Annotated in this window: 52 protein-coding genes; 28 read left to right on the top strand and 24 right to left on the bottom strand. The window is 64.9% G+C overall.

Annotated elements, in window-relative coordinates; genetic code table 11:
• Positions 1-189: 189 nt before the first annotated feature.
• Positions 190-2,130: an ATP-binding protein gene (locus V9F06_12840; protein ID MEI2618493.1), complete on the bottom strand. Its 1,941-nt coding sequence runs from the start codon at positions 2,128-2,130 to the stop codon at positions 190-192.
• The gene (locus tag V9F06_12845; GenBank protein ID MEI2618494.1) at positions 2,130-2,831 is read right to left on the bottom strand and encodes a response regulator transcription factor; all 702 of its coding nucleotides are present in this window, start codon (positions 2,829-2,831) and stop codon (positions 2,130-2,132) included. The genes V9F06_12840 and V9F06_12845 overlap by 1 nt, the downstream gene beginning before the upstream one ends.
• Before the next feature lie 258 nt (positions 2,832-3,089).
• Here V9F06_12845 and V9F06_12850 point away from each other — a divergent pair, with 258 nt between their 5' ends.
• Both V9F06_12850 and V9F06_12855 read left to right on the top strand, forming a co-directional pair.
• On the top strand, positions 3,090-4,022 hold the full coding sequence (locus tag V9F06_12850) for a universal stress protein (GenBank protein MEI2618495.1): 933 nt from the start codon (positions 3,090-3,092) through the stop codon (positions 4,020-4,022).
• Between the two features lie 84 nt (positions 4,023-4,106).
• Entirely contained in the window at positions 4,107-5,417 is a 1,311-nt protein-coding gene (locus V9F06_12855) for an acetyl-CoA hydrolase/transferase C-terminal domain-containing protein (GenBank protein MEI2618496.1), read from the top strand.
• A gap of 54 nt (positions 5,418-5,471) precedes the next feature.
• Here the strand turns inward: V9F06_12855 and V9F06_12860 are convergent, their stop codons facing one another.
• The 4 genes from V9F06_12860 to V9F06_12875 form a co-directional block, all read right to left on the bottom strand.
• Complete coding sequence (locus V9F06_12860) at positions 5,472-6,389, bottom strand: acetamidase/formamidase family protein (GenBank protein ID MEI2618497.1); 918 nt, start codon at positions 6,387-6,389, stop codon at positions 5,472-5,474.
• An 86-nt stretch (positions 6,390-6,475) separates the two neighbouring features.
• Entirely contained in the window at positions 6,476-7,099 is a 624-nt protein-coding gene (locus V9F06_12865) for a response regulator transcription factor (GenBank protein MEI2618498.1), read from the bottom strand.
• A gap of 2 nt (positions 7,100-7,101) precedes the next feature.
• The gene (locus V9F06_12870; protein MEI2618499.1) at positions 7,102-7,965 is read right to left on the bottom strand and encodes a S1C family serine protease; all 864 of its coding nucleotides are present in this window, start codon (positions 7,963-7,965) and stop codon (positions 7,102-7,104) included.
• 192 nt (positions 7,966-8,157) lie between these two features.
• A complete protein-coding gene (locus V9F06_12875) occupies positions 8,158-8,739 on the bottom strand; it encodes a DNA-3-methyladenine glycosylase I (protein MEI2618500.1) in 582 nt (193 codons plus the stop codon).
• A 130-nt stretch (positions 8,740-8,869) separates the two neighbouring features.
• Here V9F06_12875 and V9F06_12880 point away from each other — a divergent pair, with 130 nt between their 5' ends.
• Positions 8,870-9,835 carry a Rieske 2Fe-2S domain-containing protein gene (locus V9F06_12880; GenBank protein MEI2618501.1) on the top strand — a complete coding sequence of 322 codons (966 nt, stop codon included), beginning with the start codon at positions 8,870-8,872 and terminating at the stop codon, positions 9,833-9,835.
• Here V9F06_12880 and V9F06_12885 read toward each other — a convergent pair.
• Positions 9,832-11,055: a lamin tail domain-containing protein gene (locus V9F06_12885; protein MEI2618502.1), complete on the bottom strand. Its 1,224-nt coding sequence runs from the start codon at positions 11,053-11,055 to the stop codon at positions 9,832-9,834. The two genes, V9F06_12880 and V9F06_12885, sit on opposite strands and share 4 nt — an antisense overlap.
• 139 nt (positions 11,056-11,194) lie before the next feature.
• Here V9F06_12885 and V9F06_12890 point away from each other — a divergent pair, with 139 nt between their 5' ends.
• Complete coding sequence (locus tag V9F06_12890; GenBank protein ID MEI2618503.1) at positions 11,195-12,541, top strand: MFS transporter; 1,347 nt, start codon at positions 11,195-11,197, stop codon at positions 12,539-12,541.
• A gap of 4 nt (positions 12,542-12,545) precedes the next feature.
• Here the strand turns inward: V9F06_12890 and V9F06_12895 are convergent, their stop codons facing one another.
• Positions 12,546-13,649 (bottom strand): Zn-dependent alcohol dehydrogenase, encoded by a 1,104-nt coding sequence (locus V9F06_12895; GenBank protein MEI2618504.1) that lies wholly within the window; start codon positions 13,647-13,649, stop codon positions 12,546-12,548.
• A gap of 88 nt (positions 13,650-13,737) precedes the next feature.
• On the bottom strand, positions 13,738-14,136 hold the full coding sequence (locus V9F06_12900; protein MEI2618505.1) for a DUF6220 domain-containing protein: 399 nt from the start codon (positions 14,134-14,136) through the stop codon (positions 13,738-13,740).
• A gap of 133 nt (positions 14,137-14,269) precedes the next feature.
• Here V9F06_12900 and V9F06_12905 point away from each other — a divergent pair, with 133 nt between their 5' ends.
• The 6 genes from V9F06_12905 to V9F06_12930 all read left to right on the top strand — a co-directional run bounded on the left by V9F06_12905 (position 14,270) and on the right by V9F06_12930 (position 20,193).
• A complete protein-coding gene (locus tag V9F06_12905; GenBank protein MEI2618506.1) occupies positions 14,270-14,920 on the top strand; it encodes an SIMPL domain-containing protein in 651 nt (216 codons plus the stop codon).
• Positions 14,917-15,474: an alpha-amylase family glycosyl hydrolase gene (locus V9F06_12910; protein ID MEI2618507.1), complete on the top strand. Its 558-nt coding sequence runs from the start codon at positions 14,917-14,919 to the stop codon at positions 15,472-15,474. The genes V9F06_12905 and V9F06_12910 overlap by 4 nt, the downstream gene beginning before the upstream one ends.
• On the top strand, positions 15,471-16,583 hold the full coding sequence (locus tag V9F06_12915) for an alpha-amylase family glycosyl hydrolase (protein ID MEI2618508.1): 1,113 nt from the start codon (positions 15,471-15,473) through the stop codon (positions 16,581-16,583). Before V9F06_12910 ends, V9F06_12915 begins: the two co-directional genes overlap by 4 nt.
• Positions 16,584-16,883: 300 nt before the next feature.
• Positions 16,884-18,113 carry an MFS transporter gene (locus V9F06_12920; GenBank protein MEI2618509.1) on the top strand — a complete coding sequence of 410 codons (1,230 nt, stop codon included), beginning with the start codon at positions 16,884-16,886 and terminating at the stop codon, positions 18,111-18,113.
• A gap of 59 nt (positions 18,114-18,172) precedes the next feature.
• The gene (ada, locus tag V9F06_12925) at positions 18,173-19,261 is read left to right on the top strand and encodes a bifunctional DNA-binding transcriptional regulator/O6-methylguanine-DNA methyltransferase Ada (protein MEI2618510.1); all 1,089 of its coding nucleotides are present in this window, start codon (positions 18,173-18,175) and stop codon (positions 19,259-19,261) included.
• Positions 19,261-20,193 carry a DNA-3-methyladenine glycosylase gene (locus tag V9F06_12930; protein MEI2618511.1) on the top strand — a complete coding sequence of 311 codons (933 nt, stop codon included), beginning with the start codon at positions 19,261-19,263 and terminating at the stop codon, positions 20,191-20,193. Before ada ends, V9F06_12930 begins: the two co-directional genes overlap by 1 nt.
• 14 nt (positions 20,194-20,207) lie before the next feature.
• Here V9F06_12930 and V9F06_12935 read toward each other — a convergent pair whose 3' ends face one another.
• The 3 genes from V9F06_12935 to V9F06_12945 all read right to left on the bottom strand — a co-directional run bounded on the left by V9F06_12935 (position 20,208) and on the right by V9F06_12945 (position 24,578).
• Positions 20,208-21,497, bottom strand: coding sequence for a C40 family peptidase (locus V9F06_12935; GenBank protein ID MEI2618512.1), 1,290 nt, complete (start codon positions 21,495-21,497; stop codon positions 20,208-20,210).
• A 567-nt stretch (positions 21,498-22,064) separates the two neighbouring features.
• A complete protein-coding gene (locus V9F06_12940) occupies positions 22,065-23,951 on the bottom strand; it encodes a hypothetical protein (GenBank protein MEI2618513.1) in 1,887 nt (628 codons plus the stop codon).
• Positions 23,952-24,071: 120 nt separating this feature from the next.
• A complete protein-coding gene (locus tag V9F06_12945) occupies positions 24,072-24,578 on the bottom strand; it encodes a hypothetical protein (GenBank protein ID MEI2618514.1) in 507 nt (168 codons plus the stop codon).
• Between the two features lie 154 nt (positions 24,579-24,732).
• Here V9F06_12945 and V9F06_12950 point away from each other — a divergent pair, with 154 nt between their 5' ends.
• Positions 24,733-27,231 carry an ATP-binding protein gene (locus V9F06_12950; protein MEI2618515.1) on the top strand — a complete coding sequence of 833 codons (2,499 nt, stop codon included), beginning with the start codon at positions 24,733-24,735 and terminating at the stop codon, positions 27,229-27,231.
• A gap of 1,068 nt (positions 27,232-28,299) precedes the next feature.
• On the top strand, positions 28,300-28,533 hold the full coding sequence (locus V9F06_12955; GenBank protein MEI2618516.1) for a YozE family protein: 234 nt from the start codon (positions 28,300-28,302) through the stop codon (positions 28,531-28,533).
• Between the two features lie 10 nt (positions 28,534-28,543).
• Here V9F06_12955 and V9F06_12960 read toward each other — a convergent pair whose 3' ends face one another.
• The gene (locus V9F06_12960; GenBank protein MEI2618517.1) at positions 28,544-29,524 is read right to left on the bottom strand and encodes an amidohydrolase family protein; all 981 of its coding nucleotides are present in this window, start codon (positions 29,522-29,524) and stop codon (positions 28,544-28,546) included.
• 301 nt (positions 29,525-29,825) lie between these two features.
• Here V9F06_12960 and V9F06_12965 point away from each other — a divergent pair, with 301 nt between their 5' ends.
• From V9F06_12965 to V9F06_12995, 7 genes are read left to right on the top strand one after another with little or no spacing between them, the layout of a single operon-like run.
• A complete protein-coding gene (locus tag V9F06_12965; protein MEI2618518.1) occupies positions 29,826-30,611 on the top strand; it encodes an enoyl-CoA hydratase in 786 nt (261 codons plus the stop codon).
• Positions 30,612-30,616: 5 nt separating this feature from the next.
• Entirely contained in the window at positions 30,617-32,770 is a 2,154-nt protein-coding gene (locus V9F06_12970) for an acetate--CoA ligase family protein (protein MEI2618519.1), read from the top strand.
• A 52-nt stretch (positions 32,771-32,822) separates the two neighbouring features.
• A complete protein-coding gene (locus V9F06_12975) occupies positions 32,823-34,016 on the top strand; it encodes an ABC transporter substrate-binding protein (GenBank protein MEI2618520.1) in 1,194 nt (397 codons plus the stop codon).
• A 47-nt stretch (positions 34,017-34,063) separates the two neighbouring features.
• Positions 34,064-34,963: an ABC transporter permease gene (locus tag V9F06_12980; protein ID MEI2618521.1), complete on the top strand. Its 900-nt coding sequence runs from the start codon at positions 34,064-34,066 to the stop codon at positions 34,961-34,963.
• Between the two features lie 13 nt (positions 34,964-34,976).
• Positions 34,977-35,834, top strand: coding sequence for an ABC transporter permease (locus V9F06_12985; GenBank protein MEI2618522.1), 858 nt, complete (start codon positions 34,977-34,979; stop codon positions 35,832-35,834).
• A 30-nt stretch (positions 35,835-35,864) separates the two neighbouring features.
• The gene (locus tag V9F06_12990) at positions 35,865-36,317 is read left to right on the top strand and encodes an ABC transporter ATP-binding protein (GenBank protein ID MEI2618523.1); all 453 of its coding nucleotides are present in this window, start codon (positions 35,865-35,867) and stop codon (positions 36,315-36,317) included.
• Complete coding sequence (locus tag V9F06_12995; protein ID MEI2618524.1) at positions 36,289-36,942, top strand: ABC transporter ATP-binding protein; 654 nt, start codon at positions 36,289-36,291, stop codon at positions 36,940-36,942. The genes V9F06_12990 and V9F06_12995 overlap by 29 nt, the downstream gene beginning before the upstream one ends.
• A 142-nt stretch (positions 36,943-37,084) precedes the next feature.
• Here the strand turns inward: V9F06_12995 and V9F06_13000 are convergent, their stop codons facing one another.
• Both V9F06_13000 and V9F06_13005 read right to left on the bottom strand, forming a co-directional pair.
• Positions 37,085-37,357, bottom strand: a complete 273-nt coding sequence (locus V9F06_13000) for a Txe/YoeB family addiction module toxin (GenBank protein ID MEI2618525.1) — start codon at positions 37,355-37,357, stop codon at positions 37,085-37,087.
• Entirely contained in the window at positions 37,354-37,647 is a 294-nt protein-coding gene (locus V9F06_13005; protein MEI2618526.1) for a type II toxin-antitoxin system Phd/YefM family antitoxin, read from the bottom strand. Before V9F06_13005 ends, V9F06_13000 begins: the two co-directional genes overlap by 4 nt.
• A 138-nt stretch (positions 37,648-37,785) precedes the next feature.
• Between V9F06_13005 and V9F06_13010 the strand changes: the two genes are divergently transcribed.
• Positions 37,786-38,376: a dihydrofolate reductase family protein gene (locus V9F06_13010; protein ID MEI2618527.1), complete on the top strand. Its 591-nt coding sequence runs from the start codon at positions 37,786-37,788 to the stop codon at positions 38,374-38,376.
• Positions 38,377-38,436: 60 nt separating this feature from the next.
• Here V9F06_13010 and V9F06_13015 read toward each other — a convergent pair whose 3' ends face one another.
• The 7 genes from V9F06_13015 to V9F06_13045 all read right to left on the bottom strand — a co-directional run bounded on the left by V9F06_13015 (position 38,437) and on the right by V9F06_13045 (position 46,970).
• Positions 38,437-39,594: an aminotransferase class I/II-fold pyridoxal phosphate-dependent enzyme gene (locus V9F06_13015; GenBank protein ID MEI2618528.1), complete on the bottom strand. Its 1,158-nt coding sequence runs from the start codon at positions 39,592-39,594 to the stop codon at positions 38,437-38,439.
• A 242-nt stretch (positions 39,595-39,836) separates the two neighbouring features.
• Complete coding sequence (locus V9F06_13020) at positions 39,837-42,794, bottom strand: molybdopterin-dependent oxidoreductase (GenBank protein ID MEI2618529.1); 2,958 nt, start codon at positions 42,792-42,794, stop codon at positions 39,837-39,839.
• Positions 42,772-43,173 (bottom strand): DUF559 domain-containing protein, encoded by a 402-nt coding sequence (locus V9F06_13025; protein MEI2618530.1) that lies wholly within the window; start codon positions 43,171-43,173, stop codon positions 42,772-42,774. The genes V9F06_13020 and V9F06_13025 overlap by 23 nt, the downstream gene beginning before the upstream one ends.
• 87 nt (positions 43,174-43,260) lie before the next feature.
• The gene (locus tag V9F06_13030) at positions 43,261-44,796 is read right to left on the bottom strand and encodes a 4Fe-4S dicluster domain-containing protein (GenBank protein ID MEI2618531.1); all 1,536 of its coding nucleotides are present in this window, start codon (positions 44,794-44,796) and stop codon (positions 43,261-43,263) included.
• 138 nt (positions 44,797-44,934) lie between these two features.
• Positions 44,935-45,219, bottom strand: coding sequence for a metal-sensitive transcriptional regulator (locus V9F06_13035; GenBank protein MEI2618532.1), 285 nt, complete (start codon positions 45,217-45,219; stop codon positions 44,935-44,937).
• A 70-nt stretch (positions 45,220-45,289) separates the two neighbouring features.
• On the bottom strand, positions 45,290-46,051 hold the full coding sequence (locus V9F06_13040; protein MEI2618533.1) for a ubiquinone/menaquinone biosynthesis methyltransferase: 762 nt from the start codon (positions 46,049-46,051) through the stop codon (positions 45,290-45,292).
• Positions 46,052-46,076: 25 nt separating this feature from the next.
• A complete protein-coding gene (locus tag V9F06_13045) occupies positions 46,077-46,970 on the bottom strand; it encodes a 1,4-dihydroxy-2-naphthoate polyprenyltransferase (GenBank protein MEI2618534.1) in 894 nt (297 codons plus the stop codon).
• Between the two features lie 102 nt (positions 46,971-47,072).
• On the opposite strand from V9F06_13045, the gene V9F06_13050 reads away from it, so the two are divergent.
• The 4 genes from V9F06_13050 (at position 47,073) to V9F06_13065 (ending at position 51,376) form a co-directional block, all read left to right on the top strand.
• Positions 47,073-47,774: a class I SAM-dependent methyltransferase gene (locus V9F06_13050; GenBank protein MEI2618535.1), complete on the top strand. Its 702-nt coding sequence runs from the start codon at positions 47,073-47,075 to the stop codon at positions 47,772-47,774.
• Positions 47,775-48,007: 233 nt separating this feature from the next.
• On the top strand, positions 48,008-48,646 hold the full coding sequence (locus V9F06_13055; protein ID MEI2618536.1) for a hypothetical protein: 639 nt from the start codon (positions 48,008-48,010) through the stop codon (positions 48,644-48,646).
• A 386-nt stretch (positions 48,647-49,032) separates the two neighbouring features.
• Positions 49,033-49,470 carry an OsmC family peroxiredoxin gene (locus V9F06_13060; GenBank protein ID MEI2618537.1) on the top strand — a complete coding sequence of 146 codons (438 nt, stop codon included), beginning with the start codon at positions 49,033-49,035 and terminating at the stop codon, positions 49,468-49,470.
• Positions 49,471-49,630: 160 nt separating this feature from the next.
• Positions 49,631-51,376 carry a M14 family metallopeptidase gene (locus V9F06_13065; GenBank protein ID MEI2618538.1) on the top strand — a complete coding sequence of 582 codons (1,746 nt, stop codon included), beginning with the start codon at positions 49,631-49,633 and terminating at the stop codon, positions 51,374-51,376.
• A gap of 84 nt (positions 51,377-51,460) precedes the next feature.
• Here V9F06_13065 and V9F06_13070 read toward each other — a convergent pair whose 3' ends face one another.
• Positions 51,461-52,387 (bottom strand): LLM class flavin-dependent oxidoreductase, encoded by a 927-nt coding sequence (locus V9F06_13070; protein ID MEI2618539.1) that lies wholly within the window; start codon positions 52,385-52,387, stop codon positions 51,461-51,463.
• Between the two features lie 666 nt (positions 52,388-53,053).
• Positions 53,054-53,566, bottom strand: a complete 513-nt coding sequence (locus V9F06_13075; protein ID MEI2618540.1) for a DinB family protein — start codon at positions 53,564-53,566, stop codon at positions 53,054-53,056.
• A 129-nt stretch (positions 53,567-53,695) separates the two neighbouring features.
• Between V9F06_13075 and V9F06_13080 the strand changes: the two genes are divergently transcribed.
• The 4 genes from V9F06_13080 (at position 53,696) to V9F06_13095 (ending at position 57,596) form a co-directional block, all read left to right on the top strand.
• The gene (locus tag V9F06_13080) at positions 53,696-54,754 is read left to right on the top strand and encodes an ATP-binding protein (GenBank protein MEI2618541.1); all 1,059 of its coding nucleotides are present in this window, start codon (positions 53,696-53,698) and stop codon (positions 54,752-54,754) included.
• Positions 54,747-55,478 (top strand): response regulator transcription factor, encoded by a 732-nt coding sequence (locus tag V9F06_13085; protein MEI2618542.1) that lies wholly within the window; start codon positions 54,747-54,749, stop codon positions 55,476-55,478. Before V9F06_13080 ends, V9F06_13085 begins: the two co-directional genes overlap by 8 nt.
• 275 nt (positions 55,479-55,753) lie before the next feature.
• Positions 55,754-57,058 carry a Glu/Leu/Phe/Val dehydrogenase gene (locus V9F06_13090; protein MEI2618543.1) on the top strand — a complete coding sequence of 435 codons (1,305 nt, stop codon included), beginning with the start codon at positions 55,754-55,756 and terminating at the stop codon, positions 57,056-57,058.
• 4 nt (positions 57,059-57,062) lie between these two features.
• Positions 57,063-57,596: a hypothetical protein gene (locus tag V9F06_13095; protein ID MEI2618544.1), complete on the top strand. Its 534-nt coding sequence runs from the start codon at positions 57,063-57,065 to the stop codon at positions 57,594-57,596.
• Positions 57,597-57,671 lie beyond the last annotated feature (75 nt).

Here is a 57,671-nt window from a genome sequence, read left to right on the forward strand (position 1 = left end):
TTTCACCTGAGAAAGGCATAACATCCTGGGCGCCAGCGTGTCATTTGCGTAACAGGATGGCCAGGCTCCGGCCTGTGGCAATCGACGCGAAGCATCGCATCCGCTCGCGCCAGCGACGTTGCCACGATCTCCCGCGCGACCCGGAGGCGGACCCGGTGTGTTGCGAGCTGCGGCGCCAGCCGGGATGGTTCAGTCTGGCTCGTCGCCGGTGAGCGCGGGGATGATGAACACAACGCGAAGCCCGCCGTCCTCGGGGCGTTCGATCCAGATCCGCCCTCCGTGGGCCTCGACAACGACCCGGGCGAGATAGAGGCCCAGGCCCATTCCCGGCGCGTTCGATCGCCGAGCGCTTGCGGCGCGATGAAATCGCTCGAAGACGAGGGGCAGATCGTCCTCGTCGATTCCGGGGCCGTAGTCGCGCACAGCGAACTCGACCCATTCGCCGCGCGCCCGCGCCAGAACCTCGATCGGCAGGCCGGCCGGAGTGTATTTCACCGCGTTGTGGATCAGGTTGCGCAGCACCTGGTCGATCCAGTCGGGATCGGCGTCGAGCATCAGGCCCGGCTCGCTCGATGTAGAGAATGCGCGATCTTCGGCAAGCTGCCGCTCCGCGTCGACCGAATGCTGAATCAGCGAGCGGACGAGTGTCGGCTCGGTTTCGAGGGGGTGCCGGCCGGCACGGATATTCGAAAGCTGAACCATGTTCTCGATCAGGCTCGCCAGCCGGCGACTCTCCGAGGCGATGTCGCTGAGGAAGGCGTGCCGGCTCTCCGCGTCGAGCGCGCTCCAATCGCGCAGCAGCATCGTCGCGCCGCCCTGGATCGTCGTCAACGGCGTGCGGAGCTCGTGGGAAACCAGCGAAAGGAAGTCATCCTTGAGCTGTTCGGCGTCCTTGATCTGGCTGATGTCCTGGAACACGACGACGGCGCCGCTCACCATTCCGGTCGAATCCCGCAGCGGAGTGCTGTTAACCAGGATCGTGATCTCGTCACCGTTCGGGCGCAGCAACCGGAGCTCATGGCGCGCAACGGTTTCTCCATCGAGGAGTGAACGAACCATCGGGATGCCGTAGCGCTCGACGGGCGTGCCATCGGCGTCGAACCGCGGGTTACGCGAGAGAAACTCGTCCACCGAAATCGGCGTCGTGATCGCCCACCCCAACAGCTCGGATGCCTGGGAGTTAGCCATCGTCACCTCCTCCTCCGGCCCTGGCTCGAGGAGGAGAATCGCCTCCGGCAACTGGTCGATGATCGTGCGCAATCGTTCCTGCTGAAGCTCGATCGCCGAATACAGCCGCGCGTTCTCGATCGCGACGGCGGCGTGACGCGCGAGCAGCTCGACGAGGCGGGCATCCTCGTCGGTAAACTCGCCGCCAAAGCGCTTCTCGGTCAGATACAGATTTCCAAGCACGTGGCCGCGGGCAACAATTGGCACTCCCAGAAAGCTGCGCATCGGCGGATGATTCGGGGGAAATCCGACCGACGCCGGGTGCGTGGACAGATCGACCAGTCGAATCGTGCGCGGTTCGGCAAGGAGCAACCCGAGGATACCGCGCCCTCGCGGCGGATGCCCGATTCGGCCCTCCTCGGCCTCGGTCATGCCCGATGTCAAGAACGACGTCAGCTCGCCGTCGGGGCCGGGGATGCCGAGCGCCGCGTAGCGCGCGCCGGCCAGCTCGGCTGCCAGATCCACGATCCGTCGGAGGACGGTGTTGAGCTCTAGCTCGCTGGTGACGGCCAGGACCGAACGACTGACGACCTCGAGCTGCGACGCGAGATTCAGGCGGCTACGCTCATTCTCGATCGCCTGGCGAAATCCGACCGAGGCTGCGTGGAGCGCCGCGATCGCGCGCCCCTCAGCATCCGAATCCAGCGTCGCGACGTCAGACTGATTGTCGATCGGCCGGCGGTATGGGCCAAGGACGACCACCGAATCGCGACTCGCGTCGTACCGGGTGGCCAGATAGCGATGATAGTTGATCTGCGTCTCGACGGTGCCAAGGCCGTGTTGCACGGTGGCTGCCATTATCTCGCGTCGGACAGCAGCCGGGGCGCTGGCAAGCAACGACACCGGCACGCCAATCGCCCTGGAGAGCGCCTCGGTGACCGGCTTGATGACACTGAGGGGCATTAGCCCTCCTCGCCCGGTGGCTCCATCCGGTAGCCGACCCCGGGAAAGGTGCGGATCAGCGGGTTTTCGTTGTCCTGGTCATCCAGCTTCTTGCGGATACGGCTCACCCATGTGCGCAGATAGTAGGTCTCGTCGCGGAACTCCGGCCCCCAGATGCGCGAAAGAAGCTCGCTGTGGAGCATCACCCGGCCGGCGTTGGAGGCGAGCTGATAGAGCACCTCCCACTCGGTCCGGCTCAGCTGGATCTCTGCGCCGTTCACGATCACATTGCGATTGACCAGGTCGATCGTGACGCGGGGATACTCCAGGATCTGGCTGGCCGGGGTTGCGCCGCCGGCCGAGCGGCGGAGGATCGCCGCGATCCGGGCCGAGAGCTCGTCGGGATCGAACGGCTTCGTGACATAATCATCGGCGCCCTGATCCAGGCCGCGGATCTTGTCGGCCCCGCTCGCCCGCGCTGTCAGCAGGATGATCGGCACGTTGGATACCTGGCGGATGCGCTTCATGGCCTCCAGCCCGTCCACCACCGGCATCATAATATCGAGCACGACGAGATCCGGCCGCTCGCGTTCGGCAGACTGGACTGCTTCCTCGCCGTTCGTCGCCGTGACGACGGCATAGCCGTCGGTCTGCAACTTCGCCCGCACCAGTCGCAGGATCGGCGCATCGTCATCAGCAACAAGGATCATATGCTTGCGCACGCAGCCACTCTCACTCTCACCCGCGTTGCCGCAAATCACGGTGCAATTCTAGTCTATTGCACGAGCGCAGGAGAGAACCCTCGTGCCGCAACGGAAAGCGCCGAGCTTCGAAACGTACACGAAACTGTAACGACCCCCGTTCGACAGATCACACAGCCGAAACATCTGCTCGCTTAGGCTTTATCTGATGCGTGACATTTCGACCTGTCAGGGTCGGGCAGATATATGCGCCGTGAAGACGAATGGAGAGATAGAGACGTGAAGACGGTGATCGTGCCGCTGGACGGGTCGGAGCTATCGCAACATGCGGTGAGCCTGGCAACCACACTCGCGCGTGCCCGTCGGGGCTCTATCACCCTCGTGCACGTCGTCGATGAGCCAGCGTTCAGTGATCTTCCGCCGGCCATGACCGTTGAGGATCGCGCGAACGCAGAACAGTACCTCGCCTTCGTCGCCGCTTCGATCGGGGAGGGCGTGAAGGTGGAAACTCGCATCCTGACGGGCAATCCGACCGAGGAGCTTCTCCGCTTCGCCGACCGCACACCCGAAGCGATGATTGCGATGTCGTCGCATGGGCGCGGCGGCTTCGGGCGGGTCATGTTCGGCAGCGTCGCCGACAAGGTGATCCGCGGTTCGAAGGTGCCCGTTGCCCTGGTGCGAGATGAACACTCCGTGCGAAACGAGAACCTGAGGACGATTCTCGTGCCACTCGACGGCTCGCCGCTCTCGGAAACCGCGCTGCCCTACGCCACGGAGCTGGCCGCTGGCACTGGCGCGACGCTGGCGCTCGTCCGGGTCATCGACCCATTCTGGCAGGCCGCCTTTGTCGCCGAAGTCCCCGAGTCGGTCTATCTTTCCCAGCAGCAGATCGAGGAGCTGGAGGAGCAGTCCCGCGCCGAGGCACGCGCCGCCCTCGACGCAATGGCGACGCAGCTCCGCTCCGACGGGCTGAGGGTTGTCTGGGAGGTTCGCTCCGGACGCCCGGCAGACGAGATCGCGCGGGTTGCCGAGACGACCGACGCAGACCTGATCCTCATCTCCACCCACGGCCGCGGAGGCTTTCGCCGCTGGGCCTTCGGCAGCGTCACCAACGAGCTGCTCCATCGTGGCACAACTCCGATCCTGGCGATCCCGCCCGGCGCACACGCCCGCGAGATCACCGAGCCAGCTCGATCGGCCATCGCAAGCTGAATGATCTGTCCGGGCGAGGCGGGCACGGGTTGGTGAGCCATCAACCCGCGACTGCCCCTGCCGGCACAACGGAATGAGCGAGGAATGAACACCAGATCCAATGGCTGGTCGAGGCGATATGACCAGAAGCTTCGCTCGGCGGGAGGCGCTGTTGCGCTTGTGAAGAGCGGCCAGCGGGTTTTCGTCCAGGGTTCCTGCGCGACCCCGCACGCTCTGCTTACGGCGCTGGCCGGCCGGGCTGGCGAGCTACACGATGTCCGATTGGTTCACCTGCACACGGAAGGCCCATCGCCGTTCCTTCAGGCCGAGGCGCAAGCAAGCTTCCGGCACGAGGCGCTGTTCGTCGGCTCGAACGTCCGCGAGGCAGTCAATGCCGGGCAGGCCGACTATATCCCGATCTTTCTCTCGGAGGTGCCGTTGCTATTCAGCTCGGGCCACCTGCCGATCGACGTCGCGCTGATCCACGTTTCACCGCCTGATAGCCACGGGTTCTGCTCGCTCGGGGTCTCGGTCGATGTCACAATGGCGGCGTTGCGCTGTGCGCGAACGGTGCTCGCCCAGGTCAACACATCGATGCCACGCACCCACGGCGCAGGCTTCATCCACGTCGATGACATCGACGCGATTGTCGAGATCGCCACCCCGCTGCCGATCGTCGAGCTGGCGATGCCGAGCGAGGCAGAGACGCAGATCGGCAAGCATGTCGCCGGGCTGATCGATGACGGCGCAACACTTCAGCTGGGGATCGGCAGCATCCCGAACGCGGTCCTCGCCCAGCTCGGCGGGCATCGCGACCTCGGCCTGCACACCGAGATGTTCTCCGACGGCGTCATTGATCTCGTCGAGCGAGGGGTTATTACCGGCGATCGCAACCCTCTCCACCCTGGCAAGCTGGTGACCTCGTTTCTGATGGGCACTCAGCGGCTCTACGACTTCGTCCACGATAACCCGCAAATTGTGATGCGGCCGGCTGACTACACGAATGACACGTCAGTGATTCGACGCAACTACAAGATGGTCGCGATCAATTCGGCGATCGAAATCGATCTGACCGGACAGGTTTGCGCGGCATCGATCGGAGACCGTGTCTACAGCGGCTTCGGTGGGCAGACCGACTTCATCCGGGGCGCTGCGCTGGCCGAGGGTGGCAAAGCGATCATCGCGCTGCCGGCCACTGCCATGGGCGGCACATCGTCGCGAATCGTCCCCCGGCTCCGTGATGGCGCAATGGTGACACTGACCCAGGCGCACGTTCACTACGTCGTGACCGAGTACGGCGTCGCCTACCTCTACGGCAAGAACCTGCGCGAGCGAGCCGAGGCGCTGATCAGCATCGCGCACCCCGATTTCCGTAATGACCTCCGCGCGTTCGCCCGCGAGAGGAATCGGGGGTGACGGACTGCTCACCCCATCACCCCCGGGCCTGACCCTGAATGCCTGGCTGTCGGACTATCGCGCCGGCAGCCAGCGCTTATTGAGCTTTGCGACGACGGTGTACGCGGGGTCGAAGACATTGGCGATGTCGTACTCGATGGTCTGGCCGAGCAGGGTCGACGCGGAGCGGGTGTCGAGGCCATAGTCAGCGGCCAGCCAACGCACAAGCTCGGTCGTCGCAGCCTGCAGCGCCTCGTCGAGTGGGCGGGCATTGCCGATGGCCATGATGTAGTCGTCGTCGATCGTTCGGGGCCAGACAATGTTGCTGTGCTTGATGATCGAGACAGTGAACCGGACATCCATCGAGATCTCGACGCCGGTGCCGGCGATCTCACCATCACCCTGGACAGCATGCCCGTCGCCGATATGGAAGAGCGCGCCCGGGACAGCAACCGGGAAGATGACAGTGACACCCGGGCGATGCCCGCGATAGTCCATGTTGCCGCCGTGCTGCGCCGAAGTCGCGGTCCCGATAGCCTGCCCGCCGGCCGGCGCGACGCCGAAGCAACCGATCATCGGCTCGAGTGGCAGCGCGAGCCGACCCAGCGTCGCCTCCAACTCGGGGTCGGTCAGCGTCACGACGCCGGCCGCAACATCGACGTCCCAGTCAATCGTCCGTGGCTCGGGCAGTGTGCGGACGAACTCGGGGTCGAGGATGCGCTCGGCAATGAGCGACGAGCTCCATCCGCGCCGTCGGTTCGGCACGATCGAATCCAGCCGCACAGCCAGTGCATCCCCCGGCTCCGCCCCTTCGACATAGAAGGGACCACTCTGCGGGTTGCTGCCGCGATGAATGCGGTTGTCGGACGAGTCATGGCCCCCGGCGTCGATCGTTGTCGTCTCGACGCTGTCCCCATCTCCAATCCGCAGCGCAGGCTCATGGCTGCCAATCGTCGAGAAATAGTGATCCGGCGCAAAGCGATGCACAGTCATCGTTGGTCCCTCCCTCAATCCGTGCCTATCCGTTGCCGGCAGGATACGGGATTGCGGGCCGTGTCTCACCCCCCGGCTGTCGTTTGTTACAACACCAGCAGGCCGCGTCGAGCCGCGATAGCAACCGCTTCGGTGCGGCTGGCCGCGTCGAGCTTATCCAGGATGGCGGCGACGTGGAACTTGACGGTGTGCTCGCTGATCCCGAGCTCGACCGCGATCGTCTTGTTCGGCAGCCCGAGCGCGACCAGCGCGAGCACTTGCTGCTCTCGGTCGGTGAGGGTTTCATCCAGATCGAGCGGGGCAGGCGCCGTAACCGCCATCGGCGCGACAGCCGGATCGAGGACGACCAGTCCGCGCAGCGTCGCGAGGACGGCGGCCGCGAGCTCGTCTGGCCCGGCATCACGCGAGAGAATCGCCAGCCCACGGCCTGCCAGCTGCGCCATCCGCCTCCCGGTCGTGACGTCATCGACCAGCAGCACGAGCGCCGCCTCGGGGTGGCTGGCAGCCAGGCGGGAGGGGTATTCGGTGTCATCCGAATCCACGTCGATCACCAGCAGGTCGGGGGCTTCGAATGGCTCGAGGTCGCTGCCAATCAGATAGGCAACGACCTCGACTGTGTCGAGCGGGGCCAGCATCGCGCGCAGCCCGGCTCGCACCGACGGATAGGCCGATGCGATCGCGACACGGGCTGGCTGGCCGCCGCTCGACACGGCTACAGCTCGCCGATAGTGACGTCGAGGCTCCGGGCCACTCCGCCACGCAGGATGCGGATGCTGGTCGTCTTTCCGACAAGGTCTGGCGATAGCGCGTCGCGCAGATCGTCGGTATCGCGGATGATGTCATCGCCGATGCCGACGACGATGTCGCCGACCATCAGCCCACCGACTGCAGCCGGGCTCTCCGGCTCGACGCCGACAACAAGCAGACCCGTCTGCTGGCCGGCCTCGGCGTCAGGCAGCGGAACAGGCTGGCTGGTCATCCCGAAATAGGCTCGTCGCCGCCGTCCGTGCGCGAGCAGCTCAGCGACGATCGGCTCGATCTCGGCGACCGGCAGCGCCAGCACACCTCCCCGGTCCGTCGTGCTCATCCCGATCAGCTCGCCGGACGCCGAGATCAACGGCCCGCCAGAGAAGCCGGGATAAAGCGTGAGGTCCGGGCGAATTACGGGTCGCCTGTCTCCGCGGCGTCGTCGCCCCCAGAGCGCGCCCGTGGCCGAGATGATGCCCAGCGCTGCGCTCAGGTATCCGCCCGGTCGGCCGATTGCCAGACAAAGATCGCCAACACGCGGATTCGGTGCGCGTAAGGCGGACGCGGGCAGATCCCCCGCCCGCAACACAGCCAGATCGTTGGCAGGATCGCGGCCGGCCAGCGTCGCCGCAACCCGCTTCCCGTCGGGCAGGATGACGACGATATCCTCATCGCGCTCGACGACGTGGTCGGCGGTGATGACGACCCCAGTACTCCAGACGATCCCGGTGGCGCCATAACGCCGCCGGGCATCGACGCCGACGGTCCACGCGCCAGCCGCTTCGACGGCATCAGCGTAGCCGATATTGCGTGCTTCATTCGCGGTCATATCTCGTGCCCCTCTTCAGGTGAGCGAACGTGCCAATACATCCGATTGTGCCGGTTGCCGGCGTCGGAGGCATCAGCCGGTCCGGTAGTGGCGACCTGCCCGATTGAGCAGGGTGACGACTCGCCAACAAACGAGCAATATCGGAAAACAAGGCGAACGTGCCCCCCGCGCGGCCGTTCGTAACCCCGGCTGTCACCCCCGCGGAACGAACTTGAAGCAGCCGCGAACATGGTCGTCGATGACTCCGATACTCTGCAGATAGGCGTAGATCGTGGTCGAGCCGACGAAGGCGAAGCCGCGCTTCTTGAGGTCGCGAGCGACGGTATCGGACAACGGGGTCGTCGCCGGGAGCGTCTCAGGCGTGTAGCCCTCCGGATGGCGAACTGGCTCGCCATCGACCCAGTCCCAGAGATAACGGTCGAACGAACCGAGCTCCTCCTGGACGGCAAGGAATGCCCGGGCATTGCGCGGCGCAGCCTCGATCTTCAGGCGATTGCGGATGATCCCCGAGTCGGCCATGAGTCGGGTGATATCGGACTCGCCGTAGCGGGCGATCTGCTCCGGGTCGAACCCCTCGAACGCGCGCCGGAACCCCTCGCGCTTGCGCAGGATCGTGATCCACGACAAGCCGGCCTGAAACCCCTCCAACACGAGCATTTCGTAGAGCTTCTGGTCGTCGTGGCAGGGCACGCCCCACTCCTCATCGTGGTAGAGGATGTAGAGCGGGTCGCTCCCGGGCCAGGCGCAGCGCTGGCGCGCATCGACGGTCTCCATTTCATCCACCCCTTCGTCAGCCAGAGGACGCACCGCACCGCGCAAGTATGCCGCGTCGATCGGCACGGTTCTTGATATGAGGGATCTTGCTCGGGTGTGAAATCCGATCGGCGCAATCGAGGAGGCGGGAATGAGCAAGCAGGCGAAGACTCTCAGCGGGTTTCTTGAAGGCGAGCAATTCGCATGGCTGGAGACGGTCGCGAATCCCCTCCAGGATTCGGTAACACGCGTATTCAATACCAGCGACGGGGCCAGGCAGGTGAAGAGCCTGCTCAACGGCACACAGGCCCGACATCGTATTCATCCGATGCTCGTGGCCGCGCCGCTCGGCGCCTGGATAATGGCTGCGGCCTTCGACGCGCTGGAGGTCTTCGGCAGGAGTCACACGCCGCACTTCCGGACTGCGGCAGACACGGCGATCGGCGTCGGAATCGTCTCCTCGAGCGCGGCCGTGCTGACCGGGCTAGCTGACTTCGCCGACCTCTGGGGCCATCCTCGCAGGGTCACCGTGGCGCACGCGCTCTCGAACACGACCGCGCTTGCCTGCTACAGCGCATCGCTCGCGCTGCGTCTGGCCGGCCAACGCAGCGCAGGCAGGATGTTCGCTGGCGCCGGCTTCGGCGCATTGGCGCTCGGCGGCGCGCTCGGCGGGGACCTGGTCTACAACCTCGGCACAAATGTCCGCGTCGCGCTCTACCCGAAGCCCCAGATCGAGGAACGCGACGTGCTGGCGTCGGATGAGATCGCCGAGGGAGAGCGGGTCGTCGTCGAGGACGGCTGGTCGCCAGTGATGCTCTACCGCACCGCCGGCCAGGTCTACGCCGTCGAGGACTGGTGTCCACACGCGGGCGGGCCGCTCTCGGAGGGTCCGATTCACGACTGTATCGTCACCTGTCCGTGGCATGGCTCGCGATTCGATGTCCGCAATGGCGCGCCGCTGACCGGTCCGGCCTCCAGTCCACTCCGCACCTTCGATGTCCGCGAGGATGGCGGGCGCATCCTGATCTCGCCGAACTACGAAGGGCGTGACTGGCCGGATCCGCCGAAGGATCCACGCACCGCGCCGGAGCACATCGCGGCCAGCGAGGACGACTAGTAGAAGTACCCCGACACTGTCTTGCCGGTTGGGTCGATCAGGTAGCCGGAGTCGCCGCCGTTGTTCCAGACTGCGCCGGTGCGGCCCCAGTAGATATCAGTCGGAGTGTTCAGCCCCTTGGCGACGTGCAGGCGTAACGACGCGCCGGGCAGCAGGAAGACGCCATCGGGAAATGTGAACGTCGTGCCGGATTCATCCTTGACCTGCCATCCCTTGAGATGAATGGTCACGTCATCATGATTGCGGATGAGGGCGTACTCGTACTTCGCGCCCTCTTCCCAGCTCGGATCTGCCAGGATGTAATCAATCCGCAGGTCTCCAGTCGTGATGTTCGCTAGCGTAAGCGTCTCGCCGGCCTGGCCATAGCGCCATGTGTAGTAATGCAGCCCGATGTTGCCGGCCTCGACCTGCCACTCTGGAGAGTTGGCCGGTGTATAGGTGAGGCAGCGACGCTCGAAACATTGCACCAGCACGTCGGACGCGGTCCCGCCAACGCGGACGTTGGCCCAGTAGGCGTCGGTGATCGGGTAGCCGGTGGCATAGAAGGGGTTCTCGAACAGCGGCTCGGTTGCGTAGATTCCCCCCTTGTAGACAGTGCCCTGGCTCTGCATGAACGCCCAGAACGGGCTGGCGACCCAGTGTCCGGTAAGGGAAACCCACTCCGCGTCGGTCGCGCCCCACTGCGCCAGCCACGGGTTCGTATCGACGTTGCCGTCGCGCGCGAGCGTCGCGACGATTGGCGCGCCCTGGACGGAGCGGCTGGCGTCACGCACAGTGGCGAAGGTCGCGTATGTCGGGCCGGCCGGGTCATCGGCGTCGCCGGCCACGTTGACGACGGCCGGCTCACGCGCCAGCCATGCGCTGTCGCCGACCGCCATCCGCCCGCTGATCAACTCACTCGCCAGCAAGCCGTTGGTGACATACCAGGGGGATGAACGATCGCCGTCGCGGTTGTTGATCTCCATCCGCGACTTGTCGAAGTACTGGACGATCCGCGTGCCGCCGGGGGAATTCACATAGGGTTCACTCAGCAGTCCGGTTGTCGCTGCCGGCCCCCACATCCAGGTGCGCTGTGTCTGTTGCGCCACGATCGGCATATCTGTCCGCGCCCACGTGCGTTCGAAGGCAGTGTGCTCGGTCGGCGCTGCCGAGGCGGCCGGCGCAAGCGCCAGCCCGATGGTCGCGACCAGTAGACAGGCGATGGCGCGTCGTAACGACATCTCCCCCGGCTCCCTTCGTTGCGTTCGTGGCGGGGATCGTCGCAGGGCGTGGTCGAGTCGTCAATCGGGTGGCCGGAACGGACGTAGTCAAGGCAACAAATTGCCCGACCGGCGCGAGAGACGTATTCGCGATAGCCGAATGCGCGTATCATTGCGCATCTACCCCGGCGTTGGCGGGGGATGCGAGCAGACAGCTTACCCCGGCAGCGAGGTTGACGTGCAGCAAGTCCACCGATTTTCGGATCTTTCCGCGCCGGCAGCTCGGCGCGGATTCGTGCTCCTGGGCCTGATGACGCTCTTCTTCGGCCTGTCAATGGCCATCCAGGAGAATATCGTCACCAACTACTTCGACGAGGTCCTTGGCTTGCAGGGACCGCAGTTCGGCTACATCACCGCGATCCGCGAGGTGCCGGGCTTTCTGCTGATCTTCGTGGCCGCGATCTTCTACCGGATGTCGATCCCGCGGCTGACATCGATGATGCTGGTCGTGCTGGCCGTCGGCTACTTTCTGTTTGGTCTGTCCAACTCGTTCTGGACGGTCGCGCCGTGGGTCATTCTGTCGTCGATGGGCTACCACACGGTGCTCCAGACGCAGTACGCGCTGGGGATGAGCCTGACCAACGAACGTCGCAGCGGCAGCATCCTCGGCAAGATGGGCGCGATCAACAGCGCCGGCGCGCTGATCGCGATGGTGCTGGTCTTCATCGTCTTCTACTTCGACCTGCTGTCATTCCGGCCGATGTTCATTATCGCCGGCGGTTTCGCGCTCCTCGCCGCCGTCGCGATCTACAACTTCCCTCACCTGCACGACGGCGAGGAACGCGCGTTTATCGGGAAGCGCGATCCGATCGTCTTTCGCAAGCCATACAAGTTCTATTACTATCTCAGCATCCTCGACGGCGCTCGCCAGCAGATCTTCTTCTCGTTCGGCCTCTGGGTGCTGGTCCACGCTCACGGCCTCGGTGTTCCCGAAATCTCGGCGCTGCTGATCGTCGTTCGCACTGGGGCGATGTTTGCCAGTCCCTGGATCGGCCGGACGATCGACTTCTACGGCGAGAAGCGGATGCTGTCGGCAGTCAATATCGCCTACGTGCTGGCGCTCGGCGGGTACGCGGTAACGAACAATATCTATATCGCCTGCCTGTCATACGTCGCGTACTCGTTCATCACGCCGCTATCGTCGATCGGCGCAGCCACGTACCTGCGCAAGATCGCGGTGACAAACGAGATCGCGCCATCGCTGGCGATGGGGGTCACCTTCCAGCATATGGCGGCGATCATCGTGCCGATCTCAGCGGGCTTCATCCTGAACTTCGTTGGCTATCAGATCCCGTTCCTGATCGCCTCCGGCTTCGCGATCTTCACCTTCTTCATGACCCTGCGACTCGACCCGGCCAATCAGAAATCGCCGGCCCGGATCGCCGAAGACCAGCAGCGCGCGTTGGAGGAGGCGCAGGCCGACGCGGCGCTGAGTCGGGCACACTAGCCCGTCAGTCGAAGATAATCAGGCCACGGCCGGGTTCGCCACGATCGAGCGCGGCGTAGGCCTCGTTGATCTGCTCCAGTGGATAGCGACGCGTCACCAGCCCTTCGAGATCGATCTTGCCGGCCTTGGCCAGCGTCAGCAGGCGCGGCATGTCGATCGAGACGCGCGCTGATCCATAGTAGCTGCCCTTGAGCGTCTTCTCCGTCCCGGCCAGCATGCGAGCGTCGATCGCCGCCGTCACGCCATCCGGCGCCATGCCGGCGATCACGGCCGTGCCGCCAGGTCGCAGGCAATCGAACGCCGTGGTGACGGTCGCGCCGGTTCCGAGCGCCTCGAAAGCATAGTCGACTCCGCCGCCGGTCATCTCGCGAATACGCTGGACAGGGTCGGCCTCGCTGGCATCGACGTCATCGGTCGCGCCGAAGCGGCGCGCCATCTCCAGCTTCGGCTCGCTGATATCAACCGCAATGATCTGCGAGGCATTCGCCAGACGCGCGCCCTGGATGATGTTGAGGCCGACGCCGCCACAGCCAATGACGGCGACGGTGCTGCCGGGCTCGACGCCGGCCGTGTTGATCACCGCGCCGATGCCGGTCGTCACCGAACAGCCAACCAGCGCGGCCATCTCCATCGACACGTCGGCGGGGATCGGCACAGCGCCGCTCTCGTGGACGACGGTATATTCCGCCATCGACGCTGTGCGGGCGAAGTGGTAGATGGGTTGGCCGTCCTTGCTGAGGCGCGTGCCACCACCTGGCAGGACGCCGAGCGGGTACTTCCGGGTCGTCTCGCACAGGTGCGGCTTGCCAGAGACACAATAGCGGCAGACGCCGCAGTTTGGCGAAAAGTTCAGGATGACCCGGTCACCCGGCTTCACCCGCGTCACGCCTGGGCCGACTGCTTCGACGACGCCGGCCGCCTCGTGGCCGAGAACCATCGGCAGCGGCATCCGCCACTCGCCGTTGATCGCGTGCAGGTCGCTCCGACAGACGCCGCCCGCGGCGATCTTCACCATCACCTCGCCGGCCTGGGGGTCGTCGAGCTGAACCTCCTCGACGCGAATCGGCTGATTCGGCTCGTAGAGCACGCCGGCCCTGATCGTCCGCATCGGACTCTCCCTTCCTCCGGGCCTGCGCGATATCGCAGGCCACACGGGCGGCATCGACATCTCAATGCCGCCCATGATAGCGGAAGCGTCAGACGGTGGCGCGGCTGAAGGCAAGCGATTGCGTGCGCTGCGCCAGCGTGATGGCCAGCCAGAACATGATCAGCGCATTGACCGCATGAAGCGCAGCCATCGCGCCGATACTGGACAGTGCAAACGGATACTGCATGCCGTAGAGCATGAACTCGGCGAACGCCAGCCCGACGATCAGCCAGGGCAATCGGCCAACGACGGCGAACGCGACCATCAGCACGGTGAAGCCGCCGACCATCTGTCCGAACTGGACATGATCTGGCCAGCGCGTTGCGTCGTTGAAGACGCTGAGGCCGGCCAGGAAGACCTGGATAATGACGCCAACTGCGTACAGCCAGGCGCTAACAACGAAACCTATCCGTGACCAACGGGAGATCGGGTGCGCTGGGGAGATCACTCTGCGATTATCCTTTCTCCAGACTGTGCGGGTGGGGAGCACTGCCCGCGAACATCGGTCAGAACAGTACCGCGATTTGATGACGACCCGATGACGGACGAGCGCCACCGGGCGACGATAGGAATGGGTCAACATGTCAGCAACAGTGACGGTCCGTGGGACCGCAGTAATCAACGCTCAGCCCGATGAGGTGGAGCTCGATCTCTCGGTCTCCTACCTCGATCGCACCGCCGAGGCAGCGCTGGCGGAAGTGATTAAGCGTAGCGCGACGCTCGAAGAAATCCTCAGCGAGTTGAGCATCGACCGCGCGTGCTGGACGACGACCGGCGCCACCGTTCAAGAAGAGACCGAGTGGAACAGCAAGGAAAGCAAGCACATCCATCGTGGCTATCGCGCAACGAACTGCGTCCATTTGCTCCTCACCGACCCCGAACCGCTGGGCAAGCTGATCAGCGCAGCAGTGGCGCGGAGCATGGCAGCGATCGAAGGGCCTACCTGGAGCGTAGCGCTGGACAACCCGGCCCGCCTCGACGCTTGCCGTGCTGCGGCGGAAAATGCGGCGGCACGAGCCGAGGCCTACGTCACCGCGCTCGGCGCGCGACTTGGCGCGATCATCAGCATCTCCGAGCCAGGCACGACGATCGAGCCAATCCGTCGTGATGTCGTCGCCAGCCCGCCGATGACAATGGCCCGCATGGCGCCCGATATGGAGCTGGGCATCAACGCGGGGGAGATGGAAGTGCGCGCGACAGTGCAGGTCACCTACGCCATCGAGCAGGGATGATCGAGCGAGAGGACAGGGACAGGCCGTTGGAACCCAGCGAGCGTCTCTGGTGGCAGGCCGGGGTCATCTACCAGGTCTATCCGCGCAGCTTTCAGGACACTGATGGCGATGGGGTCGGCGACCTTCGCGGGGTGATCGAGCGGCTCAATTACCTGAGCGACACGCTCGGCATCGACGCGATCTGGCTCTCACCGTTCTTCCCATCGCCGATGCGTGACTTCGGCTATGACATCGCCGACTACACCGACGTCGACCCGCTCTTCGGCGATCTGGCCACGTTCGACGAGCTGGTGGCCGAGGCGCATGCCCGCAACATGAGGATCATCATCGACTATGTTCCGAACCACTGTTCCGACCAGCACCCGTGGTTCGTCGAGGCGCGCTCGTCACGCGAGAGTGCGAAGCGCGACTGGTTCATCTGGGCCGACCCGAAGCCGGACGGATCGCCGCCAAACAACTGGATCGGCCCGTTCGGCGGCTCGACCTGGGAGCTGGGACAACGCCGACCGGCCAGTACTACCTACATGTCTTCCTGCCCGAGCAGCCGGATCTGAACTGGCGCAACCCGGATCTCCGCGCGGAGATGCTCGACGTACTGCGATTCTGGCTCGCGCGCGGCGTCGATGGGGTGCGGATCGACGCCCTCCATAATGTGATGAAGGATCCCCACCTGCGCGACAACCCGGAGAATCACGCCGGCCACCTGGAAACCCACCGCACGCACGGCCTCGAGTTCGACCGTCAGCAACATCTGCATGAGTTCGACCATGACGACAACCACGAGGTCGCCCGCGCGATGCGGGCAGTGCTGGACGAGTTCGAAGCGGAACGCCCGCGCGTCGCGATCGGCGAGCTGCATATTTTCGACCTCGATCGCTGGGCGCGCTATTACGGCGAGGGACTGGACGAGCTACATCTGCCGTTCAACTTCGGCCTGCTGAACACGCCCAGGGAGGCGGGTCGTGTCCGCGCGCTGGTCGACGCCATCGAGGCAGCGGTCCCACCTGGCGGCTGGCCGAACTATGTCCTCGGCAACCACGACGAGCCACGCATCGCGACCCGCGTCGGCGTGGATGAAGCGCGCGTCGGGATGATGCTCCTGTTGACACTGCGCGGCACGCCGACGCTGTACTACGGTGACGAGCTGGGGGTGCGCGACGCCACGGTGTCGATCGAGCAGATGCGGGATCCGTGGGGCATCCGGATGGGCGAGGCGCAGTTCAGCCGAGACCCTGCACGCGCGTCGATGCCCTGGGACGATAGCCCCAACGGTGGCTTCTGCCCGGCCGGCGTTGAGCCGTGGTTGCCGCTCGCGCCCGATCTGGCGACGACGAATGTCGTGGCCCAGGCCGCCGACCCACACTCGATGCTCAATCTCACTCGCGCGCTGCTGCGGCTGCGCCGCGCCAGTCCGGCATTGTCGGTTGGCGACTATCGGGCGCTGGACGCGGTCCCGCCGGATGTGTTCGGTTTTTTGCGCGAGGCGGGCGAAGATCGCTATCTGGTGCTGCTGAGCTTCGCGAGACGCACAGTGACGATCGAGCTCCCTGAGGCCGGCCAGGCGGCGATCGCCGTCTCGACGGCGCTGGACCGCGAGGGGCCGGCCGACCTGGCGAACCTGACGCTGCGTGGCAACGAAGGGCTCGTCCTGCAACTGGCCTAGTCGCGCCGCGACAGTTGGCGTTACGCTCCGACCGGCGCGCCCCACCAGACACGGGCTATCGCGGATCTCCGCTCGCGTCCGTCGTGGGATACTCGTCGCAGAACGTATTCGGCGGATGAGCCAGAGCTTGCATCGCTGCGATCTTTCGCCGCCGACGCATCGTCATTCGTTCGTCATCTTCCACATGCATAATAGGTCGGTTTGCCGCGAATTTCGAGCGGGAATGAGCGGCCGTTCACATCAGTCAATGAGCATCATGCAGCGCATCGTTCGACCGAAGGAAGACATCCCGTGCCACGAATGCCCATGCCCGCGATGATGCGCGACCCCGCGTTGCGCATGATCCTCATCCTCGCCGCATTATCTGGGGGAGCGTTCGGGCTGACGATCCCGTTTCTGACGCTCGTCGCCCGCGAGCGCGGCGTCTCGCTTGGCGCGATCGGGGTCATGGCCTCCAGCTATCTCATCGCCCAGACTGTCTTGCAACTACCGTTTGGCTCGCTGTCGGACCGGATCGGGCGGACCACGCCGATCGCGGCCGGCTTCGCCGTCGAAGCAGTTGCCTCGCTGGGGTTCGTCTTCGCCAATTCGGCCACGACGTTCATCGCGCTACGCGTCCTGCAGGGGGTGAGCCTGGCGTTGATCATGCCGGCGCTGCGGGCGCTGGTCGCGGATGTGACGCCGGTCAACCGGCGAGGGCAGGCATATGCGTGGCTCTTCGCCAGCTTCAGCGGCGGGATGTTACTCGGGCCACCGCTCGGCGGGTTTCTCGCCGCTCCGCTTGGTCGCAGCCCGCTCTTCATCGTCGCTGCTGTGATCAACCTGGCGGTGGCCATTATCGCGCTCGGCTGGCTGCGGGGAATCGGCCGGCAACCGGGCCAGCATGATTCGGGCGTACGGGTGCCAACATCCGCGATCTTCACCAGCGCGCTGATCGGCGCGTTCATCATGGGCTTCGGCGCGCGCATTCTCGAGGGGATGTTCGCGGGCGTGTGGTCGATCTACCTGGACGATATCGGCGCGAGCGATGTTCAGATTGGCCTCTCGTTCGCGACCTGGTCGATCGCGTTCATGCTCTTCACCCCGATCGGCGGGCGACTTGCCGACCGTGGATTCCGGTGGCGGAAGCTCCTGATTGGCAACCTTGTTATGGCTGCGCTCATCATCAGCTACGGAGTGATCCAGGTAGTGCCGGTGATTCTGGCCATCGGGCTGATCGAGGGCGCCGTCGCAACGGTCACGGTGCCAGCACTGGATGCCTACCTCGCCTCAGTCGCCGACCCGCGCATCCAGGGAAGGATTCAGGGCACCTACGCAACGATCGGCACGGCCGGCGCTGCCGTCAGCGCCTTCCTCGGCACCGTCCTCTACAAGCACTCGCAACTGCTGCCCTTCCTCGTCGCCGGAGGTATACTTGCCATAATCACTCTCTCGGGGATCGGACTGGTGCGCAACGCTGAGATTCAGATGGCTGCCGCGCCGTTAGTTATCGAGCCCATGGCCACGACACTACCCGACCCGGCACTCTGACCGCAACGTTCGGATAGCGGTGCATGTTCGGCGCGCCTACGATACGATCGGAGGTGATGATGAACACGACACGACCGATAGTCAAACCGATCGCGACCGACGATGAAGCTCGCTGGCAGGCGCTGGTGGATCAGAACCCACTGTTCGACGGCACATTCGTCGTCGCAGTGAAGACGACTCACATCTACTGCCGGCCGATCTGCCCGGCCCGCCGGCCATACCGGCAGAACGTCACGTTCTACGACACGCCAGACGACGCCGAGGCGGCCGGGTTTCGCGCCTGCCTGCGGTGCCACCCCCGCGATGAGCGGCCGCCGGCCGCGGCGATGGTCGAGCGCGCCTGCGCCTACCTGACCGCGAATCTCGATCGCACGGTGACGCTGGCCGAGTTGGGCAAGGCGGTCGGGCTCAGCCCGTACTATCTCCAACGCACGTTCACCGGCATCACCGGAGTCTCGCCACGCGCCTGGGCGGACGCCCGCCGGCTGGAGACCCTGAAGACCCAGCTCCGTGGGGGCGACGACGTGACAACGGCGCTGTATGACGCGGGGTATGGATCGAGCAGCCGGCTGTACGAGCGCGCGCCTGGACAGCTGGGGATGACACCCGGCACGTACCGACGCGGCGGGCAGGGGATGCGAATCGGCTGGAGCATCCGCAACTGCGCGCTCGGCCGGATTCTTGTCGCGGCGACCGAACGCGGCGTCTCGGCAATCTACATCGGCGACGATGACGGAACGCTGGAGGATGCGCTGCGCCACGAATATCCGGCCGCCGAGATCGAGCGCGACGACGACCGGATCGGCGGGTGGATGGATCGAGTGCTGGATCACGTCGCTGGCAAACGCGAGTCGCTCGATCTGCCGCTTGATGTCGTCGGCACAGCCTTCCAGCGCCGCGTCTGGGAAGCGCTGAGAACCATCCCGCTCGGCAGCACGCGCTCCTACGCCGAGGTAGCGAACAGCATTGGCGAGCCGCGCGCTGTCCGGGCCGTCGCCCAGGCCTGCGCGAAGAACCCGACCGCGATAACCGTCCCCTGCCACAGAGTCGTCCGCAGCGACGGCAGCCTCTCCGGCTATCGCTGGGGCGTCGAGCGCAAGCAGGCGCTGCTCGACCGCGAGCGTGACCTGGCGTCGGTCGAAGATTGATGGCGAGCGACGGAGACGAACAGACAGACCGACTCGAGCGGGAGATCCTGCCTGCCGGCGCGCTCGATTTCCCGCTCGCGCTCGCCTATGTCCACGGCTGGACCGCCTCGACGCAGGAGCGCGTCGACCTTGAGACGGCAACCTGGCGACGGGCGCTGACGCTCGATGGGCGCGATGTGCTTGTGACGCTCAGTCCCGGCCCGACGCCAGACACACTGGCGCTCGAAGTGGCCGGGGAGGGCGCCTGTACCCAGACACTCGACGCTGCCGAGCGGGTCGTCCGGCGCGTCTTCGCGCTCGACGCCGACCCGGCGCCGTTCGAGGCGCTGGCAGCGGGAGACGACATCCTCACGCCACTCGTCGCGCCGTACCCTGGCATGCGGCCAGTCGTCATTCCGGATCTGTATGAGACGCTCATCTGGGCGATCCTCGGCCAGCAGATCAATGTCGGCTTCGCCCGCCGATTGAAGGAACGGCTGGTCGAGACGGCCGGCCACTCGATCGAGATCGACGGCGCGAGCTATCCGTTGCTGCCGCGCCCCGAGGAAGTCGCCGAGATCGATCCAGCCGCGTTGCTGGCGCTCCAGTTCAGCCGCCAGAAGGCCGCCTATGTTATCGGCGTCTCTCAGGAGATCGCCGCCGGGAGGCTGGATCTCAACGCGCTGGCCAGCCTGCCCGACGATGAGGCCATCGCCGAGCTGATCCGCCTGCGCGGCGTTGGCCGCTGGACGGCGGAGTATCTGCTGATGCGCGGTCTCGGCCGGACGGATGTCATTCCGGCCGGCGATGTCAGCCTGCAGCTTCTCATCGGCACCGCTGCCCTCGGCCGCCGCGCCAACGAAGCCGAGCTGCGTGAGATCGCCGACCGCTGGCGCCCCTGGCGTGCCTGGGCAACGTTCTTCGTCTGGATGAGCCGGCAGTTCGGAGGGTAGGAGCGAGACGCTACCTATCCTCCGATCCTCCGGGCGGTGACATAATGGCCCGACCAGTAGTCGTCGTTCAGGTTGTCCAGCCCAACGCCGCCCGACGAGCCGCCCGCGCTGATGAACTGGCCGTCGCCGACATAGATACCGACATGCGACAAGCCCACCCGGGAGGTGTCTTCAAAAAACACCAGGTCGCCCGGACGAAGGCTGGCGACGTCGATTGCGACGCCCTGACGGATCTGCTGATCGATCGCGCGTGGGAAATCGCTGCCCAGCACACGGTTGACGACGAAGTAGGTGAAGCCCGAGGCGTCGAAGCCGGAGGATGTCGTTCCGGCCGGGAGGTACGGCACACCAACGTATGCCATCGCGCCCGCGACGATCGCGTCACCGACGCCCGACCCGCTATCCCCGCCAGCTGCGGCTCTTACCAGAATCGGGCCGGCCACTGGCACGGCAGCGAGGTAGCCGCCATGCACCCAGCCGTTCACGCCGGCAGCCGTCACTCGATACCAGGCCGCGCCATTCGCAGCGGATATCGGCCCATCGGCGATCGTGACGATGGTGTCCTCGGGCAACCGGTCGACGGCTGCGCTCTCGACTCCTGCGCCGTCGCGGACATTGACCCCCTCGCCGCCAGTGCCGCTCACTCGCACCGGCTGGCCAACCCCGAACCCGGCAGGTCGCGGCTGGGCGGGGCCGGACACGGGCGCGGCGCCGGTTGCAGCGAGGTAGGCAGCCACACTGTAGCCCTCGACGCCATCGACGCTGACTTTCCACCACTCCATGCCGCTGTCGTCCAGCAAGCCGACCTTCAGGACCTCAGCGGCGGTCCCGTCCGACATCGAGACGAGTATGTCCGCCTCGACCCATGGATTTTCGCGAAGGTTGAGACCCTGTCCGTCGGTCGCGACAACGACTGCCTGCTGCCCAGCAGCGCTTGCGCTGCCCGGCGGAGGGGCCGGCGGCGGCGCGTTTCCACGTAGCGCGAGGTAGCGTTCGGCGCTGTAGCCGACGACGCCATCGACACGGATACTCCACCACTCCGCGCCGCTATCATCGAGCAGAGCCGTCGCCAGGACATCGACATCGGCGCCCTCGGGAATGGCAAGCAGGACATCTGCGTCGATCCATGGACGGTCCCGGAGGTTGAGACCATGGCCATCGGTATTGACAACGCGGGCAGTCCCGACGATCGGGTCGTCCTGCGCGAGCGCAGGGATCCAGAGCGCCGAGACGGCCAATGCCAACACAGCAACGGCAACGATGACGGCGCGCGGGCCACGTGGGCGAATCGTGTGTCTCGACACTGCTGACTGCTCCTTCGTCGTGCATCGAGCGCCACGGGCGAGGATTCGCCCAAACGCCACGATCGCGGCCGTGCCACGGCGCGCCGAACAGTGTACGTACACATCGTACCTACATATTGACTGATTGGCAACCCCTGTCCAGCGTGATACGACTGGCGTATTCCGTGGGCTGTCAACGTCGGATTGTCTGATCGACAGCCATCATTTTGTCATGTCATCTTTCGCTGCTGCACAACAGCCGACTTCAGTGAATGTGTCAGGCCGGCAGCTTCCTATTTCTCTGTCATCCTGAACGGAGTGAAGGATCCGGTTCCCTGCGTTCGGTCGCAGCTGACGGGGAGGAACGGATTCTTCGCTGCGGCTCAGAATGACAGGAGGCCGGGAACCGTCCAGAGTGACAGGATCACTGCGGTCGACTACTCAAGATGACAGAGGAAGGGGCGAGCTGCCGCGCCAGACTGATCGACACTTTGGCGTTGACGACCCATTCAGCGAGGCATCTGGATACAAACGAAACCCCCGCATCCCTGGCTGGGATACGGGGGTTTCGCGCGGCCGAGCTGCGGATTACTGGATCGCATCTCCCGGAGCGTAGGCGTTCACGACGACGTTGAGCGCTGAGAATGCGCCGTTCGTGCCGTTGGAGTACTTGCCCTGGCTGCCGTCGAGCATGATCACGGAACGCTCGCCGGCGACACTGGCGCGATTGCGCTCGATGACGATCGACGTCATCTCGCTGATGCCGTAGACCATCGTCCGCGGCGAGTACTTCGCCAGGCTATACAGCCGGCCCCAGTGCTGGTCGAGCGTGTTGCGGCCCTGGAAGGAGCCTTCGACGATGCCAAGACCCCGAGCGACGGTGATGTTGCCCGTCTGGAACGCGTCGATCGCGATGTCCTGGATATCGTCATCCTCGTCATCGAACACGCTGCGGTTCGTCACGTAGAAGGTTCCCATCGCCGGTGTCATCGCCCGATCGGTCACGACGACTGGGACACTTGCAATCGCCCGGTTCACCATCCCGGAGAACCGACGGTCTGCGATCGCGGTCGCCATCGTCGCCTGATCTTCGCCGACCAGAACCACGGCGGCGGTGCGGTCAAAGCCCATTGAGTTCAGGAATCGGGCGCTGCTCGCATCGTAGACGAACACCTGAAACATCTGCCACGACAGGCCAGCGCCGCGCAGGCCGGCGACGTACTCCCTTGCCAGCGCCTGCCCCGAGGCAGTCGACGAGCCGACGGCCACGACGACAACCCGCGCCTGGCGCGTCGCCTGCACACGATTGACGACGTCCTGCACTGCCGGACCATTCCAGTCCACCGACAGATCGCCGCCGAGGATCAGCGAGCCACGCGGTCGTGTGCGAGTCAGTTGCGGCGACATCAGCGCGCCCGGGTTGATCGTAAGCACCCCGCTCGCGTTCGAGATCGTTCGTGTCGCCATGTCGTAGGAGAGCGACGGATCGGGGGCCATAATGTGGGTAACGATCCGGCGGGCCGACAGCGTCTCGTTCGGTCCGCGCCAGTCGAATGTCGCGTTGAGCACCTCGCCGTCGATAATCGCGGCCGACGAATCGCCGAAGACATCGTGGACCGTCGTGTCGTTCGTGATCTGCGCGCCGGTGGCATAGTCGACAGCGACGCCGACCTTGCTCGCGCCGTTGTACTGCACGTCGGACAGGCCAACGACGTTCAGCAGGCGGCCGAAGCGCCCGCGCTGGTAGAAGTGCTGATCCGTGATCGCGCGTTGCGAGGCGAAGCTGAGGCCGCGGGTGAAGTCGTCCGACCCGGTCTGGTCGTTTGCCCACCAGACAATAACCTTGTCCTTCTCGAGCGCGTTCTCGGGATAGCCCGGATCGGTGTAGCCGTTGATCATGTTGATGGACTGGACCGCCGCGCCGGCGCTGGTGCCGCCGAAGACGACGCCGCTGGCGTAGGCGTTGGCCATCGCAGTCTCGACCGCGCTATTGGCGATGACCTCCATGGCGATGCCCTGGTCGCCGCCGAGCGTGTAGACGCCATCGGTCGACGCGGCGTTCAGCAGCCCGACTGCTGTTGCACCCTCAGACCCTTCGGTCTGCGAGCGCATGAACAGGTACAGCAGCGTCGCCGTGCAGGTCTTGCCCATGCTTGCAACGGCCGTATTGCACGCATCCTTGATCTGCGTCGTGCGATTTAGCGCTGCCGTGATGTTTTCAGCGAGCTCATCCGGATCGTTGCCATACGCCGATGGCCCGACGAGGATATCGACGACACCGTCGGTCGCATGTTGCGCAGCGATCAGCGCAAACCCCTTGAGCGATGTGGATGTATAGCCGCCGCCGATCGGCACGAGCGTCGTCGGTGAAGTTGCCGCGACGCCGGCCACCCCGACAAGTGACGATAGCAGCATCGCGACCAGCGTAACGACGAGGATCAGTCGATGCCGAAAATGTCTGCGTGGATAATCCACGAGCTTCCCCCTTCAGATGCACTTCGCGCGCCCCCCAGCGAACGCACGTTTTCCTTGTGAATCCGGGGAGGATACCCGGTCGCGGCGACGGGCGCAACAATTGGAGCGTGGATGCGGCGATCAACGTAAGAAATCGAGCCCGTACTTCGTCGTCAGGCAATCGACGACGCCGCTGGCAACACGAGAGACGATAGCGTCCTTCCGGGCGCTGTCGCCGCTGGCGAGGTCAATCAGATCGCTGTTACTGAGCGTCTTGCTGACATCGAGCACGCACTGGCTGGCGTCGTCGATGATCGGGTCGAGCAGGGCGACGAGCGGATCCGGTATCTGTGTCGCCAGGCACGTGCGCATCACGTCTCCGGTAAACGTCGTGTCGTCCTGTGACAGGCTGATCAGCAATTCTGGCGTCAGGTTGCGCTCCAGGCAGCCACGAATCGAGTCGCCGTCCTGAACGGCAACCGTCGGAGGGGCGAACGTCGGGGTTACCGTCGGAATCGGAGTCGGGGTGGGGCTCGGAGTCGCGGTCGGAATTGGCGTCGGAGTCGGCGCACTCAGCGACGCGCAGGCTGTCAGCAGCAGCGCAATGCCGGACAGCAGGCCGAATGTGACGACAAGGATATGCCTCATGATCTCCTCATTGCTCCCCTCGCTGGCCAGCGGGCATGTCGCCACTCATATCGATCATGACTTATGTGTCAATCGTGCTACATCCGGCCCGACCGGGTGAAACCCGTCGTATGCTGTGGAGGGCGAACAGCGCCTTTGAGCGGAGGGTAGTCACATGACGATCGAGATCCATCAGCCAGTCGCGGAGTTGACGCCGGATGCGTTGCGGCGACGACTCGACCCGGCAACGCTACCATTCGAGACAACTGCCGAAGTCGCCCCCGGCCGGGGAACGATCGGCCAGCCACGCGCGATAGACGCCATCGGTTTCGGGCTGGAGGTCCGATCCTATGGCTACAACACGTTCGTCGCCGGCCAGCCCGGCTCCGGCCGCGAGACCAGCATCATCGACCTTGTCGATGAGTTCGCCCCGCGCCAGCCGACGCCGAATGACTGGGTCTATGTCCACAACTTCGACGACGCCGACCAGCCCAACTCGATTCAGCTCCCGGTTGGACGCGGCGCGGCGCTGGCTGCCGACATGTTCCAGTTTGTGAGCGACGCTCAACGGGAGATTCCACGCGCCTTTGACAGCGACGATTACGCGCGCCGCCAGCGCGAGGTGCTGACTGAAATCGGGGGGCGCCGCGACAAGCTCTTCGAGGAATTGCAGCAGTTCGCCGTCGCCAACAGCTTCACGATCCAGATGACGCAGACGGGCATCGCGACGATCCCGACAATCAACAACCAGCCAATCCCGAACGAGGCCTACGGTCTGCTGCCGGAGACACAGCGGCAGGAGATCGAAAAGCACGGAAAGCTGGTTCAGGAACGACTCGGGGCGACGATGCGCCAGGCGCGACAGCTGGAGCGTGAGGCGGCGGAGCGGATCGTGGCCCTGGATCGGGATGTGACGCTATTCGCCATCGGGCCGCTGCTCCACGAGCTGCGCGAGCGCTACGACGGTGTCGATGAAGTCCGCCACTACATCGACGCAGTGCAGGAGGACGTGCTTGCGAACTACGGCGAGTTCCGGGTTCCAGATACGATGGCCACACCGGACCCGGCGCAGGCTGCAGCATTGCAGATGCAGGCCGGCCGGCGCGCCGAGTACCTGGCTCGCTATCAGGTCAACGTCCTGATCGACAACTCGGGGACACATGGGGCGCCAGTGATCAGCGAGCGCAACCCGACCTACTACAACCTGATCGGTCGGATGGACTACCGCTCGATGTTCGGCACGATGATCACCGACTTCCGCGAGATCAAGCCCGGCGCGCTCCACCGCGCCAATGGCGGGCTACTGGTCCTCCACGCCACGGACATCCTGCGCCAGCCGTTCGCGTGGGAGGCGCTCAAGCGGGCGCTGCTCTGCCGGGAGATCCGGATTGAGCATATGGGGGAACAGCTCAGCATGGTGCCGGTCGCGACGCTGCGGCCCGAGCCGATCCCGCTCGATATCAAGGTAATCCTGATTGGCTCGTCGATGCTCTACCAGGCGTTGTACGCAGCCGATGAGGACTTTGCTGAGCTCTTCAAGGTGAAGGCCGATTTCGCGCCGGATATGACCTGGAACGACGAAAATGTCGGTCACTACGTCGCGTTCATCAGCCGTCATATCCGCGACAACGACCTGCGCCATCTCGACCGCGTCGCAGTCGCGCGGATCATCGAGCACGGCGCGCGGTTACGCGAAGATCGGCGCAAGCTGTCCGCGCGAATGCTGGAAATCGCCAACGTCCTCACCGAGGCAAGCTACTGGGCCGGCAAGGCCGGCCGCGAGATCGTCTCCGCCGAGGACGTGAATCACGCAATCGACATGAAGGTCTACCGCTCCAATCTGATTGAGGAACGCGTTCACGAGATGCTGACCGACGGCACGATCGACGTCGAGACCACGGGCAAGCGCGTCGGCCAGATCAACGGCATCGCCGTGCTGAGCCTCGGCGACTATGCCTTCGGGCAGCCATCGCGCATCAGTGCCCGGGTCGCCCTCGGCAGCGGCGAGGTTGAGAGCGTCGAGCGCGAGATCAAGCTCTCCGGCCCGGTCCATGCCAAGGGATTCCTGATCCTGACCGGCTACCTGCACGGGCAATATGGGCAAGAGGCCCCGCTCGCAATCCGATCGACGATCACTTTCGAGCAGTCCTATGACGAGGTCGAGGGGGACTCCGCGTCGTCGGTCGAGCTCTACGCGCTGCTCTCGGCCATCGGCGATATCCCGCTCCGCCAGTCGATCGCCGTGACCGGCTCGGTGGACCAGTATGGCAAGGTCCAGGCGGTCGGCGGCGTCACCGACAAGATCGAAGGATTCTTCAAGGTCTGCCGGTCGCTCGGTCTCACTGGCGAACAGGGTGTGATGATTCCGGCGACGAACGTACCCAGCCTGATGCTATCCGACGAGGTGGTCACGGCAGTCGAAGCCGGCCAGTTCCACATCTGGTCTGCCCGCACGATCGATGAGGGGATCGAGATGCTGACTGGCATCCCGGCCGGCAAGCGCGATGACAACGGAGAATACCCGCCCGAGAGCGTCCACGGTAGGGTGGTGGCCCGCCTGCGGCATTACGCGGCGCAGGCGCACGCCTTCGCCGCTACCAGGACCGCGGCGCTCGCGACGTCAGACGATGGGGCGCAGCCAGTTGCCGCCCAGGGTTCGCCGTCGGCATCCTGAGTGCAGCGACGAGCATGAAGCGTCCGGTCGACAGCCACCTGTGCCTCTGTCATGTAGCGCCCGGAGCGAAACATCCGTCCTCCCTGCTTTCTGGCTTTCAGACAGGGAAACGGGTTCTTCGCTCCGTTCAGTGGGTCGTCGACGTCGAAGTGGCACACATGTTGGCGTGGCAGCCACCCCCGCGGCCTGTCATTCTGAGCGCGCACGCGAAGAATCTCTCCTGCGTTGGACTGTCACATACCTGGAGGAGATCTTTCGGTTGCGACCTCAAGATGACAGATGGAGGGGCAGGCTGCCGATCGGACAGTCTGACGTTGACAGCCCATTCAGTACAGTGACTAGCATGATGTGTCAGGTTGGCAGCCTCCCCGCACCTTGTCATCCTGAGGCCGCAGCCGAAGGATCTCTCCTGCGTCTGAATGCATCCAGCCAGGGGAGATGCTTCGCTGAGGCTCAGCATGACAAACGGCCGGGGTGGCTGTCGCACCACAGTACAGGACACATCACGCTGGTCGGAGCATTCAGTACAGCGACTACCATGAAGTGTCCGGTCGACAGCCACCTGTGCCTCTGTCATGTTGAGCGGAGCGAAACATCCGTCCTCCCCGTTTCTGGGTTTCCATGCGGGAAAACGGATCCTTCACTCCGTTCAGGATGACAGAGGGAAGGGGGCTTGCCGTACCCAACGACATGACAGATCACGCTGGTCGCTGTATTCAGTACAGTGACTAGCATGATGTGTCAGGTTGGCAGCCTCCCCGCACCTTGTCATCCTGAGGCCGCAGCCGAAGGATCTCTCCTGCGTCTGAATGCATCCAGCATGAGGAGATGCTTCGCTGAGGCTCAGCATGACAAACGGCCGGGGTGGCTGTCGCACCACAGTACAGGACACATCACGCTAGTCGGAGCATTCAGGATGACAGAAGGGCGGGGTGGCTGCCGGAGCCACCCATTGGTGGTACCAGCACACGCAGGTGGATTCCCAAATTCCCAATCCTATGGGGATCAGGAATTTAGGAATTGGGACGAGACACGGGAGCCAGCGCGAGTATCCCGGGAGGATAGAGGATGTCGGACGACCACTCGTTCCTGATCTGGCTGGCGCTCCAGGCGCAGCGCGATGACGCAGTCGGCGATTGCGCGCGCGACATGGTTGATGATCCCGACTGGCCGCCGACGGCGACGACGTATGCGACGGCGCGCGTCTACCTCGAGTCCCTCCAGGCCAGCCATCTGGCGATCGAGGCGCTCCGCGACGCGTGGGGCGAGTGGCAGCAGCGCCAACGCCAGGGCCGCGACTGACTCGGTCTGGCTACGTCGTCAGCCCGAAAAGCTCCGCCGCAGCGCCACCGAGAACGCTATCGTGATGCTGGAGATCGATCGCGGCTTCGACGGCAGCGATACTGCCGGCCAGGTCGCCGACGACGTGCGGGTAGTCGGACCCGAAGAGTAGCCGATCCGCTCCAACGACGCTGGCCGCAAGCTCGATCGCGGCGCTGGAGGCATTGGTCGTGTCGAGGTAGAGCCGCTTCATCACCTCGCTTGGCGGGCTCGCGATGGCCTGGCAATCCCGATAGCTCCGGTAGCCGCTGTCCAGACGAGCGGCAAGAAATGGGATCGCGCCGCCGAGGTGGGAGCCGATGACGTTGATCCGTGGGTATCGATCGAAGAATCCGGAGAAGATCAGCCGGGCGATCGCCTGCGTCGTATCGAACGGATAGCCAACGAGCACCACGAGCGCATACTGACCCATCGACTCGATGCCGGCCGGCGCCATCGGGTGGATATGCATCACCGCCCCCAGGCGGTTCGCCTCCTCGTAGAACGGATCGAGCCGCGGGTCGTCGATCGGCAAGCCGCCGATGTTGCCGCCGATCAGGAAGCCGGGCATTCCAAGATCATCCATGCTGCGGCGAAGCTCTGCGATCGCTGCGCCAGCGTCGGCCGTCAGCGGGATACTGGCCAGCGCCCGGAACCGATCGGGGTATTGCCGAACGATCGCGGCCAACGCATCGTTGCATATCCGCGCCAGCTCGACGCTGGCCAGCCCGTCCAGGAAGTAGACCTGCGGCACGCTGACCGACAGGATCTGGACATCGATCCCGGCGGCGTCCATCGCAGCGACACGGTCCGATATCTGGTGCATCTCCGGCACGATCGTCAAGAAGCGCGAACCCTTTTCCTTGACGATCAGCTGCTCGCCCTGGCCACGCTCCACCTCGTAGCGCCCGGATTCGAGCAAGCTCTTCAGAAACTCGGGTGGCTGGACGTGGGTATGGGCATCAATGCGCATGTAGCCTCCAGGTACTGACGATTGCTCCGACAGTCCGGCATATCCGGATCGGCGATATCGACCACCGGACGAATAATAGGCGAACGATCCCGTCGCGACCGGCCCGACCCATCGTCATGGGGCGGCTCATCGGGCTCTTGACGACCTCCGGACCCTGCTGTACCGTCCGGCGATATCGCCTGTCAACGCGAGCCGGTGTCGCGCCCGCCACAGGGGAGTGCCGGCAGCCTCTCACCCGCGCGGCCTCTCCGCAGATGGTGGAGCAGCTTGCGTCAACACGTCGTGGAAACGAGGAGGACACGTGGAGTACCAGCACATTCTCTGGGAGCAGCAGGGCGGAATCGCGATCATCACGCTGAACCGGCCCGACGCGATGAACGCACTGAACCGGCCTCATCTCGTCGAGCTGAACCACGCCGTCGAGCGGGCGGGATACGATCCTGCCGTCCGGAGCCTGGTCATCACCGGCGCGGGACGTGGCTTCTGCGCTGGCGCCGACGTCAAGGAGTGGGGCGCAGGGTACGAGGACGCGGAGCCGCAATCCAGCTGGATCGAGCTGGCCCACGCCCTGGTCGCCCGCATCTACCGCCTGCCGAAGCCGGTCATCGCCGCGGTGAACGGCGTGGCCGTCGGCGCAGGGTGCGACATCACGCTCGCTTCCGACTTGCGGGTGGCGTCGACAAAGGCGCGCTTCGGTGAGGCGTACATCAAGCTCGGCTATTGCCCGGATGCCGGCGGGTCGTTCCTGCTGCCGCGGCTGATCGGTGAGGCGCGCGCGATGGAGATGATCTACACGGGCAGGATCATCGAGGCTGACGAGGCCGATCGGATCGGCCTGCTCAACCGGCTGGTCGAGCCGGAGGAACTGATGCCGACCGCGCTGGAGCTGGCCGGCCGGCTGGCCAAAGGCCCGACGCTCGCCATCGGCCTGGCCAAGGAGAACATCCGCCAGAACCCCCTGCTCAACATCGAGGACGCGCTGCGCAACGAGCGACGGGCCGGGGAAATCTGCGGCAGGAGCGAGGATTCAAAAGAAGGTCTGGCGGCGACACTCGAGCGCCGCGAGGCCAACTTCCAGGGTCGGTAATTCCGATGACCACCGGCAGCAACTGGACGCGCATGTCCGGCGATTCCGCGTCCCACCCGCTCTATCCGCTGTTCTACCCCCGCTCGGTCGCCGTCGTCGGGGCGTCGCCAAAGGGGGGCTACGGGCTGCGCGTCGTCGAGGCGCTGAAAGCGTTCCGGTTCGCCGGCCCGATCTACCCGATCAATCCGAACTACGATGAGATCGCCGGGCTGCGCGCCTACCCCGAGATCGGCTCGATCCCCGAGCCGGTCGACGCCGTCGCCATCGCAGTCCCATCGCGCATCGTTCCGGGGGTCGTTCGGCAGGCGATCGAGGCTGGTGCAAAGAGCGGCATCGCGTTCGGCAGCGGCTTCGCCGAGGCCGGGGAAGACGGGCAGGCGCTGCAGGCCGAGCTGCGGGCGATCTGCGGCGATCGCTTCCCACTGATCGGCCCGAACTGCCTCGGGGTGATGAGCTACCTCGGCGACGCGGCGCTCTGGTCGATCCCGATCGGCGAGCCGCGCCACGATGGCGCGGTCGGGCTGGTCGCGCAAAGCGGCAACATGGCCCTGACCCTGATGAGCTCCAGCCGCGGTCTACGCCTGGCCCACAGCGTCTCGGCTGGCAACCAGGCGGTCGTCGACGTGGTCGACATCATGAGCTTCTTCCTGGCCGAACCGAATATTCGCGTCATCGCCGCCGTAATCGAGGGGTTGTCGGACGTCGCCCGGTTCCGGCGCGTCGCCGCTCTCGCGTCCGAGCGCGACGTGCCGATCGTCGCGCTGAAGCTGGGTCGATCGGAGAAGGGCAGCCAGGCTGCGGTGGCCCATACCGGCTCGCTAACCGGCTCGGACCAGCTCTACGACGCGCTCTTCGCGCAATACGGCGTGATCCGCGTCGACGACCTCGAAGAGATGAGCGAGACAGCCAAGCTGCTCAGCGCCGCTCGCCGGCCGGCCGGCGCCGGGCTGGGGGTCTTCGCCAGCTCCGGTGGTGAATGCGGACTGATCTCGGACATGGCCGCCGCCAGCGGCGTCGAGCTGCCCGACTTGCTGCCGGAGACGCGCGAGGCGCTGCTGGGCTTGCTGCCGCCGTTCGCAAACCCGCTCAACCCACTCGACATCACCGCCGCCGGCTGGGGCAACCGCGACGTCTACCGCGAGACGGCGAAGCTGCTGGCCATGACACCAGGCGTCAACATCGTCGCCTGCATCGGCGATACAACCCGCGTCTCCGGCCCGATCTCGGCCACTGGCTGGGACAAGATGATCGCCGGGATGGCCGATGCCCGCGAGCAGACTGACATCCCGATGGCCATCATCAACATCCTGACAGACGCCTCCTACGAGATGACCGACACGCTGGCCGAGGCCGGAGTGATCCAGCTCATCGGCGCGCGGACCGCCGCCCGGGCGATTGGCCATGCCGGCTCGTACGCCCGCTGGCGCGAGATCCACTCAGCCGCCAGCTACGCGCACAAGGTAGACGCCGAGCGTCGACTCACCGCGCTCGCGCTGCTGCCGCCGGCCGGCAGCGGTGGCGTCTCCGAGGCAACCAGCAAGGCGCTGCTGAGCCTCTACGGCATCCCGATCCCGGCCGGCGGACTGGCGACGAGCCTCGACGCCGCTCTCGCGCTGGCCAACGAGGCCGGCTATCCGGTGGCGCTGAAGATCGACGCCGAAGGCATCCACCACAAGACCGAAGTCGGCGGCGTTGCGCTCGGCATCGAGTCCGACGACCAGCTCCGCGCCGAATACGCCGCCCTGCTGGAACGCGTCGCCGCCCGCGCACCCGATGCGCGAGTGCGCGGGGTGCAGGTCGAGGGGATGGTGGCCGGACTGGTCGAGCTGATCGTCGGCGGGCGCAACGACCCACTGTTCGGCCCGATCGTCGTCGCCGGCCTCGGCGGGATATTCGCGGAGGCGCTCCAGGACGCGACGACACGGCTCGCCCCGATCGATTCTGCCGAGGCGCGATCGATGCTGGCAGGACTACGCGGCGCGGCGCTGCTCGGCCCATTCCGCGGCCGGCCCGCAGCCGACATCAGCGCCGCCGCCGACATCATCTCCCGCGTCTCGGTTCTACTGGCCGAGCTCCCCGAAGTGCGTGAGCTCGACCTCAACCCAGTTCTGGTGAGCGCCGACGGCTGCGTCGCGGTAGACGCGCTGGCGGTGGTGTGAGGGGATCGTCCACGACCAGGGGATTCACCACTCAGGAAGAATGAGGAGACAAATGACGCGTCGATTCGATGACACGCTCCCGGAAAGACTACAGACCAGACTCTCCCGACGCGGACTGCTGCGCTACGGAGGCCGGGCCGGCGCCGCGCTCGCGATGATGGGCGGCGTAACGTCGCTGCTGGCCGCCTGCGGCGGCGACAAGGGCGGGGCAACGACCGCGCCATCGAGCGGCAGCGCCTCGCCGACTTCCGGCAGCGGAAGCTCCGGCTCATCTGGCAAAGGTGGACAAGTGCGGGTCGCCGTCTGGGGCGGCGCGATCCAGGACGCTGAAAACAAGTATGTCTTCCAGCCATTCACCGAAGAGACTGGCATCGAGGTCATCATGACCGGTCCGCCGGATCCGGCCAAGCTCAAAGCGATGGTGGACACCGGCAACATCGAGTGGGACCTAGTCGAGGGCGGCATCAACTGGGTCATCGAACTGGGCGAGGATTACTTCGAAAAGATCGACTACTCGATCTTCGACCAGGCGACGATCGACGGCGTGCCCGAGATCTACCGTCATCCGTTTGGCGCTGGGTTCTACGTCTTTTCAACCAACATCGGCTGGAACACGAAAACGCTTGGCGAGGGTAAGAAGATCGAAAATTGGACCGAATTCTGGGACGTCGAGAAGTTTCCCGGAAAGCGCTCTCTGCAAGGCGGCAGCCAGCCGCCGCTGGAGTTCGCGCTACTGGCTGACGGCGTCGAGATGAAGGATCTCTATCCGATCGACGTCGATCGAGCACTCAAGAAGCTCAAGGAGATCATGCCGAACATCGCTCAGTGGTGGGATTCGGGCGCCCAGCCCGGCCAGCTCCTGACGAGCGAGCAGGTCGTAGCGTCCAGTATCTGGATCGGGCGGATTCACTCGTTGCGCGACCAGGGCGCGCCGATTGGCTTCACCTTCAACCAGGGGTCGCTGACACCGGCATTCTGGAATATCCCGAAGGGGGCAAAGAACGTCGACGCGGCTCAGAAGCTCGCCGCCTACTCGCTGCGGGCTGACGTCCAGGCGAAGGTGTGGGGTAACTATGTCGAGGGACCGACCAATACCAAGGCCTACGACCTGATGGACCCGGAACACGCAAAGCTGCTGCCGACCCACCCAGACAATGCCGGACTGCAGTTCGTCCCGGACGAAGAGTGGTGGGGTAAGAATCGAGCCAAGGTGTTGGAGCAGTTTCAGGCACTGATCCTCAGCTGACGACACAGCCGACCGGGTGGCCTCATCACCGAGGAGAGGAAACAGCCATGAACAGCGTATCGGACGCGGCGAATGCGGCCGATCCGATCGCCGGCCCGCGACAACGCCGGTTACCCGGAGACTCCAGACAGGCACGCTTCACTTGGCTGCTGCTCGTCCTACCGGTGCTCTATATGTTGGTCATGTATGTCTACCCAGTGTCCGTGATGTTGCTCCGCAGCATCACGGATCCAAACCTTGGGCTTGGCAACTTTCGCGATCTGTTCACCAACTCAGGCTATCGGCGCGTGCTCTTCACAACCGTTCGCATCTCGTTTTACGTCGTCGTGCTGACGCTGCTGCTGGGCTACCCCGTCGCCTATATGCTCTCAACGCTGCCGCCGCGCGCAGCCCGGATGGCGACATTCCTCGTCCTGCTGCCGTTCTGGACGAGCGTGCTGGTGCGCTCGTTCGCCTGGATCGTCATCCTCGGCGACAAGGGACTGATCAACGCCTGGTTCGCGCCGCTCAACAACGATAAGCCATTCCACCTGCTCTTCAGCGAGAAGGCGGTCGTGATCGGCATGGTTCACGTCCTGCTGCCGTTCATGATTCTGACGCTGACGGCGACAATGGCTCAGATCGACAAGTCGCTCGTGCTGGCGGCGCAAACCCTCGGTGCGTCACCGGTGCGGGCATTCCTGACGGTCTACCTGCCGCTAAGCATGCCGGGTGTGGCCAGCGGCTCGATGCTCGTCTTCATCATGGGGTTGGGCTACTACATCACCCCGGCTCTCCTCGGCGGACCGCGCCAGCTGATGTTCGCCAATCTGATCGACCGCTTCGTCAATCAGACCTTCCAATGGGGAGTAGCCGCTGCCGCGGCCGTCCTACTGCTCGGCATCTCGACCCTGCTCTATGTCGCCTCGCGGCGGTTCGGGCGCGTCGAGGGCCTGTTCGGCGGATAAGGAGGGCAGTGTCATGGCCGCCATTCAGACAACCACCGCTGGACGTGCCCCGCGCATTCCGCTCCGGATGCGGGTTCAGCGCAACCTGTTCCGCTGGTTCTACTATGCGTTTGTCGGCGCGATCTTCGTCTTCTTGATCGCGCCGATTGCGATCGTCATCCACCAGTCGTTCAATGGGGTCGGCTACCTGTCTTTCCCAATCCAGAACCCGGGCCTGCGCTGGTATCGCGACTTCTTCGGCAACGATGTCTGGATGCGTGCGATCCGCACCGGCCTGTCACTGGCGCTGATTGCTGCAGTCATCTCAACGCTGCTCGGCACGATGGCCGCCTGGGCGCTCTCGCGGGTCACATTTCGTGGCAAGAGTCTGGTGCTGGCACTGATGTTCTCGCCGATCGTCGCGCCGACGATCATCCTGGCACTGGCCTTCTACCTGTTCTTTGCCGACCTGCAACTGATCGGCAACAAGTACGCGATCGCCGCTGCCTACGGGGTGCTTGGCATCCCCTACTCACTGGTGACCGTCACGGCCGCATTGACTCAGTTCGACCCGACCCAGGAGCATGCCGCCGCGACGCTGGGCGCCGGGCCACTACGCGTGCTCTGGCACATCACCCTGCCACAGATCGCGACCAGCATCTTCGCCGGCTTCTTCTTCGCCTTCATCCTCGCCTTCGACGAGGTCATCATCATCACCTTCCTCGGCGGCGGCGAGACGATCACACTGGCGCGGCAGATGTGGAACAGCGTGCGCTATGACCTGACGCCGGTGCTGGCGGTGGCCGGCACGTTGTTGATCGCGTTCTCGATGGGGATATTCCTGCTCGTAGATATCATCAGCACCATGCGCGATCGTCGTCGCTCGGGCTAGCCGGGCGCGGCGACGAAGAGGATAGGTCAAATGGGGAATGTAGTCCTCCGCGATGTCTGCAAGGCGTTCCAGCAGAAGAACGTCGTCGACCATGTCAACCTGGAGATCAACCGGGGCGAGTTCTTCACCCTCCTCGGCCCGAGTGGTTCCGGGAAGACAACGACACTGAAGATGCTGGCTGGGCTGGAGATGCCGACGTCCGGCGACATCCTGATCGATGGCGTCCACGTCACGACGCTGATGCCGCACCAGCGCAACATCGGCATGGTCTTCCAGAACTATGCCCTCTTCCCGCACATGACGGTCGAGGATAACGTCAGCTTCCCGCTAAAGATGCGTCGAGTGGACAAGAAGGAGACTTCCGAGCGGGTACGGCAGGCGCTGGAGATCGACCCAGCTCGGCGAGTTCGGCAAGCGCTACCCGCGCCAGCTCTCCGGTGGCCAGCAGCAGCGCGTGGCATTGGCGCGAGCGATGGTCTATAACCCGTCGATCCTGTTGATGGACGAGCCGCTCGGCGCACTCGATCGCAACCTGCGCGACCACATGCGGCTGGAGCTCAAGCGGCTACAGCGGCAGATCGGCGCGACCGTGCTCTACGTCACCCACGACCAGGACGAGGCGCTGTCGATGTCCGACCGCGTCGGGGTGATGAACGACGGTAAGCTGCTGCAGGTAGCCGACCCGAAGACGCTCTACGAGTACCCGACCACCCAGTTCGTCGCCACGTTCATCGGCGAGTCGAACGTCCTCCCGGCTCGGGTCGTCGCAGCTAATGGCGACCTGACGCTCGACGTCGATGGCCTGCGCGCGAATGTCCGCGCCTCACGGGTCGACGGAGTCCAGCAGGGCGACCACGTCGTCATCGTGCTTCGGCCCGAAAAAGTGCAGATTAGCGACGCCGCACCCGATGCCACCGCCGACCTGAATTCAGCCAGCGCCCGCGTCGAGGAGATCGTCTACATGGGTCAGACCGCGCAGGTCTTCGCCCGCTCCACCGCCGGCGCGCGGCTGCTGGCGCGTGTCCCCAGCACGATGCGGATCCCGGCTGTGGCCGACGAGGTACAACTCACCTGGCGCGCGGCGGACACACGGGTTCTGCCATCGTAATCATTCGCAACTCGGCATTGACGGGCGCGACCACAAAAGTCAGTATCCGCAACCGACTTATCAGTCCAGGGTATGGCAACCAATGCCCACCCAGTGTCGTCATAGTCAACAGGATAGATGCTTTGGCCGCATGGCCCGATCGTTACGGATCGTAGTGATACCGCGCCTGCAGGAACGTCACCCGATCGTCATCGACGTGATAGACGAGCCGGTGCTCCTGCGTGATCCGGCGCGACCAGGTGTCGGGGTCGAGATACTTCAGGCGTTCGGGTTTGCCGATGCCGGCGAACGGGTCGCGGAGGACGGCCCCCATAAGTCGCAGGACGCAGAGTGCGGTCTTGCGGTCCGTCGCGATCCAGAATTCGAGGTCTTCTCGGAAGTGCTCGTCGAGGACGCACACTCGGCGAGTGGTCATTCGTCGGTGAGGCCAATATCGGACTTAATGGCAGCGAGACTGGTCGGCGTCCCCTCGCGAGCCTTCGCTCGCGCCAAGGCCGCTAACAGCCGTTCGGCATTCGTCCGCGAACGAAGAAGCTGTACAGTCTCCATCAGCCCGTTGAGGTCATCCGCAGCGATGAGTGCGACCGGCTCTTGACCGAGCCTCGTGATAATCACTGGCTCTCGCTCCTCAACGACTTGGTTGAGGAGTTCATCGAATCGCGCATGCGCGTCGGCGTCGGTTATCGCACCCATGACCAGTTCCATTCCTGATCACATCGACAATGACAATAGAGTGCAAGCGGCGACACGTCCCGTCAACCCGAGGATCGACCCAATATCGATCCCACCCCGCTCCGTTCGACTACGCTGTAGCAACGATACGCGAAATCGAAGGGGACACCTATGCGGAAAATCGTCGTTTGGGAGTTCATCACGATCGATGGCGTGATTCAGGCGCCGGGCAGGAAGGACGAGGATACCGAGGGTGGGTTCGAGCACGGCGGGTGGACGTGGCCGTATCGGGACGACAAGATCCGCGAACGGGTGTTCGAGGTGATCGGACGGGGCGATACGCTTCTGCTGGGGCGCAAGACGTGGGAGATCCACGGCGCGTCGTTCGAGCCAATGGCCGACGACGACCCGAACGAGCCGGGCTTCAACCGGATGCAGAAGTACGTCGTCTCCAACTCCCTGACCTCGGCCGACGCCTGGCGCAGATCGACGATCATCAGCGGCGACGTCGTCGGCGCAATCCGTGAGCTGAAGGCGCTGGATGGAGGCGACATCCTCGTCCATGGCAGCAGCGTGCTGATCCAGACGCTGTTCGAGCACGGGCTGGTAGACGAGCTCAATCTGGCCGTCTACCCGATCGCGCTCGGCAGCGGGAAGAGACTGTTCGCAAGCGGCAAGCGGGTCAACATGAGGCTGGTCGACGCCACGCCAGTGCCGTCGGGCGTTGTCATGATGCGTTACGTGATGGACCGACCGGAATAAGGATAGAAGGCGCTCGCCCGTCCCCAGCGGGACAGGCGGGCGCCTTGCCGTGCGCGATGCTTATCCGACGGTCTTCACCATACGGGCAACCGCCTCTTCGAGGATCTCGGGGGAGGTGGCCATGTTGACCCGAACGTGGCCCTCGCCGCCGGCGCCAAAGGTGACACCGGAGTTGAACGCAACGCGGCCCTTCTCGAGGAAGGCAGCGGCAGGATCGTCGCCCAGGCCAAGGCTGCTGCAATCGAGCCAGGCGAGGTAGGTCGCCTCGGGCATCCGATAGCCAACAGTCGGCAGATGCGTCTCCAGCAGGTCGCCGAGCAGCTTGCGATTGGCGTCGATGCCGCGGATCGCAGCGTCATTCCAGTCGCGAGCGCTATTGAACGCCGCCGTGTGGGCGATCGATGCGATGTGTCCCGCGCCGTGGAAGCCCAGTGCCGCCAGCTCCTCGGCGGCATCCGCGCCGGCCAGGACCAGTGCGGCCTTGAAGCCCGCCAGGTTCCAGCCCTTCGAGGCTGACACGACCGCGAAGTCCGGCCCGGTATTGGCGACGCTCAGGTACGGCACCATCGTCGAGGTCGGCATGACCAGCGGGGAGTGGATCTCGTCGGAGATGACACGGACGCCGTACTGGCGGGCCAGGTTGGCGACGTTCTGCAACTCGGCGCGGGTGTGGACAACGCCGCTGGGATTGTGCGGGTTGCAGAGCAGGAACACTGCGTTCTTGCCGCCGGCGGTTGCCTCCTTGAAGGCAGCATCGAGGGCAGCCGAGTCGAGCCGACCCTCCGCATTGAGCGGCGCGGCGACGACCGGTCGGTCGAGCGTCTTGGCCACGCCGTAGAACGGCGGGTAGACCGCCGGCGTCAGGATGATCGCCGACTCCTCATCGCCGATGGCGCGGGAGACTTCACGGACGCCGCTCATCACGTCGGCTACCATCGCCGTCGCAGTAATGTCGGGCGAGTAGCCCCAGCGGTCGGAGGCGTACGAGGCATACGCTTCGGCGTAGCCGCGACCCCACGGATAGCCGGTGTCGCCGTTCGCCAACGCTGCCATCACCGCATCGACGATTGGCTGGGCGACATAGGCGTCCATCTCCGCAACCCAGAGCGGCAGCACATCGGTCGGATACAGATTCCACTTCGCGCAGGTCCGGGTCCGCAAGCGGTCCAGATCCAGATCGGCAAACGGGTTTGCCACAGTCGTCTGAAGGTCTGCCATCAACCGTCCCTCACTACTCCACGAGCACGCCCGATCGCGCGCCACGAAATCCATCGCCCAGTCATCGGGCGCGGCGAGATCCACCAAGCCGGCGCCGGGGCTCTCTAACCCTGTCCACATCGACAGCCAGCCGGCCGCGACTCTCCCACCACCCGCTATCCTAACGCTTTTCGCATCGTAGCCATACCCTGATCTGCGATGCCAGCCCAAAATCGCGTCCCACCCGCCGGCACAGCGCGCTATTAGCTCCGCTCGGGCCGCCCGACTGGCCCATCGATCGCGAACGCGCCGGGATCCGGCTTGTACGGACGGAGTAGCCAGAGCGGTCGACGCAGGTTGCCGGGGCCGGGGGCAGGGCGGGTGAGCGCCATCCAGCGCTTGTACACCTCGTGCGATTTGTTCGTGTCGACGACGATGTCGCCGTAGCGATCATCCGGGCCGGCCTTCACGACGCGAACCTTCTGGTGCCAGGCGTGCGCGCCGGAGATCGGGTCCGGCTGAACCGGGAACGTCAGGTTCTGATGCACGCCGGCGTCGCTCCACCAGATCTTCGACGAGTCCGGATCGCTGCTCTCGAACGGTCCGACTCCCTCCAGCTGACGCAGGCGGAAGACTCCGCCGCCGTCCTCGTCAATCTTCACCAGCGCGGACGACCAGCGCTCGTTGCCGGCCGCCGGAGCAAGCCGCCAACGGCCGAGATGGTGCGAGCAGGCGGCGACTCCGGGCCGCAATCCCTCGGTCACCCAGGCGCGGTCGACGAAGTGGCCGATCTCCGTCTCGATCCGCACGAGGTCGCCGGTCTCGACGCCAATCCGCTTCGCGTCGCTCGGGTGTAGCCAGAGCGGGTTGCTATGCGAGATCTCGTTCAGCCATTTCGAGTTGGCCGACCGAGTGTGAACCAGCGTCGGGATGCGGTAATTCGGCAGCAACACCATCTCCCCCTTCGCCACGTCGATCGTCTCCGGAGCGACATGGCTTGGGATGTGGACCGGGATCGCGTACTCCGGCCAGCCCCAGTCGTGGACGGTGCGCGAGAAGAACTCCAGCTTGCCCGACGGCGTTGGCCAGCCTCGTCGCGCCTCCCCATCGACCATCACGCCGACGGCGCGGCCATCGGTTGTCCCCGGCGGCATGCCGGGCATCGGCACCATGTTGGTCGGGTGCGGGCGCGGCGAGGGGCTCATGATGACGCCATTCTCGTCCGTGCGCGCGCCATCGAGCTCGGCGGCCGGCACCAGTTCGTCGAAGCTCCGGAACGGGCCTTTGCGAATCTCGAACGCGCTGTACTTGCGCATGTACTCCAGCGGAGTGAGGCCCTCTTTCGCCGCCTCCTCTGGCAGACCCGGCACCGAGTTTTCGAAGATCCAGCGGTAGTACTCCTCGACCGTCACCTTCCCGCCGGGTCGATATGGCGACTCGTAGTACTGCCGAATGCCAAGCGCGCCATCGGGATCGATCCGCCAGGACAGCTCGATCCAGAATTCGTTCTCTTCCCAGACCTCACCCGGGTTGGCATCTCGAGTGAGGTCGACGGCCTCACCCATGCGCTCCATCGCCACTCGCACGACCGGCTGGCGGAAGGCGATCCACTGCGCAGAGTGCGTCTCGTAGGAGATGGTGTCGTGGCGCTCCGGCCCATGGCCCATCGGCAGGACATAATCCGCGAACCAGGCGCTCTCGCTCCAGGTCGGGGTCAGGGCGGCGTGCAGGCCGACTTTATCCTCGTCGCGCAACGCCTCCAGCCAGGTGAAGCCGTCGGGGTTGGTCCAGAGCGGATTGTAGACACGGCTGAAGTAGACCGAGAGCTTGCCACGCCCCTCTTTGAGGAAGTGGGGCAGGAGGATACTCAACTCGTGGTGGGTGAGTGGAAACTCCTTGGGCCAGCTCAGCTCGTTCCAGACCTTCTGCTTGCCCGGCTCGGCGAACGGGCGAGGGACGAACTTGTTCCAGACGTTCGGCATCGTCCCGCCCGGCGCGCCAACGCTGCCGGTCAGAACGTTGAGGAAGAAGAGCGCGCGAGGGACGGACCAGCCGCCGAGATGGCCGGCCGCGGCGGCTCGCCAGTTGTGGGCGGCAAACGCCGAGCCGGCCCGGCCGATCTCGTGAGCGACATCACGGATCATCGATGCCGCCACGCCGCTCTCGGTCGCGGCACGGTCGGGCGTGTACTCGCCATAGATGTCCTTCAGCAGCTCGACGAAGCGATCGAACGTCTGCTCTTCGGCCGGGTGGACGACGCGCATGAACTCGTCCCAGTTCGTCCACTTGCGAACGAACTCGTGGTCGAACGACCCTTCCTGGATCAGGATGTTCGCCATCGCCAGCAGGACGATCGTGTCAGTTCCGGGAGCAGGGGCCATCCAGTAGTTGGCCATCGACGCGGTGTTGGACAGGCGCGGGTCCATAACGGCGATCTTCGCGCCCTTCATCCGCGCCTCGGTAATGCGCTGCGCGTGGGGGTTGAAATAGTGGCCACTCTCGAGATGCGCCGAGTTCAGCAGAATGAATCGCGCGTCGGCGTAGTCGGGCGAGGGCCGGTCAATACCCATCCAGAACGCGTAGCCGGTGCGTCCGCCAGAGGAGCAGATGTTGGTGTGCGAGTTATGACCATCGACACCCCACGACCAGAGGACGCGCTCCATGTAGCCATCCTCGCCAGGCCGGCCGACGTGATACATGACCTCGTTCTGCCGCCCGTCGGTCAGCGCCGCGCGGATGCGCCCGGCGATGTCGTCGAGCGCGGTGTCCCAGGTGACACGCTCCCACTGGCCGGAACCACGCGGGCCGCTCCGCTTCATCGGGTAGAGGATGCGCTCCGGGTCGTTGACCTGGTTGAGCGTTGCCGGGCCTTTGGCGCAATTCCGCCCGCGGCTGGCCGGGTGAAACGGGTTGCCCTCCAGCTTGCGGATCTGGCGCGTCTCCTTGTCGACGTAGGCTAGCAGCCCGCAGGCCGACTCGCAGTTGAAGCAGATTGTCGGCACGATCGTGTAGCGCCGTTCGATCCGCTCTGGCCACGCCTTCGCGTCCAGCTCGACCCAGTCATCCCACTTCTCGGGCGGCGGGAAGGCCGACAGCCCGGAGGTCTGTGACGGGACGAAGGGCTCGGTGACGGGGCGGGTTACGGGAGGGACCTCACCCCCCCGGCCCCCCTCTCCCGTGGGGAGAGGGGGGAGGGGGTTACGATTGTGGGTGCTGGTCATGGTGTTCTCCCTCGGTACGGGCTGTGCTCGCGATCGCCGCAAGCACGTCGGGCAACTGGTTTAGCACTCGGTCATTCGGGAAGCGAAGGACACGCAAGCCATGTAGGTTGATCGCTTCCTCACGGGCCTGGTCAAGCCCGGCCTGGGTGTCGTGGACGGGTCCGTCTACCTCGATCACCAATCCTGCGGCGTCACAATAGAAGTCGGCGATGTATCCGCCGATCACCTGCTGCCGCCGGAATTTCAGCCCGTCGAGCCGACCACCTCGAAGCGCCTCCCACAGCCACTCCTCGGCGGGCGTCATGGACTGCCGAAGCTCACGTGCCCGATCCCTCGTCCCGGACCTGACGTCCTGTCCCTTTATGATCCCCCGTGACATCCCATGCCCTCCTCCCGACCCCACGTGCTTTGCCCCATGACACCCCCTCTCCCCACGAGAGAGGGGGCTGGGGGGTGAGGTCCCCGCTCAGCTCAATGGCACGTCCTGCCCCGCGCTTACCCACATGCGCTCGTAGAACCACAGCCCCGCGAGCGCCGCGAGTCCGGCCAACGCGCCGAGCACAGCGTCAGCGCCGGTCAGGAACATCAGGGCGACGAGCACGAGCGGGACCAGCGCGCCAAGCAACAGGACGCCTTGGTAGAGAACACCCCGATATGGGCCGCGGGTGATCAGATCGATCGTCTTGCGAACGTGGGCGTTGACGTGCGGGACGCTGTACTCGAACAGGAGCAGCGCCGTCGAGATGGCAACACCGCCGGCCAGCACGCCACCGAGGACGCGCAGGTCATCACCCCCCGCGCCCAGCAACGCGCCGGCGACGAGCAGGATCGCCGCCCCGGCGACTCCGGCCTGCGCCAGCAGATGCGGCAGGGTTAGCGGCGACTGCCAGGAATCGCGCCCTTCGGCCTGGCCGAACAGGAACGCGGTGTAGCCGGCCGCTGCGGCAGCCAACGGGATCGAGAGCGCCATCAGCACATTCTGGGCGGCATCGAGATCGAGGAGCGCAGCGACGAGCCAGAGGAACGCAACCCCGCCGAACAGGCCGAGGATGTAACCGCCCCAGACCAGCCACGAGGTCGGGTTCGGCTTGAGCAACAGGAACCAGAACCGCTCCGGCCGCTTCAGATCGGCGATCAGAAAGATGGCGGTGAGGACGATGAACGCTATCGCCAGCACCGGCGCAGCGAGATCGAACGTGCTGCGGTCACCGGCCCAGCCGAAAAGCAGCAGTATTGCCGCGATCAGCAGCGCGCCTGCGGCAATTCCCTTTGTCCAGAGATACGTCGCCACCCGCCATCCCCACGGCTTCGGGTGGTGGACGTCGTAGACGACTTTCGTGTCACCGGGGCCAACCAGCGGCTCGTTGGCCTGCTTTGCCTCCTTCGGCCGGCCATCCGGCCGGATCTCGCCCCACAGGTAGGCGTTGTCCCACGACAGCGCCTCGGGGGTGAGGCTGGCGTCATCGGCGCCGAGGTAGAACAGCTTCGGTCTGGTGCCCTGCTCCGGCTTGCGGACCGATACGTTCTCGCGCGAGATCAGCTGGTGGATCTCGCTGGTTGGGTCGTCGATGTCACCTGCGATAATCGCCTTGGCCGGACAGACGACGACGCAAGCCGGCAGCAGGTTCTGGTCGACCCGATGGGCGCAGTAGTTACATTTCGCGGCCGTGTTGGTGAACGGGTCGATATAGATCGCGTCGTACGGACACGCTTGCATGCACGATTTGCAGCCGATGCAACGGCTCGCGTCGAAGTCGACAATGCCATCTGGCCGGCGATAGAGCGCCTTCGTCGGGCAGATCTCGATGCAGGGGGCGTTGTCGCAGTGGTTACAGCGCTCGACGGTGAAGAACCGCCGCGTATTGGGGAACTCCCCCTTCTCTGTGTACTTCACCCAGGTGCGGAAGACGCCGAGCGGCACTTCGTTCTCGGATTTGCAGGCGACGGTGCAAGCGTGGCAGCCGATGCACTTGCGATGGTCGATAACGAATCCGTAGCGCATTGCGATTGCCCCTCGTCTTCGCAGTCCGTTGCGTCAGTTTGCTCGCGGCGTGGGGGCATCGTCGCACGATCGCGCCGAATGCGATAGAGCGCCCGACGTTTACCGATGTCAGTGGTGGACCGGCGTCCATCAGACGCGTTAGCGGGTCAGCCGCGAGACCATGCTGACCATCTGAGCTACCGCCTTCTCCGGCGAAGGGTACTCGTCCGGGTTGCGCAGGCAGTGCAGGGCAAACTCTTCGAGCAGTTCGGTCGAGAGCGAGTGGCTGGCAGAGCGCATCGCGCTGATTTGCGTCATCACATCGCTGCAGTCGCGGCCTTCGTCGATCATCTTCTGAATGCCACGCGCCTGCCCCTCGATCCGCTTGAGGCGCTGGATCATGTCTTCGCGTATGTCGGCGTCGAGCCGATCGATCGATGGCATCGGCTGGGCGACTCCTATCGAATCTGATTCCTACCATACCCCTGTGGGGTATGAGTGTGTGAGATGTCCTCTACGATGTCAAGCGCGAAGAATCTCTCCCCACGTCCGGCCGGCGTGCGCGATGGATGGCGATCAGGCCGAGGCCGAATGTGCGGTACTGGATCTCGACGAACCCTGCCCGTCGCATCGTCTCCGCCAGTTCCGCGGGACTCGCGAATGCCGCGGCGGAGTCCGGCAGGTAGGCGTAGGCGTCCTTGTCACGGGCAATGATCTGGCCGAGCAGGCGCGCGACGACACCAAACCCGACGCTGAGCAGGTATCCGACGAGGCCGTCGCGGCGCGACGCCTCCAGGCAGACGACGCGGCCCCCGGGGCGCAGTACCCGGCACATCTCCCGAAACGCCTGCTCCTGGTCAGTGACGTTGCGCACGAGAAATCCGCTGGTCACACAGTCGAACGACTCGTCGGCGAATGGCAGCGCCAGTGCGTCGGCGACGGCGAAGCGCAGGTTCGTGACACCCTCGCGAGTCGCTCGCTCGACGGCGGGAGCGAGCATCTCCGGCACGAAGTCGACGGCGACGACCTCGCGAGCGCCGAGATGAACGAGCTGGCGGGCAATATCGCCGGTGCCAGCCCCGAGATCGAGCGCAACTGCGCCGGCCGGCTCGGCTGCGCGGGCCGCCACCCGTTTCCAGTAGCGATGCCTGCCGGCCGTCATCAGGTCGTTCAACAGATCGTAGCGGCCGGCGATCCGGGCGAACATCGACTGGACATAGATCGCCTTGTCCTCGAGAGGCGGGACGTGGGACGGATGGTGCGTGGGCGTCGGCATCAGCGGGGTTTCTCCTGCTCTTCAGCTACCGGAGGATCGCCAGGGCGATGCCAGCGGCGTAGAGGGTTCCGAGGACGAGGTGCAACCGGGCGATCCCTTTGACCGCCGGGTGGAGCGCCGCCGGCACAGCTGTCGACTGGAAGCGACGGATGATACCCGGGGCCAGTGGCAGCGACAGCAACGCGATGAGCGCTGTCCACGGCACGACGCGCGCGACGACGGCCGCGGCGATGACGACATACGCGCCGCCAAGCAACGCCGCCAGCACACGAATCCCCACCTGCCGGCCGGCGACGATGACCAGCGTCCGTCGCCCTTTCGCCGCGTCGCCGACCATGTCACGAATGTTGTTGCCCAGCAGAATTGCCGCGACGAGGAACGAGACTGGCAGCGCAGCGACGATGACAGCTCCGGTGATCGTCTCCATCTGAACATAATAGCCAAGCCCAACCAGCAGCAGACCCATCAGAACGAACACCTGCGCCTCGCCGAACGGTGTCCAGGCGATCGCCTTCGGCCCGCCGGAGTAGAGGAACGCGCCCAGCACTGCCACCGCGCCGACGGCGAGTAGCCAGGGCGAGACGGTCACAACCAGGTAGAGTCCCGACAGGAGCGCCAGCCCCAACGTCACCAACGCCCCGCGCAGGACGGCCTTGTCGGTCAGATGGCCAAGGACGATGCTGCCGGAATTGCCGACCGATTCGTGCGTGTCCAGCCCACGATGGAAATCCTCATACTCGTTGAGCATATTCGTAGCGGCCTGGATCAGCACCGAGCAGACGAGCATGGCGAGGAAACGGTCCACGAAGAACACGCCCTCCCAGGCAGCCAGCGCCGAACCGACCAGCACCGGAACGGCCCCGGCCGTCAACGTGAATGGCCGGATCAGCGGAAACCAGTTGGCGATATGTTGACGCACTCGCGCTCCCCCTGTAGCGTGCTCACACGGCGATGATGCCGCGCGACTCCACCGTAGAGTATGGCCCGTCGCGATCGCGGCTGACGAGGAGCAACGAGGACGATGTCGAATGAGATTCTGCGCGAACAGCAGACCTACTACAACGAGCGATCGGGTGAGTACGACGAGTGGTGGCTGCGCAAGGGTCGCTATGACCGCGGCGAGGCCGAGAACGCCATCTGGTTCGGAGAGCAGGGGGAAGTCCGTGCCGCATTCGCCGAATTGCCCTGGGGCGGCGATGTCGTCGAGCTGGCCGGCGGCACCGGCATCTGGACTCTCTGGCTAGCGCCGCGCGTCCGTCGGTTGACTGTGCTGGACGGCTCGCTGGAAATGATCGCCATCAATTCGACTCGAATGCGGGCCGAAGGGCATATCGGTCGTGTCGAGTATCGCCAGCTCGATCTGTTCGATTGGGCGCCCGAGCGGCAGTACGACGGCATCTTCGTCGGCTATTTTCTCTCGCACGTCCCGGCTGCGACCTATGATCGGTTTCTCGCGAAGATCGGCGCGGCGCTGAAGCCGGGCGGGCTGTTCGCGATGATCGACGGCCGGCGCGAGGAGCGATCGTCGTCGCCCGACCAACCACCGCCGCCGCCCGAAACCGAAGTCATGACTCGCCGGCTCAATAGCGGCCAGACCTACCAGATCATCAAGCGCTACGACGACCCGAGTCCGTTCACCTCCGCGCTCGACCAGGTTGGCATCGACGCCGATGTCCGGACGACCGCAACGCACTTCATCTACGCGACAGGGCGCAAGCGCTAGCATCTCGCCGCTATCCGACGTGGACACGGTTGACGCATGCCTGATTGCGCCGGCCACGTCCACGCGCCCACCAGACTCCCACGTGCGCGGTACGTAATCCTTCGTACCGCGCAATACACAATCATGGCCTTCGTGATTACGTGAATCTCACGATGTCACGCTGTGTCTTGCCGCCTACTCTCAATGCATCGATACGGAACCGCATCGCAAGAGAGCCAGAAAGGGGCAAGACGATGCAATCAACGACCAGCCACCCGCAACGGCACGTCGACATCCGCCACGTCCGGTTCGCAGCAGTAGTCACCGGGATCCTCCTTGCCAGCCTCATCCTGATCGCTGTGCGTCGCAACGCAGACACAACCGAGCCGATCCTCGTTGCGCCGGCAGTGACAGCGCCCATCGCTGGCATGCCCAGTAACACCGCCATGACATTCGAGTCAATCCGCTTCCTCGAGCAGAACACCTACCTGCCAGACGGTACTGCCGCGCCGGCCACAGACTACTCGCTCGACTGGAAGCGCTTTGTGGGGGCTAACAGCGTCATCGGCGCCCGGACCGACCCGATTATTTCAATGGGACGCCAGCGCTTCATCGACGCGAACACCTACCTGCCGGGCTACACAGACAAGCAGTCCAGCCAGACACTGAGCGGAGACGAGATCCGCATGCTGGAGCAGAATCTGTATCTACCCGGAGACGGCAACGGATACGTGAACTTTGAAACGCCGCCGCTTGCGACCGTCGATCACTCGGATCTCAAAGCCTATTTCTCGGATGGTCTGGGCCAGGGCTGGGTCCCAAACGGCAAGCCAACCATCGCCTCAGACATTACGGCCAGCCGGGGACAACGCGGCGCCGCGTCGCGACGCTAGTGCGAGCGCCAGGCGCCACCGACGACACCCGTGGACAATGACGTCCGCGGGTGTCGTCGTGTTGGCTGGCGCGCAGTCGCGCGATGGCGACGTCGGTGACCCGTCAGTTAGCGCGCTGTCTGGAGATCGAGCGCGCAGCGACTGCTAGTGGTCGCGACTTGGCTGATGCTGATCGCCCAGCCCGCGACGGAACATCTCCGGGCATCGCGTCTCGCGTCGTGCCGATCTGGTTCCACTGGGATTCGGAACGTCCGTGGCCTTCACTTGCCGCGGACGTTGTCGTTGGCACGAGTTTCGCAACTGTTGCGTTGCGGATCACCGGGAAGTCCGGTACCCTCCCCGTCGGATGTCCGACCGGGAAGCCGACTGAATGAAGGAGGACAGCAATGGCAGGAACCACCAAGACAGCGAACGTCACCTGGGCTGGCGGTCTGTTTGATGGCAAGGGGACGATCAACAGCGTCGGCAGTGGCGCGATCTCGAGCCTCGGCGTCAACTGGAAGAACCGCGCTGAGGCCGAGGAGGGCACCAGCCCGGAGGAGCTGATCGCGGCCGCCAACGCGGCATGTTTTGCGATGGCCCTCTCGGCCGGCCTGGCTGGCGCCGGCCACGCGCCGGAGAAGCTCGACGTCACCGCGAAGTGCACGTTCGGGCTCGACGGCGGGCCGAAGATCACGACGATGGATCTCCATGTCGTCGGCACAGTCCCTGGCATGAGCGCCGAGGCGTTCAAGGAAGCCGCCGCTGGCGCTGGCGTCAACTGCCCGGTTTCGTCCGCGATGAAGGGCAACGTCACCTTCAACGTGACCGCCGAGCTCGCCTAGCACCGTCTTGCTTCACATCCCGCGATAGTGGCAAGGGCGAACCATGTGTTCGCCCTTCGTCATTCCCGTCTCATGCCGGCGCTACCGCGCTGAGCCGCCTGCTCGGATATCATCGCCCGAGTCGTTGAACGCGCGGCACCGACGGGAGCATTGACCAACTATGGAACAGCCGAACTTCGCGGAATTGCACTATCTCGCGACAACAGCCGAGTGGCGCCTCGACCGCTACTACACCTGGGACCTCATGACGGAGCTGCTCCGCGGATGGGTCGCGACGTGGCCGAGCCTGGCGACGATGTCGAGCATCGGAACGAGTGGCGAAGGACGAGACATCTGGGTCGTAACCGTCACGAACCAGGCGACTAGACCCGATCACGAAAAGCCGGCCTACTACATTGACGCCAACATCCACGCCGCCGAGGTCATGACATCGTCTGTTGCGCTAGCCACGATCCATTATCTGCTGACCAACTACGAACGAGATCCCTCCGTGCGCCGGCTCGTCGATGAGACCACCCTCTACGTCGTTCCGCGTATCTCCGTCGATGGCAGCGAGCAGTTCCTGACCACCAGCGAGGCAGTGCGATCCTCAACGGTTCCGTTCCCGGCCAACCTGCCAGAGTCCGCTCACGAAGGGCTCGAGCCGCAGGATATCGACGGCGATGGGTTGATCGGGTCGATGCGGATCAAGGATCCGGCGGGACCGTGGAAGGTCTCGGAACGCGACGACCGCATCATGCTCCCACGCCGGCCAGATGAGTACGGTGGCGAGTACTACTTCGTCCTTCCCGAGGGACTGATCCGCAACTGGAACGGCGGCAAGATCGCGCTCGCGCCATCGCGGTCCGCGCTCGACTTCAACCGCAACTTCCCGGTGGACTGGCGGCCCCACTGGGAGCAGGCCGGATCTGGTCCCTACCCGCTCAGCGAACCGGAGACAAAGGCGGTCGCCGACTTCCTGCTATCTCACCCGAACGTCCACGGCGCGCAGCTTCACCACACCGCTGCGGGCATGATCCTGCGCGCCTCGGCACGGTACTCCGACGAAGAGATTCCCCGGCTTGACCGTCGCGCCTACGACGCCATCGGCGCGATCGGATCGGCCACGACCGGGTTTCGCTGCTTTTCTCCGTTCCACAGCAATCCCTACCAGCCGGGCAAGCCGTCGTTCGGCATCGAAAGCGACTGGCTCTACGATCACCTCGGAGTCCTCGCGTTCATGACCGAGCTCTGGGGTCTGGCGCACCGCGCGGGCATTACATGGGACAACTACATCGAGCTGGAGGACGCGCGAACCGAGGAGAGCGATCGCCAGATCTTGCGTCTGCTCGACGAGGAGGCTGATGGACGTGGCGTGGTTCCCTGGAAATCGTTCGACCATCCTCAGCTTGGGCCGGTCGAGCTGGGAGGGTTCGAAGAAAAGTTCGGCCTGATGAATCCGCCCGGACCACTGCTACCCCGCGAGATCGAGCGCGCCGTGCCGTTCGCCATCGGCGCGATGGGTGTCGCCCCACGGCTCCGCGTCATTGATAGCGGGACGGAGCAGATCGCGGCGGACGTCTGGCGTGTCTGGGCCATCGCTGGCAACGAGGGCTTCCTGCCAACCTGCGGCAGCGAACGCCACCGCGACTCCGGCGCGAGCCGACCGCTAACCGCCGAGATCTCGCTCCCACCTGGCGCGACACTGCTGCCGGGCAGCGCTCCGGCTACGCAGGCGCTGGAGCATCTGGCCGGCCGAGTCAGCCAGCACACCAGCTTTCACTTCTCCGCGCGTTATCCCAACCTGAGTCGCGGCCACGTCGAGTGGCTGGTCACCGCGCCAGACGGCACGAGACTCGAGATCGTTATCCGCGGCGAGAAGGCGGGTGTCTGCCGGGCAGCAGTGACGGTAGGCGCGACATCGTAAGAGGGAGGGCCGCGAGCGGGGGATCGGGCGCGGCTGCCGCGGACAATCCCCGCTCGCGTGATCGACCTGCGGTGCGCTGGCCGCTTACTTGAACTGCGGCATCACGTCCTCGATAAACACCTCCAGCGCCTCCCAGTCCACCGGCGGGCGGAACGCGATATTGAGGGCCGTGACGCCGGCCTCCTGATATTTGGCGATCCGCTCGGCGACCTGGGCGGGGCTGCCGGCCAGCTGGCCCGAGGGCGTCTGGTGCGGCGTCTTGCGCTTCATCTCCTCGTCGGCCGCGCGCATCACCTCCGGGTCGTCGGACGCGGCCATGAAGAAGCCGAGCTGGGTGGCGAGCTTCACCTCGGCCGGGTCGCGCCCTTCCTTCTCACACCACTCGCGAAGCACGCTTGCCTTATGGGTGAACGCGCCTGGCCCGACGTAGGGGATGTTCCAGCCGTCGGCATACTTCGCGGCGATCCGTGCTGTGCGCTTCTCGCCAAGTCCGCCGATCCAGAGCGGCACGGTGCCTTTGACCGGTCGCGGGCTGATGTACGCATTGGTGAAGTCGAAGTACGCGCCGTGGTGATCCGTGACCTCCTGATTCAGGAAGCTGCGCATCACCTGCATGCCCTCCTCAACCATGTCGAGCCGCTGCTTCTGTGGGGCGAACTCGTAGTGAAATGCCTTGAATTCGGGCTCGTGCCAGCCGGCTCCCATGCCAAACTCGAAGCGTCCACCGGACAGGTGATCGATCGTCACCGCCGACTTGGCCAGCAGGCCCAGGTTACGGAACGGCGTGGCAAAGACCATGCAGCCGAGCTGGATGTTCTTCGTCTCGCTGGCCAGCGCGCCAAGCAACGCGACCGCTTCGAAATGCGGGTCCTCATCGCTCGTCGCGCAGTAGAAGTGATCCCAGATCGAGAGCCACCCGAACCCGCGCTCATCGGCCAGCGTCCACAGCCGGCGAAGCTCCTCGATCGTGATGTTTTGTTGGCCGACGTGGATGCCGAAGATGATACTCACCTGCGCGTCCTTTCATTCTCCGATCAGTCGCCCGGGCATCGTAGCCGCGTTCGCCCGGCTGTCAACCTGGATAGTCGACCGCAGTGATACTGTCAGCCTTGGTGGGGCCACTGGTTCTGTCATTCAGAGCGGAGCGAAGAATCCGTCCCTCCTCGGCGGCAGCGAACGAGCGCGGGGAAACGGATCCTTCGGCTGAGGCCTCAGAGGGCTGTCAACGCCAGACTGTCAAATCGGTAGCCATCCCTGACGCCTGTCATCTTGAGGTCGCAACCGAAAGATCTCCCCCAGGCATGTGACAGTCCAACGCAGGAGAGATCTTTCGCGTGCGCGCTCAAGATGACAGGCCACGGGGGTGGCTGCCGCGCCAACGTATGTGCCACTTTGACGTTGACGACCTATTGAGTGGGTTGTCAACGCCTAACTATCCGATCGGCAGCCTGCCCTCCCTTTGTCATCTTGAGGTCGCAACCGAAAGATCTCCCCCAGGCATGTGACAGTCCAACGCAGGAGAGATCTTTCGCGTGCGCGCTCAAGATGACAGGCCACGGGGGGTGGCTGCCGCGCCAACGTATGTGCCACTTTGACGTTGACAGCCTACTCAGGATGACAGAGAACCGGGAGGCTGCCGACCTGACATATTCACTGTGGTCGACTACTGGAGACGCCTCAGCCGGTGATCACGAGCCACTGTCGCTCGTCGAGCAGCTCGCGCGTGGCATCGAGATGGCCGGCGTGTGTGGCCGTCTCAGCGATCACATGCAGGACGATCTCACGCAGGCTGCCGAGGCGGAAGTCGCCGAACAGTTCACCCGGCCACCAGGCCGGCGGGGCATCTGGAGCGGTAGCGGCGACGATCGCATTCGCCAGCTCCGCTTCACGACGATAGCGGGCGAAGATCGCTGAGGCCGGCACATCCGACCCGACCCGCCAGGGGTCGGGAGTTGTCTCGAGTCCGGCGATGATCGCCGTGTCACCGGCGACAACGGCGCGGAACCAGAATCGCTCGACATCCAGCGTGAGATGCTGGACCAGCCCGAGGCAGGTCCAACCTGATGGCAGCACTGGCTGTCGCAGTGCGTCGTCGCTCAGGCCCTCCAGGATGCCGAGAACGTGGTCTCGTTGCGCGTCGAGAGAGGCAAGCAACGCCCGGATCTCCGGGTCGACTATCGACTGTGACATACCAGCTTCCCTTCGAGTATCTCGGCTTTCGCGTGCGTATCAGGATATCGACCCGCGCAGGCAACGACCAGCGATTCGATCCGAGCCGGTCGGTATACTGTCGGTGTGAGTGAAAGTTGGATATCGGCGATGAACCACACGGGACTCCCGGCGTCATCGGCGGGCGACCCGATCTACCACCTGGCGACAGCGCTCCTCGCGACCGAGACCGTCGACGAGGCACTGTCTGCCGCGTTGCCGCTCCTTGGAACCGCGCTCGACACCGACCGAGGAATTCGGATTGATCTATCTCATGACCTCACTCCGGCATTGACACCCGGGTTCGCTATCCCGCTGATCGCGAAAGGCCGGGCTATTGGCGCTATCGTCGTCGATGGCGATGCGCTGGATCCCGAGCGCGCGAGCGCAGTGGCCGGCCTGTTGGCGACCGCGATTGCGACACGCCGCCACGCCGCAGTCGAGAACGAACGACTATTACAGGAAGCCTCGGGGCTGAAGATGGACGTCGTCTCAATGCTCTCTCACGAGATGCGGACTCCGTTGGCCTCGATCAAGGGCTATGCCTCGGCGCTACGGATCGAAGGGATCGGCTGGGACGCCGGGACGCGCGGTGATTTCCTCCAGACAATCGAGGAGGAGACCGACCGGCTGACGCATCTGGTCGAAGATATCCTCGAGTCCGCGGCGATTGACGCTGGGCTGTTGCGGCTTCAGCCCGAGCCGATTCTGATCTCACGCATCGCCCGGCGGGTCATCGACCGAATCAGCATCCAGACCAACCGGCACCGCTTCGTCGCGATGTTTTCCAGCAACTTCCCGGTCATTGAAGCCGACTCCCAACGGATCGAGCAGGTGCTGATCAATCTGATCGATAACGCCGTGAAGTATTCGCCCGACGGCGGGCTGGTCGTCGTCCGTGGCGAGGTGCGCGCCAGCGAAGTCGTCATCAGTGTCGTCGACCAGGGGACCGGGATCGCGCCGGAGCACCTCAACAAGCTGTTCGAGCGCTTCTTCCGCGCATCGCCGGAGCATCGCCAGCACATTGTCGGGACCGGGTTAGGGTTGCCGATCAGCGAGTCGCTCGTCCGCGCCCACGGCGGCAGGATCTGGGCAGAGAGCGCGGTGGGAAGAGGGACGACACTTTCGTTCACAGTGCCGATTCACGGAGCGGCGGAGCGTGATGTCTAGCTGGGCAGGGCAGACGGCGCCGCTCGATGCGCCGGCCGGCACACGCATCCTCGTCGTCGAGGACGAGCCGGCTCTGGTTCGTCTGCTGCGTTCGATCCTCGAGGCGGCCCATTACCAGGTCCGTATCGCGCCGGACGGCAAGCGAGCGCTGGAGCAGGTCGCGCTGGAAGCGCCCGATCTGATTCTGCTCGACCTGCTGCTGCCCGGCCAGATGGACGGCTACGAGGTCTGCAGACGCATCCGCGAGTTTTCGATGATCCCGGTCATCATGGTCACCGCGCGGGCGCACGAGGACGAGCGACTCCGCGGCTTCGAGGCGGGCGCCGACGACTATGTCACCAAGCCGTTCAGCGCGCGTGAGCTACTGGCGCGGGTGAAGGCGCTACTGCGCCGCTCGCAGGTGCCGGCCTCGACGTTGCCGCGCATCCGTCTCGGAGAGCTCGAAGTTGATATCGCCGCCCACCAGGTCGTTGGGCACACCGCGCCGGTCCACCTGACACCAACCGAGATGCGGCTGCTCGTCGTCCTTGCCCGCCACGCCAACCGTGTGGTGCCACATACGTCGCTGCTGACTGAGGTCTGGGGGCCAGAGTATCGCGACGAGGTTGATTATCTGCGGACCTATGTCCGCTACCTGCGCCAGAAGCTCGAGCCAGACCCGACGAACCCGCGCTATCTCATCACGACCCCCGGGGTCGGCTACCGCCTCGTCACTGACGAGTAGCTGCGGAGACAAGCGGCACAGCCCACGGAATGGTGAGAGCCGCCCTTCAATCCCACCTCGACCGGTTTCGCGCTGCCGAAAAGCGCACTCTCCCTCCCGCTCCAGCAGCGGTATCGGACATTTCGGCGGGCGCGCGCCGGCCAGAACGGCGAACTCTCATGGGTTTCTCATATGTGAATGCCTGAATCTCATGTTCTTCTCATGGCCCATCGCGCAGGATTGGAAGCGTGCTACGTCGTTGTGGCGCCAGCAATCGACAGGGATGAGAGAGGGACATGGCAACAACCACCGAGACGAAGTCAGCAACCCATCAATCTGCGGGCTCCAGCCTGCTCGAGGACGCGCTCAATCACGTCCGAGCCGCCGGCAGGCGACTGGGCATCTCGCAGGGCATGCAGAAGCTACTCGAAACTCCGGAGCGTGAGCTCTCCGTTGCGCTACCAGTCGAGATGGATGACGGGCGGCTCGAGGTCTTCCACGCCTACCGCGTCCAGCACTCGCGTCTGCGCGGCCCGGCCAAGGGTGGCGTGCGGTATCACCCGAATGTCGACCCCGATGAAGTGCGAGGGCTGGCCAGCCTGATGACCTGGAAATGCGCCCTCCTCGACCTGCCCTACGGCGGCGGAAAGGGTGGCGTCACCGTCGACCCGTCCAAGCTGTCGCGTCGCGAGCTCATCTCGCTCACCCGCGCCTACGCGGCTGCGCTCGTCCCGATCATCGGCCCACATGTCGACATCCCTGCGCCCGACGTCAACACCAACGACGCGACAATGGGCTGGTTCGTCGATGAGTACGAGCGCCAGGTCGGCAGGTTCGAGCCCGCTATCGTCACTGGCAAGCCGATCGCGCTCGGCGGCAGCGAAGGTCGCGGCGAATCGACCGGTCGTGGTGTCGCGCACGTTGCCAAGCAGGCGATGGATCGACTGGGCATCCCGGTCGAGGGTGCGCGCGTCGTCGTCCAGGGCTACGGCAAGGTCGGCTCGGACACGGTTCGCTTCCTCCGAGAGTTCGGCGTGAAGATCGTCGCGATCAGCGACGTCAGCGGCGGGATCTACAACCCGGCCGGGCTGGATATCGACGGAATCAACGAGCATGTCGCCAACCACCCGAAGCGCCTCCTCGAGGACTATTCGGGAGACAACGTCACCTGGATCTCCAATGCCGAGGTCCTCACGCTCGACTGCGATGTCCTGGTCCCGGCCGCGCTGGAGGGCCAGATCACCGTTGAGAATGCTGCCGACATCAACGCAAAGCTCATCGTCGAGGGAGCCAACGGCCCGACGACCGGCGAGGCAGACACGATCCTGGCCGAGCGCGGCATCAAGGTCGTGCCGGACATCCTGGCCAACGCCGGCGGCGTCGTCGTCTCCTACTTCGAGTGGCTCCAGGGCCTGCAGGGCGAGCGTTGGAAGCTGGACGATGTCCGCGTGCGGCTCGACGAACGGATGTCAACCGCGGTCGGCCAGGTCTTCGAGCGCGCGAAGGCAGAGGGTGTCACCCTGCGCGAGGCCGCGTTCCTGATCGCGGTCGAGCGGGTCGTCCTGGCGGCCAGGCTACGCGGTTACTCCAGCGCGGAGTAATGTGATGACGGGCTGGAGCAACCTCGCCGTCGACCTCGTCGACACAACGAGCAACATGATCGACGCGGCGGCGGCCGTGGTGACCGGCCGGCTCCACCTCGACTCCCCTCGTGATGTCCGCGCGCGTCTGCTGAGCGGTGACGCATTGGCGATCTCATACTTTCGCTTCGAGCTATCCCGACAGATCGCCTCTGCGCTGCTGACCATGGACCCGTACGTCATCGCCGTCTATGAGGAGCAGGATGTCCCCGAGTCGGAGGACGTCACCCCGGTCGAGGCATCGTTCGCGGAACCACTGAAGCTGTTCGTCGAGGTAGCGTGCAAGACCCCCGTATTGCCGGCGGTGATCGACGCGCTGAACGAAGCGCTGAGTCAGGCAATCGGCGGGTTGCTGCCGGAACCACCACGCGGCTATATCGAGGCGATCGTCGTCGACGAGGACAACCGCCGGCTGCTGCGACCTCGCGCCTATGGTTATCATCCGGCGCCGATCCTCCTCGCGGCCCGCGAGGATACCGACAAGCCGGAAACCGAGTGACATAATTACCCACTGTGGGCCAGGCGAGATGCCTGGCCCACATCGTTCCCGTCCATCATCCCCATTGACGCGTGT

Source organism: Thermomicrobiales bacterium, assembly GCA_037045155.1.
Taxonomy (GTDB): Bacteria; Chloroflexota; Chloroflexia; order Thermomicrobiales; family CFX8; genus JAMLIA01.

Excerpts from the sequence above, each read along its gene's own strand:
- V9F06_13025 (MEI2618530.1), bottom strand. The coding sequence starts at position 43,173 with ATGTCACGGGGGATCATAAAGGGACAGGACGTCAGGTCCGGGACGAGG.
- V9F06_12870 (MEI2618499.1), bottom strand. The coding sequence starts at position 7,965 with ATGACCGCGAATGAAGCACGCAATATCGGCTACGCTGATGCCGTCGAA.
- V9F06_12960 (MEI2618517.1), bottom strand. The coding sequence starts at position 29,524 with ATGCGCATTGATGCCCATACCCACGTCCAGCCACCCGAGTTTCTGAAG.
- V9F06_13090 (MEI2618543.1), top strand. The coding sequence starts at position 55,754 with ATGGCAACAACCACCGAGACGAAGTCAGCAACCCATCAATCTGCGGGC.
- V9F06_13065 (MEI2618538.1), top strand. The coding sequence starts at position 49,631 with ATGGAACAGCCGAACTTCGCGGAATTGCACTATCTCGCGACAACAGCC.
- V9F06_12860 (MEI2618497.1), bottom strand. The coding sequence starts at position 6,389 with ATGACTGTGCATCGCTTTGCGCCGGATCACTATTTCTCGACGATTGGC.
- V9F06_12980 (MEI2618521.1), top strand. The coding sequence starts at position 34,064 with ATGAACAGCGTATCGGACGCGGCGAATGCGGCCGATCCGATCGCCGGC.
- V9F06_12895 (MEI2618504.1), bottom strand. The coding sequence starts at position 13,649 with ATGCGGACGATCAGGGCCGGCGTGCTCTACGAGCCGAATCAGCCGATT.
- V9F06_12985 (MEI2618522.1), top strand. The coding sequence starts at position 34,977 with ATGGCCGCCATTCAGACAACCACCGCTGGACGTGCCCCGCGCATTCCG.
- V9F06_13095 (MEI2618544.1), top strand. The coding sequence starts at position 57,063 with ATGACGGGCTGGAGCAACCTCGCCGTCGACCTCGTCGACACAACGAGC.
- V9F06_12975 (MEI2618520.1), top strand. The coding sequence starts at position 32,823 with ATGACGCGTCGATTCGATGACACGCTCCCGGAAAGACTACAGACCAGA.
- V9F06_12880 (MEI2618501.1), top strand. The coding sequence starts at position 8,870 with ATGAGCAAGCAGGCGAAGACTCTCAGCGGGTTTCTTGAAGGCGAGCAA.
- V9F06_13040 (MEI2618533.1), bottom strand. The coding sequence starts at position 46,051 with ATGCCGACGCCCACGCACCATCCGTCCCACGTCCCGCCTCTCGAGGAC.
- V9F06_12970 (MEI2618519.1), top strand. The coding sequence starts at position 30,617 with ATGACCACCGGCAGCAACTGGACGCGCATGTCCGGCGATTCCGCGTCC.
- V9F06_12840 (MEI2618493.1), bottom strand. The coding sequence starts at position 2,130 with ATGCCCCTCAGTGTCATCAAGCCGGTCACCGAGGCGCTCTCCAGGGCG.
- V9F06_13015 (MEI2618528.1), bottom strand. The coding sequence starts at position 39,594 with ATGGCAGACCTTCAGACGACTGTGGCAAACCCGTTTGCCGATCTGGAT.
- V9F06_13000 (MEI2618525.1), bottom strand. The coding sequence starts at position 37,357 with ATGACCACTCGCCGAGTGTGCGTCCTCGACGAGCACTTCCGAGAAGAC.
- V9F06_13055 (MEI2618536.1), top strand. The coding sequence starts at position 48,008 with ATGCAATCAACGACCAGCCACCCGCAACGGCACGTCGACATCCGCCAC.
- V9F06_12855 (MEI2618496.1), top strand. The coding sequence starts at position 4,107 with ATGAACACCAGATCCAATGGCTGGTCGAGGCGATATGACCAGAAGCTT.
- V9F06_12905 (MEI2618506.1), top strand. The coding sequence starts at position 14,270 with ATGTCAGCAACAGTGACGGTCCGTGGGACCGCAGTAATCAACGCTCAG.
- V9F06_12990 (MEI2618523.1), top strand. The coding sequence starts at position 35,865 with ATGGGGAATGTAGTCCTCCGCGATGTCTGCAAGGCGTTCCAGCAGAAG.
- V9F06_12920 (MEI2618509.1), top strand. The coding sequence starts at position 16,884 with ATGCCCATGCCCGCGATGATGCGCGACCCCGCGTTGCGCATGATCCTC.
- V9F06_13050 (MEI2618535.1), top strand. The coding sequence starts at position 47,073 with ATGTCGAATGAGATTCTGCGCGAACAGCAGACCTACTACAACGAGCGA.
- V9F06_13085 (MEI2618542.1), top strand. The coding sequence starts at position 54,747 with ATGTCTAGCTGGGCAGGGCAGACGGCGCCGCTCGATGCGCCGGCCGGC.
- V9F06_12955 (MEI2618516.1), top strand. The coding sequence starts at position 28,300 with ATGTCGGACGACCACTCGTTCCTGATCTGGCTGGCGCTCCAGGCGCAG.
- V9F06_13020 (MEI2618529.1), bottom strand. The coding sequence starts at position 42,794 with ATGACCAGCACCCACAATCGTAACCCCCTCCCCCCTCTCCCCACGGGA.
- V9F06_12945 (MEI2618514.1), bottom strand. The coding sequence starts at position 24,578 with ATGAGGCATATCCTTGTCGTCACATTCGGCCTGCTGTCCGGCATTGCG.
- V9F06_13075 (MEI2618540.1), bottom strand. The coding sequence starts at position 53,566 with ATGTCACAGTCGATAGTCGACCCGGAGATCCGGGCGTTGCTTGCCTCT.
- V9F06_13060 (MEI2618537.1), top strand. The coding sequence starts at position 49,033 with ATGGCAGGAACCACCAAGACAGCGAACGTCACCTGGGCTGGCGGTCTG.
- V9F06_12950 (MEI2618515.1), top strand. The coding sequence starts at position 24,733 with ATGACGATCGAGATCCATCAGCCAGTCGCGGAGTTGACGCCGGATGCG.
- V9F06_13080 (MEI2618541.1), top strand. The coding sequence starts at position 53,696 with ATGAACCACACGGGACTCCCGGCGTCATCGGCGGGCGACCCGATCTAC.
- V9F06_12875 (MEI2618500.1), bottom strand. The coding sequence starts at position 8,739 with ATGGAGACCGTCGATGCGCGCCAGCGCTGCGCCTGGCCCGGGAGCGAC.
- V9F06_12890 (MEI2618503.1), top strand. The coding sequence starts at position 11,195 with ATGCGCGTATCATTGCGCATCTACCCCGGCGTTGGCGGGGGATGCGAG.
- ada (MEI2618510.1), top strand. The coding sequence starts at position 18,173 with ATGAACACGACACGACCGATAGTCAAACCGATCGCGACCGACGATGAA.
- V9F06_12885 (MEI2618502.1), bottom strand. The coding sequence starts at position 11,055 with ATGTCGTTACGACGCGCCATCGCCTGTCTACTGGTCGCGACCATCGGG.
- V9F06_12910 (MEI2618507.1), top strand. The coding sequence starts at position 14,917 with ATGATCGAGCGAGAGGACAGGGACAGGCCGTTGGAACCCAGCGAGCGT.
- V9F06_12930 (MEI2618511.1), top strand. The coding sequence starts at position 19,261 with ATGGCGAGCGACGGAGACGAACAGACAGACCGACTCGAGCGGGAGATC.
- V9F06_13005 (MEI2618526.1), bottom strand. The coding sequence starts at position 37,647 with ATGGAACTGGTCATGGGTGCGATAACCGACGCCGACGCGCATGCGCGA.
- V9F06_13035 (MEI2618532.1), bottom strand. The coding sequence starts at position 45,219 with ATGCCATCGATCGATCGGCTCGACGCCGACATACGCGAAGACATGATC.
- V9F06_13010 (MEI2618527.1), top strand. The coding sequence starts at position 37,786 with ATGCGGAAAATCGTCGTTTGGGAGTTCATCACGATCGATGGCGTGATT.
- V9F06_13030 (MEI2618531.1), bottom strand. The coding sequence starts at position 44,796 with ATGCGCTACGGATTCGTTATCGACCATCGCAAGTGCATCGGCTGCCAC.